Annotated in this window: 60 protein-coding genes and 3 pseudogenes (1 of these 63 running past the window's edge); 36 read left to right on the forward strand and 27 right to left on the reverse strand. The window is 35.9% G+C overall.

Translation table 11 applies throughout. The features are described from left to right. The 10 genes and pseudogenes from ACJ5H0_RS19495 to ACJ5H0_RS19540 form a co-directional block, all read left to right on the forward strand. Nucleotides 1-1,445 (forward strand): RHS repeat-associated core domain-containing protein (locus ACJ5H0_RS19495; RefSeq protein ID WP_411251621.1); only part of this gene is annotated, 1,445 nt, incomplete at its 5' end. A gap of 294 nt (nt 1,446-1,739) precedes the next feature. Further along, a complete protein-coding gene (locus ACJ5H0_RS19500) occupies nt 1,740-1,976 on the forward strand; it encodes a hypothetical protein (RefSeq protein WP_411251623.1) in 237 nt (78 codons plus the stop codon). Nucleotides 1,977-2,245: 269 nt separating this feature from the next. Then, complete coding sequence (locus tag ACJ5H0_RS19505) at nt 2,246-2,503, forward strand: hypothetical protein (protein WP_411251625.1); 258 nt, start codon at nt 2,246-2,248, stop codon at nt 2,501-2,503. 55 nt (nt 2,504-2,558) lie between these two features. Beyond that, nucleotides 2,559-3,374: an RHS repeat-associated core domain-containing protein gene (locus ACJ5H0_RS19510; protein WP_411251627.1), complete on the forward strand. Its 816-nt coding sequence runs from the start codon at nt 2,559-2,561 to the stop codon at nt 3,372-3,374. Between the two features lie 426 nt (nt 3,375-3,800). Next, nucleotides 3,801-3,977, forward strand: a pseudogene (locus ACJ5H0_RS19515) (RHS repeat-associated core domain-containing protein); the annotation flags it as partial. Nucleotides 3,978-4,037: 60 nt separating this feature from the next. Continuing rightward, the gene (locus ACJ5H0_RS19520) at nt 4,038-4,997 is read left to right on the forward strand and encodes a M91 family zinc metallopeptidase (RefSeq protein WP_411251927.1); all 960 of its coding nucleotides are present in this window, start codon (nt 4,038-4,040) and stop codon (nt 4,995-4,997) included. Between the two features lie 358 nt (nt 4,998-5,355). Next, a complete protein-coding gene (locus ACJ5H0_RS19525; RefSeq protein ID WP_411251629.1) occupies nt 5,356-5,574 on the forward strand; it encodes a hypothetical protein in 219 nt (72 codons plus the stop codon). 305 nt (nt 5,575-5,879) lie between these two features. Further along, nucleotides 5,880-6,275, forward strand: a pseudogene (locus ACJ5H0_RS19530) (RHS repeat domain-containing protein); the annotation flags it as partial. A 688-nt stretch (nt 6,276-6,963) separates the two neighbouring features. After that, nucleotides 6,964-7,518, forward strand: coding sequence for a hypothetical protein (locus tag ACJ5H0_RS19535; RefSeq protein ID WP_411251630.1), 555 nt, complete (start codon nt 6,964-6,966; stop codon nt 7,516-7,518). Nucleotides 7,519-8,033: 515 nt separating this feature from the next. After that, entirely contained in the window at nt 8,034-8,609 is a 576-nt protein-coding gene (locus ACJ5H0_RS19540) for a dihydrofolate reductase family protein (protein WP_411251632.1), read from the forward strand. A gap of 168 nt (nt 8,610-8,777) precedes the next feature. On the opposite strand, the gene ACJ5H0_RS19545 is transcribed toward ACJ5H0_RS19540, so the two are convergent. Next, nucleotides 8,778-9,584 carry a cupin-like domain-containing protein gene (locus ACJ5H0_RS19545; RefSeq protein WP_411251634.1) on the reverse strand — a complete coding sequence of 269 codons (807 nt, stop codon included), beginning with the start codon at nt 9,582-9,584 and terminating at the stop codon, nt 8,778-8,780. Between the two features lie 223 nt (nt 9,585-9,807). On the opposite strand from ACJ5H0_RS19545, the gene kbl reads away from it, so the two are divergent. The 4 genes from kbl to gldG all read left to right on the forward strand — a co-directional run bounded on the left by kbl (nt 9,808) and on the right by gldG (nt 14,158). After that, nucleotides 9,808-11,004 (forward strand): glycine C-acetyltransferase, encoded by a 1,197-nt coding sequence (gene kbl, locus ACJ5H0_RS19550; protein WP_411251636.1) that lies wholly within the window; start codon nt 9,808-9,810, stop codon nt 11,002-11,004. Nucleotides 11,005-11,145: 141 nt separating this feature from the next. Further along, the gene (locus ACJ5H0_RS19555; RefSeq protein ID WP_411251638.1) at nt 11,146-11,700 is read left to right on the forward strand and encodes a CopD family protein; all 555 of its coding nucleotides are present in this window, start codon (nt 11,146-11,148) and stop codon (nt 11,698-11,700) included. Nucleotides 11,701-11,895: 195 nt separating this feature from the next. After that, nucleotides 11,896-12,486, forward strand: a complete 591-nt coding sequence (locus tag ACJ5H0_RS19560; RefSeq protein ID WP_411251640.1) for an ABC transporter permease subunit — start codon at nt 11,896-11,898, stop codon at nt 12,484-12,486. 4 nt (nt 12,487-12,490) lie between these two features. Further along, a complete protein-coding gene (gene gldG, locus ACJ5H0_RS19565) occupies nt 12,491-14,158 on the forward strand; it encodes a gliding motility-associated ABC transporter substrate-binding protein GldG (protein WP_172277534.1) in 1,668 nt (555 codons plus the stop codon). A gap of 63 nt (nt 14,159-14,221) precedes the next feature. Here the strand turns inward: gldG and ACJ5H0_RS19570 are convergent, their stop codons facing one another. The 4 genes from ACJ5H0_RS19570 to ACJ5H0_RS19585 all read right to left on the reverse strand — a co-directional run bounded on the left by ACJ5H0_RS19570 (nt 14,222) and on the right by ACJ5H0_RS19585 (nt 16,715). Continuing rightward, nucleotides 14,222-14,668: a DUF1801 domain-containing protein gene (locus tag ACJ5H0_RS19570; protein WP_411251642.1), complete on the reverse strand. Its 447-nt coding sequence runs from the start codon at nt 14,666-14,668 to the stop codon at nt 14,222-14,224. Between the two features lie 56 nt (nt 14,669-14,724). Further along, nucleotides 14,725-15,216, reverse strand: coding sequence for a hypothetical protein (locus ACJ5H0_RS19575; RefSeq protein WP_411251644.1), 492 nt, complete (start codon nt 15,214-15,216; stop codon nt 14,725-14,727). A gap of 116 nt (nt 15,217-15,332) precedes the next feature. Beyond that, nucleotides 15,333-16,070, reverse strand: a complete 738-nt coding sequence (locus ACJ5H0_RS19580) for an SDR family oxidoreductase (protein WP_273647437.1) — start codon at nt 16,068-16,070, stop codon at nt 15,333-15,335. 75 nt (nt 16,071-16,145) lie between these two features. Further along, a complete protein-coding gene (locus ACJ5H0_RS19585; protein WP_411251646.1) occupies nt 16,146-16,715 on the reverse strand; it encodes a Crp/Fnr family transcriptional regulator in 570 nt (189 codons plus the stop codon). 231 nt (nt 16,716-16,946) lie between these two features. On the opposite strand from ACJ5H0_RS19585, the gene ACJ5H0_RS19590 reads away from it, so the two are divergent. After that, nucleotides 16,947-17,297, forward strand: coding sequence for a thermonuclease family protein (locus ACJ5H0_RS19590; protein WP_411251647.1), 351 nt, complete (start codon nt 16,947-16,949; stop codon nt 17,295-17,297). A gap of 342 nt (nt 17,298-17,639) precedes the next feature. Here the strand turns inward: ACJ5H0_RS19590 and ACJ5H0_RS19595 are convergent, their stop codons facing one another. After that, nucleotides 17,640-18,068, reverse strand: a complete 429-nt coding sequence (locus tag ACJ5H0_RS19595) for a DUF4268 domain-containing protein (RefSeq protein ID WP_273647439.1) — start codon at nt 18,066-18,068, stop codon at nt 17,640-17,642. A gap of 315 nt (nt 18,069-18,383) precedes the next feature. Here ACJ5H0_RS19595 and ACJ5H0_RS19600 point away from each other — a divergent pair, with 315 nt between their 5' ends. The 3 genes from ACJ5H0_RS19600 to ACJ5H0_RS19610 all read left to right on the forward strand — a co-directional run bounded on the left by ACJ5H0_RS19600 (nt 18,384) and on the right by ACJ5H0_RS19610 (nt 20,258). Then, complete coding sequence (locus ACJ5H0_RS19600) at nt 18,384-18,791, forward strand: RrF2 family transcriptional regulator (RefSeq protein WP_172277557.1); 408 nt, start codon at nt 18,384-18,386, stop codon at nt 18,789-18,791. A 205-nt stretch (nt 18,792-18,996) separates the two neighbouring features. Further along, nucleotides 18,997-19,884 (forward strand): sulfite exporter TauE/SafE family protein, encoded by an 888-nt coding sequence (locus ACJ5H0_RS19605; protein ID WP_345989638.1) that lies wholly within the window; start codon nt 18,997-18,999, stop codon nt 19,882-19,884. 83 nt (nt 19,885-19,967) lie between these two features. Then, nucleotides 19,968-20,258 (forward strand): putative quinol monooxygenase, encoded by a 291-nt coding sequence (locus ACJ5H0_RS19610; RefSeq protein ID WP_172277563.1) that lies wholly within the window; start codon nt 19,968-19,970, stop codon nt 20,256-20,258. An 81-nt stretch (nt 20,259-20,339) separates the two neighbouring features. Here ACJ5H0_RS19610 and ACJ5H0_RS19615 read toward each other — a convergent pair whose 3' ends face one another. Next, nucleotides 20,340-21,611, reverse strand: a complete 1,272-nt coding sequence (locus tag ACJ5H0_RS19615) for a T9SS type A sorting domain-containing protein (RefSeq protein ID WP_411251649.1) — start codon at nt 21,609-21,611, stop codon at nt 20,340-20,342. A 208-nt stretch (nt 21,612-21,819) separates the two neighbouring features. Then, on the reverse strand, nt 21,820-22,623 hold the full coding sequence (locus ACJ5H0_RS19620) for a choice-of-anchor J domain-containing protein (RefSeq protein ID WP_411251651.1): 804 nt from the start codon (nt 22,621-22,623) through the stop codon (nt 21,820-21,822). 93 nt (nt 22,624-22,716) lie between these two features. On the opposite strand from ACJ5H0_RS19620, the gene ACJ5H0_RS19625 reads away from it, so the two are divergent. The 9 genes and pseudogenes from ACJ5H0_RS19625 to def all read left to right on the forward strand — a co-directional run bounded on the left by ACJ5H0_RS19625 (nt 22,717) and on the right by def (nt 32,264). Then, nucleotides 22,717-24,819, forward strand: a complete 2,103-nt coding sequence (locus ACJ5H0_RS19625; protein WP_345989633.1) for a TonB-dependent receptor plug domain-containing protein — start codon at nt 22,717-22,719, stop codon at nt 24,817-24,819. A gap of 13 nt (nt 24,820-24,832) precedes the next feature. Next, nucleotides 24,833-25,945 (forward strand): HmuY family protein, encoded by a 1,113-nt coding sequence (locus ACJ5H0_RS19630; RefSeq protein WP_411251654.1) that lies wholly within the window; start codon nt 24,833-24,835, stop codon nt 25,943-25,945. Nucleotides 25,946-25,966: 21 nt separating this feature from the next. Further along, on the forward strand, nt 25,967-26,848 hold the full coding sequence (locus ACJ5H0_RS19635; protein WP_411251656.1) for a heme/hemin ABC transporter substrate-binding protein: 882 nt from the start codon (nt 25,967-25,969) through the stop codon (nt 26,846-26,848). Then, a pseudogene (locus ACJ5H0_RS19640) lies at nt 26,832-27,871 on the forward strand (FecCD family ABC transporter permease). The gene ACJ5H0_RS19635 and the pseudogene ACJ5H0_RS19640 overlap by 17 nt, the downstream one beginning before the upstream one ends. Continuing rightward, a complete protein-coding gene (locus ACJ5H0_RS19645; RefSeq protein WP_172277582.1) occupies nt 27,871-28,644 on the forward strand; it encodes a heme ABC transporter ATP-binding protein in 774 nt (257 codons plus the stop codon). Before ACJ5H0_RS19640 ends, ACJ5H0_RS19645 begins: the two are co-directional and overlap by 1 nt. A 2-nt stretch (nt 28,645-28,646) precedes the next feature. Next, a complete protein-coding gene (locus ACJ5H0_RS19650; protein WP_345989626.1) occupies nt 28,647-29,297 on the forward strand; it encodes a class I SAM-dependent methyltransferase in 651 nt (216 codons plus the stop codon). A gap of 5 nt (nt 29,298-29,302) precedes the next feature. Then, on the forward strand, nt 29,303-30,331 hold the full coding sequence (locus tag ACJ5H0_RS19655) for a hemin-degrading factor (protein ID WP_411251659.1): 1,029 nt from the start codon (nt 29,303-29,305) through the stop codon (nt 30,329-30,331). 194 nt (nt 30,332-30,525) lie between these two features. Then, nucleotides 30,526-31,398, forward strand: a complete 873-nt coding sequence (locus tag ACJ5H0_RS19660; RefSeq protein WP_172277591.1) for a ChaN family lipoprotein — start codon at nt 30,526-30,528, stop codon at nt 31,396-31,398. 248 nt (nt 31,399-31,646) lie between these two features. Beyond that, nucleotides 31,647-32,264, forward strand: coding sequence for a peptide deformylase (gene def / locus ACJ5H0_RS19665; protein ID WP_411251661.1), 618 nt, complete (start codon nt 31,647-31,649; stop codon nt 32,262-32,264). Nucleotides 32,265-32,300: 36 nt separating this feature from the next. Here def and ACJ5H0_RS19670 read toward each other — a convergent pair whose 3' ends face one another. Continuing rightward, entirely contained in the window at nt 32,301-32,735 is a 435-nt protein-coding gene (locus tag ACJ5H0_RS19670; protein WP_172277597.1) for a MarR family winged helix-turn-helix transcriptional regulator, read from the reverse strand. 29 nt (nt 32,736-32,764) lie between these two features. Next, on the reverse strand, nt 32,765-33,397 hold the full coding sequence (locus ACJ5H0_RS19675) for an NAD(P)H-dependent oxidoreductase (RefSeq protein WP_411251664.1): 633 nt from the start codon (nt 33,395-33,397) through the stop codon (nt 32,765-32,767). Between the two features lie 179 nt (nt 33,398-33,576). Here ACJ5H0_RS19675 and ACJ5H0_RS19680 point away from each other — a divergent pair, with 179 nt between their 5' ends. Next, entirely contained in the window at nt 33,577-34,332 is a 756-nt protein-coding gene (locus ACJ5H0_RS19680; RefSeq protein WP_306611479.1) for an SDR family oxidoreductase, read from the forward strand. Between the two features lie 8 nt (nt 34,333-34,340). Here the strand turns inward: ACJ5H0_RS19680 and ACJ5H0_RS19685 are convergent, their stop codons facing one another. The 14 genes from ACJ5H0_RS19685 to ACJ5H0_RS19750 all read right to left on the reverse strand — a co-directional run bounded on the left by ACJ5H0_RS19685 (nt 34,341) and on the right by ACJ5H0_RS19750 (nt 46,620). After that, nucleotides 34,341-34,616, reverse strand: coding sequence for a hypothetical protein (locus ACJ5H0_RS19685; RefSeq protein ID WP_273647454.1), 276 nt, complete (start codon nt 34,614-34,616; stop codon nt 34,341-34,343). A 105-nt stretch (nt 34,617-34,721) separates the two neighbouring features. Beyond that, nucleotides 34,722-35,684, reverse strand: a complete 963-nt coding sequence (locus ACJ5H0_RS19690; RefSeq protein WP_273647455.1) for a protein-glutamine glutaminase — start codon at nt 35,682-35,684, stop codon at nt 34,722-34,724. Nucleotides 35,685-35,955: 271 nt separating this feature from the next. Next, nucleotides 35,956-36,990, reverse strand: a complete 1,035-nt coding sequence (locus ACJ5H0_RS19695) for a serine hydrolase domain-containing protein (protein ID WP_306611485.1) — start codon at nt 36,988-36,990, stop codon at nt 35,956-35,958. Nucleotides 36,991-37,238: 248 nt separating this feature from the next. Continuing rightward, nucleotides 37,239-37,991 (reverse strand): lipoyl(octanoyl) transferase LipB, encoded by a 753-nt coding sequence (lipB, locus tag ACJ5H0_RS19700; RefSeq protein ID WP_172278320.1) that lies wholly within the window; start codon nt 37,989-37,991, stop codon nt 37,239-37,241. A 75-nt stretch (nt 37,992-38,066) separates the two neighbouring features. After that, on the reverse strand, nt 38,067-38,801 hold the full coding sequence (gene trpA / locus ACJ5H0_RS19705; protein WP_411251665.1) for a tryptophan synthase subunit alpha: 735 nt from the start codon (nt 38,799-38,801) through the stop codon (nt 38,067-38,069). 122 nt (nt 38,802-38,923) lie between these two features. Continuing rightward, nucleotides 38,924-40,102 carry a tryptophan synthase subunit beta gene (trpB, locus tag ACJ5H0_RS19710; RefSeq protein ID WP_411251667.1) on the reverse strand — a complete coding sequence of 393 codons (1,179 nt, stop codon included), beginning with the start codon at nt 40,100-40,102 and terminating at the stop codon, nt 38,924-38,926. Nucleotides 40,103-40,113: 11 nt separating this feature from the next. After that, nucleotides 40,114-40,653, reverse strand: coding sequence for a mitochondrial porin family protein (locus tag ACJ5H0_RS19715; RefSeq protein WP_411251669.1), 540 nt, complete (start codon nt 40,651-40,653; stop codon nt 40,114-40,116). Continuing rightward, nucleotides 40,637-41,032, reverse strand: coding sequence for a hypothetical protein (locus ACJ5H0_RS19720; protein ID WP_411251671.1), 396 nt, complete (start codon nt 41,030-41,032; stop codon nt 40,637-40,639). Before ACJ5H0_RS19720 ends, ACJ5H0_RS19715 begins: the two co-directional genes overlap by 17 nt. A gap of 123 nt (nt 41,033-41,155) precedes the next feature. Then, complete coding sequence (locus tag ACJ5H0_RS19725; protein ID WP_411251674.1) at nt 41,156-41,809, reverse strand: phosphoribosylanthranilate isomerase; 654 nt, start codon at nt 41,807-41,809, stop codon at nt 41,156-41,158. Further along, nucleotides 41,809-42,591 (reverse strand): indole-3-glycerol phosphate synthase TrpC, encoded by a 783-nt coding sequence (trpC, locus tag ACJ5H0_RS19730; protein ID WP_411251677.1) that lies wholly within the window; start codon nt 42,589-42,591, stop codon nt 41,809-41,811. Before trpC ends, ACJ5H0_RS19725 begins: the two co-directional genes overlap by 1 nt. 60 nt (nt 42,592-42,651) lie before the next feature. Next, entirely contained in the window at nt 42,652-43,638 is a 987-nt protein-coding gene (gene trpD / locus ACJ5H0_RS19735; protein ID WP_411251928.1) for an anthranilate phosphoribosyltransferase, read from the reverse strand. 38 nt (nt 43,639-43,676) lie between these two features. Beyond that, a complete protein-coding gene (locus ACJ5H0_RS19740; protein ID WP_273647464.1) occupies nt 43,677-44,276 on the reverse strand; it encodes an anthranilate synthase component II in 600 nt (199 codons plus the stop codon). A 10-nt stretch (nt 44,277-44,286) separates the two neighbouring features. Then, nucleotides 44,287-45,708: an anthranilate synthase component I family protein gene (locus tag ACJ5H0_RS19745; RefSeq protein WP_411251679.1), complete on the reverse strand. Its 1,422-nt coding sequence runs from the start codon at nt 45,706-45,708 to the stop codon at nt 44,287-44,289. Nucleotides 45,709-45,975: 267 nt separating this feature from the next. Further along, nucleotides 45,976-46,620 carry a hypothetical protein gene (locus ACJ5H0_RS19750; RefSeq protein WP_411251681.1) on the reverse strand — a complete coding sequence of 215 codons (645 nt, stop codon included), beginning with the start codon at nt 46,618-46,620 and terminating at the stop codon, nt 45,976-45,978. Between the two features lie 137 nt (nt 46,621-46,757). Between ACJ5H0_RS19750 and ACJ5H0_RS19755 the strand changes: the two genes are divergently transcribed. The 5 genes from ACJ5H0_RS19755 to ACJ5H0_RS19775 all read left to right on the forward strand — a co-directional run bounded on the left by ACJ5H0_RS19755 (nt 46,758) and on the right by ACJ5H0_RS19775 (nt 51,025). After that, nucleotides 46,758-46,982 (forward strand): hypothetical protein, encoded by a 225-nt coding sequence (locus ACJ5H0_RS19755; RefSeq protein WP_172276484.1) that lies wholly within the window; start codon nt 46,758-46,760, stop codon nt 46,980-46,982. Next, on the forward strand, nt 46,982-47,356 hold the full coding sequence (locus ACJ5H0_RS19760; protein ID WP_172277630.1) for a c-type cytochrome: 375 nt from the start codon (nt 46,982-46,984) through the stop codon (nt 47,354-47,356). Before ACJ5H0_RS19755 ends, ACJ5H0_RS19760 begins: the two co-directional genes overlap by 1 nt. A gap of 3 nt (nt 47,357-47,359) precedes the next feature. Next, on the forward strand, nt 47,360-48,295 hold the full coding sequence (gene rlmF / locus ACJ5H0_RS19765) for a 23S rRNA (adenine(1618)-N(6))-methyltransferase RlmF (RefSeq protein WP_411251683.1): 936 nt from the start codon (nt 47,360-47,362) through the stop codon (nt 48,293-48,295). 110 nt (nt 48,296-48,405) lie between these two features. Next, on the forward strand, nt 48,406-50,103 hold the full coding sequence (gene lysS, locus ACJ5H0_RS19770) for a lysine--tRNA ligase (protein ID WP_172277634.1): 1,698 nt from the start codon (nt 48,406-48,408) through the stop codon (nt 50,101-50,103). A gap of 100 nt (nt 50,104-50,203) precedes the next feature. Next, the gene (locus ACJ5H0_RS19775; RefSeq protein WP_411251685.1) at nt 50,204-51,025 is read left to right on the forward strand and encodes an OmpA family protein; all 822 of its coding nucleotides are present in this window, start codon (nt 50,204-50,206) and stop codon (nt 51,023-51,025) included. Nucleotides 51,026-51,028: 3 nt separating this feature from the next. Here the strand turns inward: ACJ5H0_RS19775 and ACJ5H0_RS19780 are convergent, their stop codons facing one another. The 3 genes from ACJ5H0_RS19780 to ACJ5H0_RS19790 are packed head-to-tail and all read right to left on the reverse strand — an operon-like array spanning nt 51,029 to nt 53,374. Then, the gene (locus ACJ5H0_RS19780; protein ID WP_411251687.1) at nt 51,029-51,706 is read right to left on the reverse strand and encodes a cytochrome d ubiquinol oxidase subunit II; all 678 of its coding nucleotides are present in this window, start codon (nt 51,704-51,706) and stop codon (nt 51,029-51,031) included. Further along, nucleotides 51,603-52,034 (reverse strand): cytochrome d ubiquinol oxidase subunit II, encoded by a 432-nt coding sequence (locus ACJ5H0_RS19785; RefSeq protein ID WP_411251689.1) that lies wholly within the window; start codon nt 52,032-52,034, stop codon nt 51,603-51,605. Before ACJ5H0_RS19785 ends, ACJ5H0_RS19780 begins: the two co-directional genes overlap by 104 nt. Further along, nucleotides 52,031-53,374 carry a cytochrome ubiquinol oxidase subunit I gene (locus tag ACJ5H0_RS19790; RefSeq protein WP_411251691.1) on the reverse strand — a complete coding sequence of 448 codons (1,344 nt, stop codon included), beginning with the start codon at nt 53,372-53,374 and terminating at the stop codon, nt 52,031-52,033. The genes ACJ5H0_RS19785 and ACJ5H0_RS19790 overlap by 4 nt, the downstream gene beginning before the upstream one ends. 227 nt (nt 53,375-53,601) lie before the next feature. Between ACJ5H0_RS19790 and gyrB the strand changes: the two genes are divergently transcribed. From gyrB to ACJ5H0_RS19805, 3 genes are all read left to right on the forward strand, one after another. After that, a complete protein-coding gene (gyrB, locus tag ACJ5H0_RS19795) occupies nt 53,602-55,536 on the forward strand; it encodes a DNA topoisomerase (ATP-hydrolyzing) subunit B (RefSeq protein ID WP_172277642.1) in 1,935 nt (644 codons plus the stop codon). Nucleotides 55,537-55,654: 118 nt separating this feature from the next. After that, entirely contained in the window at nt 55,655-57,547 is a 1,893-nt protein-coding gene (locus ACJ5H0_RS19800) for a DUF3857 domain-containing protein (RefSeq protein WP_411251693.1), read from the forward strand. Nucleotides 57,548-57,549: 2 nt separating this feature from the next. Beyond that, nucleotides 57,550-57,671, forward strand: the start of a protein-coding gene (locus ACJ5H0_RS19805) for a DUF3857 domain-containing protein (protein WP_411251694.1). 1,597 nt of this gene lie beyond the right edge of the window; the window shows 122 of its 1,719 coding nt (coding positions 1-122); its start codon is at nt 57,550-57,552; its stop codon lies beyond the right edge, outside the window.

Consider the following 57,671-nt stretch of genomic DNA (forward strand, 5'->3'; position numbering starts at 1 on the left):
CTGGAAACAGATTATCAAAAGTCGCAGAAGCTTCTCAGAATTCATCAGGATATCCTTATTTTGCAACTCCAAATGAAATTACTTATGATAATAATGGAAATATGACAAGCCATAAGGATAAGGACATTACCAAGATTGGATATAATTATCTGAACTTACCCAATAGTATAACAAACGGAATAGGTAAATTCAGTACAACAAATAGTTATCTTTATCGAGCAGATGGAGTGAAACTTAAAAAGAGTTTGTCAGGGAGTTTGGTAATAGGAATAAACCAAACAGAATATTTAGATGGCTTTCAATATAACTTAGTAAACGGAGAAATATGTACGGGCTGTACTCCTCCTAGTCCTATACTACAGTTTATTCCCACTTCAGAAGGTTATTATGATTTTGTAAAAAATAAGTACATTTACAACTATACAGATCACTTAGGAAATATAAGATTGAGTTATCAGAAGGGTACAACAGGAATAGAGGTTATTGAAGAAAATAATTATTATCCGTTTGGGTTGAAACATGAAGGATATAATGGTTTAGCTGGAAATCCAGCTTATCAATATAAGTACAACGGCAAGGAGTTGCAGGAGACGGGGATGTATGACTATGGGGCAAGGATGTATATGCCGGAGATTGGTAGATGGGGTGTTATTGATCCGTTGGCGGAGAAATTTCACTCATATAGTCCTTATAATTATGTAATGAACGATCCTATTGCCAACTACGATCCGGATGGTATGGATGTGAAAAATGATTATAAATTATTACAAAATGGACAGGTTAGACTTATACGGGAAACAAATGATAACTCAGACACTTTATATGCTACAGATAAAAACGGAAAAGTTGATAACTCCAAGAGCGTTACTGTAGCAAAAGCAAAAGCGTCGGATAGTTCTATTATCGGAGACTTAGCAACAGGAGGTATCCCAGATAATACAATGCATTATACTGGAAGCCGAAAAGCTTTTCCTTTAGGAGTGAACAGAGCTCGTACTACTGATGCTTCTGATGCATCTAATGTATTTTTATTTGCTGCCAACAATTCTAATGTTGAATGGGGACTTGCGGGATACAATACGGGAAAAACTATGACTTATGCTCTTTGGACAGGGCACTCTGAAGATACGACACCTAACAGCGTTCTATATCAAGGTATATCTAAATTATCTTTCGAGATCCACACCCATCCTGGAAGTGTAACTTTTCCCACTCCTGTTAATAGTATGACAGAGGGTGACTATGGTTCTGCTGCCTGGATTGATTCTGAATTTGCAAAAAATAGAAATTATCCAAGACATTTTCTGTATTCACAGCAAGATAAACATCTTTGGGAATACAATTATTACAATGAAACATCGGCTAAATTTTATCCAGGTAGGCCTGGTGTAAATAAACCAATGCCCATTAATAGTAAAATTAATTTAAAGACATTAAGAAAATGAAAATAATAGTATTAATGCTAATGTCTGTATTATTATATTCTTGTAAAAAAGAAGTAAAAAATCCCTACTTTACATCTGACGAAGTTTATAATAAAGTTTTACAGAGTACTGATATTATCCATCAAGAAATCTCAAAAACTGACGGAATTTTTTATGTATTAAATAGATATGATACACTAATTATAATGTCTGTAAAATATGAGAATGTTATAAAGCCTTCTTTTATGATAAAAAAAAGAAGGCACATTTTATACAAATTGCTGTAAAATAATTGTTACAAAACCCTATCATCCTATGTTTCAAATTATACAACAGCCTAATAGTTTGAAGAAGAATGATTTTGATAAAAATTTAAGTCATTATAATGGTAATGATTATCAAAAAGGAGTAATGTATAAGATAAAAGATTTAAACCATCTAGAATTGATTGCAAAAGGAGATTTAAGAAAGTATTTTTATCCCATTAAAGAATATAATTTACCAATTATAAAGCCTCCAAAAGAATATTTAGGAAAGCCCTATAAAAAATAACTTGCTCGCGGATACAAATCCGCGAGCAATAATAAAGAACCCACCGCTTTGCGGTGGGTTCTTTATTATAATGCCGCAATATTTTTAATTTTCAAAGCTTGAATAAACCCAGCTACAAAAGAGAGCAAATGCTTTTTATTTTCAGGGTCAAGTTTTTCGATGTCATTAAAACGGTGAGCATTGCAGGATCTTTAAAAATATTTACCTCTTCTATCTCTCCCAAAAGATACCGACAGTAGTGTCTACTGGAAACGAGCAGGGCTTTGGAAATGGAGGCCTATTCTGCAGAGACTCTAAATGTTGTTCCTGGTTTAGGGGCAAAGAATCCTGAGCTTCAGTTTTTCCCAACCGCAGAAGGATTTTATGATTATGGAAAAGATCAGTATATTTACCAGTATAAAGATCATTTAGGAAATGTAAGGATAAGTTTTGTAAGAAACAGCACAGGCGCTCTTGAGATTACAGATGCTAATGATTATTATCCATTTGGAATGAACCATTTAAAAACGGGATTCTCTTTTTTTTAGTCCAAGTGCTTATAAGAATTACAAGTACAATGGGAAGGAATTACAAGAAACCGGGATGTATGACTATGGCGCAAGATTTTATATGCCGGATATTGGTAGATGGGGTGTTGTGGATCCAAAGGGAGCTGAGTTTCCAGGTTGGTCACCATATAGTTATAGTCTTAATAATCCTATTCGATTTATTGATCCTGATGGAATGGAAAATAAGGACATTCATCTTTTAGGAAATTTAGCAGATAAAGCACTTGAGCAATTAAATGCAAATAGTAGTCTTGCTATGACAAAGGATTCAAATGGGAAATTAGATACTGCAAAGTTAAGTAAAAGTGAGTATAATAAACTTTCCGCAACTGATAAAGTTCTATATGACGGCATAAAAAATACCAGTATTGATTCCAGAATTTATGCTGAAAGTAACAATATAACACCAAGTGGAGGTTTAATGCCTGGAGGATCTTTTGGTGGTGTCGATTATGATTCAGCCACGGGAATTAGTACAGGAACTCAATATACAAATCCTGATGTATTAGGAAATGCAGAAAATTTTACCGGAACTCAAAAAGGAACAGGAATAACACATGAAGTTGTCGAAAATGTGCTTATTACCCAAGAGTCTTTAAATACAAAAACAGACGTTCCAATAAAAACTACATTAAATCCTAGTCCAATATTTGATAAATTTCATGATCAAACAAGAAGCATGATGCCATATGATAATTTAGTGATATCAGCTAGAACAAGATTTGAGACTGTTGGAATAACAACCAGAAAATATTACGAAGGTTTTGCTGGAAAAAAAGATGCTAACGGAAAAATTCAGACACAGCCTTTATATAAAGTTTATTCAGATGATAAAAGATTAAAAAAATAGTCCTATGAAAAATATAGTTTTTTTGTTTTTTTTTCGTTATTTACAGTTGTCAAACAAACAATGTAATTATTAGTTCAAAACCTGTTCATATAACAAGGAAGATAATCTCTTTTAAAGAAAATAAAAGAGGTTAATATATTAATAACAGATAATAATGATATTATAGAAGTATTTAAAGAAAACACATCTAATAATTGTAAAAAAATTAAATTAGGAAAAAGCTATTCTTTAAAAATAATTCCTGTTAGTGATTTAATACAAAATGGTATTGAATCTCCCAATGAATACATTTTAAATGATTCAACTATAATTAAATATAATCATTATTATACTTTAGAAAAAAAAACAAAATATTTGCATAATAAAATAAATCTTTCCACTTGTGCCTATAGATAAAAATAAATCAGATATAGGAAAGTTCAAAACTATAAGTACAATGGCAAGGAGCTTCAGGAGACGGGAATGTATGATTATGGAGCGAGATTCTATATGCCGGACTTGGGAAGATGGGGAGTGGTGGATCCGCTGGCGGAGAAACATAGAAGACACAGTCCGTATAATTATGCTGTTAATAATCCAATTCTTTTCATTGATCCGGATGGGAGAGATATTAGATTTGGTGATAATGTTTATTCATATCAAAAAGACCGGGATTATAGTAAAATTGAAAATGAGTTTGATAGAAATACTTATCAAGCATTGGATAAGTTATATTCTTCAGGTGCGCTTAATGTTACTATTGGGGAAGGTGATAATGCTAAGACAGTCAATCTTATGGATTCATTAATAAATGATTCTAAAAATACGGTAACCATAAACGAACAAACTGAAAGTGGAAAAAGTAATGAATTTAATCCTTCTACAAATTCAATAAATTTTAATCCATCTGAGGGCATATCCTTTAGAAAAGACGCCACAAAACCAACCACAGAAGATAATAAAGGGTACAATAGTCCTGCCTCTCGATTAGGACATGAGTTAATTCATGGATACAATAAATTTAACGACAGTGAATATTCTAATAGAAAAAAAGATGTATCAACCAAGGGAGATAAATCAATGATTACTCCGGATGGAAGAGATTTATCATTTAAAAATAAGGAGGAAGCATATACTACAGGTGTTGCAAATCAAATGAATGTTAAATTAGGTGAAGATAAAAGAACAAATTATGGTATAATACCTTATACCGTAGAAAGTGTAACATCAACTAAGAAAAAAAACGCCATAATGAACAGAATATTTTTATTATTAGTTACAATGATAGTTTTATCTTGTACCTCTAAGGAAGTTCTTATATACAAACATGATAATACCAAAAATGATGATGGAGAAATTTTTGGTTCTAATTTAAAGCCTTTTTTTAATAAGAATCCTAATATATATACAGTTTCAATTAATTCTAAAAAAATCTCGAAGAAACTTTTACTGATAAAAGAAGAAATAGAAACTGTAAATAATAATGTTAATCCAGATGATAGCTATTATGAGTATGCATTTATAGTAAATAAAAAGGATACTTTGTATACAGATTATAGGTTAGAATTTTGGAGATATGGCAACAATGGGATATCATACAAATTAGATGATGCGACAAAAGAAACAATAATAAGTAGTCATTGAAATGCCAAAGCCACTCAAACGAGTGGCTTTGGTTTTACATAATGCTTTGCAGCTTCGTTTGTTTTAAGAACGCATCCAGAAGAGCGAAGATATGTTGTCTTTCGTTCTCTTTTAGTTTTTGGATATCTTAAATTTTAGCGATATTTTTATCAACTTCAATAGAGGGAATCATTTCATCCCCCCGCTGCCGAACGAATTCTTTCGTGTGGCATTTTCTTCTAATTTCTTTCAATAAACTATCATTTTCTATCTTTACTTAAAACATAAAGTGATGAGTAGAAATTGTAAATTTCATAATAAGGGAGAACACCATTGATAGACTGAAAACAATTACCATGTCAACAATAAATAATTTAAAATGAAATATTATACTTTTATATTGCTAGTTTCCCTTTCTTCTTGTGAACAGAGAATATCTAACAAAAGTGAAAAGAATATTACTGATAAAGCGATTGCAATTTCTGTAGCTGAGAAAAAATGGAAAGAAGTTTATGGAATATCAGTAATAAATAAACAAAAACCATTCTTTGCAGATCTGAAAGGATTTATAAGTAATTCGATTCTAAAAAGCCATTAAAAAAAGTCCTAAAGACAGCAGAAAAGAAATTTTCTTAATTTCTTTTTGAAAGAGGGGTGCAAAGAGATCGAATGTTAATAATTATCAGTTCTAGAGGCATGATAATAAACAAATTGAATTATGGAGCAATAAGGTTATAAATCAAAAATTAACTATATTCATCAAAATCCAGTTGAAGCAGGCTTAGTTTTTCTGGTAGAAGATTATAAATATAGCAGTGCAGTTGATTATTCGGATGAAAAAGGACAACAAAACCCATCAGAATTTGTAACCCTAAATGAAATTACTTAAGATAATCTCCTCCTAATCTGATACTACAGTTTATTCCCACTTCAGAAGGTTATTATGATTTTGTAAAAAATAAGTACATTTACAACTATACAGATCACTTAGGAAATATAAGGTTGAGTTATCAGAAGCGTACAACAGGAATAGAGATTATTGAAGAAAACAATTATTATCCTTTTGGATTGAAACATGAAGGATATAATAGCTTAACCGGAAATCCTGCTTATCAATATAAGTACAAAGGAAAAGAATTACAGACTGAAACTAGAATGTATGATTATGGAGCAAGATTCTATATGCCGGATATTGGTCGCTGGATTATTCCCGGCCCTTTAAGTGAAGAATATCGCAGGTGGTCGCCTTACAATTATGCTGTAAATAATCCTATTCGATTTATAGATCCTGATGTAATGACTGTACAGGAAATAATTGGTGCTACTAAGCAAGATGCTCAAAAATTTAAAGCAGATGTACACAAAGTTTTATCAGATAGTAAGTTTGCAGGAGTTAGAGGTCTTATAGATGTTAAAGGAAAATCATTTAATAAAATAGATTCAGGTGCATTATCTTCTGCCTTAAGTGGGATTACGGTTTCAAAAGACGAACAGGCATATATTGACACTGTTGTAAATGCTATTAATGATTCCAAAGTTCATACTGTTGAATATCTATCAATGGGAGATACGTTATCTTCCGCTGGAGGAACAGCTCTCAAAGATCATATGAATAAAGCACAGGCTGGAGTTGGAGATGCAATGGTTCCAGATGCAAGTAATGTCAAAGCGGACTTAATAAATGCTTTAGGAGGAGAAGGCTTTAATGTTCCTAGTGCAAAAGGATCGCATTCGATTATTGTTGAAACGGCTTCAACTACACCAGAATCAAGGGCAGAAACATCTAGTCACGAAGTTTTAGGACACGGTGTACCATCAGCAAAAGGAGTATCTACTGCCGTTAATAATACAAATGCAATCAGAATGTCTAATTTAGTAAGAAGAGTTACTGGTAGTACTCAGCCAGCAAGAGATGGTATGGATCATGCAGGGGGAAAAGAAGGACAAATAAAAAATCCACAAGATTTACCAATGACAAGATAACGTTATGAAAACATTGTTTTATATTATAATTATATTTTTTCCTATTGTTTTGAATGCTCAAAATGATAGTGAAATAAAGCCATCAGATTCGGCAGGTTTGGTTAGTCGAGCTTTTGCTGATAATGTTTTGTCTAAGTTTGATACAATAAAAGCTCCAAAGATTTTATATTCATTAGATAACCGTTATTTTTATGTAATTATTAATAATGATCCGTATAGAGAGTTTTATGTTGTTTTAGACGGAAATAGTGTTTCAAAAATAGAACCTATTATTACGGAATTAAAGACAAGAAAGCAGAGAAAGCAAAATAAGCAATATTGTAAATTACTTTCTAAAGCAGAACCTCTATTTGATTTTGGTAAATATAGTAAGGAGTTTATCACAAAAATGCCACAAGCCACTTCTATTAGTGGGAGAGATTCGTATTTTGTTTTAAAAGATATTGATGGGAAAAGATATGGTGAATATAATTTATCATCCATCACCACTCCTTTACCAATCAATATGTATTTATGGACATATCTGATAAAAAAAACTGTCAGATCAAATGGGAAATGATACTAAATAAACACAAATAAGCCGTCTTATTAGTAAAATGAGGCGGCTTATTTGTGTTTTATAAAGTGTTCTGTTTTTGTATTAGAAACAGAATAAGAAAAATAAATCTTTGGGATAATATTTTGAGCTAGAATAAAAGGTGCTAATTTTTTATATTTTATAATGAATAAAAATTATGAGGTAAAGCTAAAGAGTTAATAAAAACAGCAAGGTTATTACCATGGGTATCTGTCAAGGATAATATTAACGGATTTAACATTTCTATCTTTAGTACCTAATTACCCTACAACCACATGAATTTTTCATATGGCACTTAATCAAATTGCATAAAATGCTAAATATTAGTCTAATCCAGGAATTGTTTCCTGGATTCTTCGTTTCAATAGCTTTAATTATGATTTTAAAATGTTTTCAATTAGAATAATAAGAAGATCAGCGGAGATGTGTCTTAAAATCTTAAATTTGTAATACATTGAATAACAACTTACACTAAAACAATCCCAAAAACAATTACTATGAGAAAATTAAAATTACAGATGCAGATGACAATCGATGGTTTTGTAGCCGGGCCGGAGGGCGAGCAGGATTGGGTATGGTTAAGCCCGCCGGATGAGGTAGGTTTTCAGAAAATCGTTGATCTTGCTGAGAGCAGTGACACACTTTTACTGGGAAGAAAAATGACACGACCATTCATTGATCACTGGGAAAACGTGGCAGATAATATGCCGGATCATCCTACCAACCATTTAGCAAAACTGATCGTTGATATGCGTAAAATTGCTTTTAGCCGGACAGAAAACAATATAGCCGGCAGAAATCTGGAAGTAGATAGTAATGATCTTATAACTTCAGTAGAAGCTCTTAAAAAGGAGGAGGGAAAAGACATCCTTGTCTATGGAGGCGCTGATTTTGTAACCTCGCTGATCGATCAGGATCTTGTTGATGAATATTATATTGTTGTGAATCCGGTAGCAATCGGAAAAGGTCTTCCTATTTTTAATGGCCGGAAAGTTTTAAAACTGGAAAGTTCTCTTGCTCTTAAAAGTGGAAAAATATTTAATAAATACCTTCCGTTTAGGGAAAATCAATAATTTATTGAAAAATAGAAAAGTTGGATACGGAAATAATAAAACTGTCTCAAAATTCAGATAATTATCTTTTCTCAATTTAAGCGTGACGGAAAATATCATAAGAACAAATATTTTATATCCTTCATCATATATTCGCTCAAAATGATATTTTGAGACAGTCTTTTTTTGTTATTTCAGAATCCTTGCAACTGCTCTTTTTGCTTTCCTGTGGGCTTTCCTTACTTTAAATTCGAACCATTTTTCTTTAAATAAATTTCGCATAGCATTATCAAAATGCCTGATCATGACCAGATTTTTAAATCCTCTCCATTTCTCGAGCCAGTTGGAAGGAAGAGCTCTGACAGAGACGGAATATCCTTCTGTTTCATATTGGATATAGTGCCACCACCCGGAAGGGATATAAAGTGTTTCTCCGGGATGAATAACGGCTTCGTAACCATTTAGATACTTTAAAGCAGGAAATTCTTGATAGTCGGGTTCCTTAATATTAGCTAAACTGTGAAAATTATAAGGTAATTTGTACATCAGACTGGATTGTTCCCAGGGAAATAGCCATATCTTTTTAATGCCTTGAAACTGTGTGATGAAAACATGGGACATATCAATATCAACGTGGCTTCTGGTAATGGAGCCTTTACCACCAAAAAACATAAAAGGAAGCCACTTTAGAATTTTTCCATTGGTAACATCATTATAGTGGATATCACTTTTCATTTCAGGTTTTATAGTGAGCAGGTTAAAAAGAAAAAGCCTGTGTTCTGTTGGTTTTGTGCTGATCAGGTCCAGATATTCAGAAAAATGGCTCTGAGCAATAGGTTTACTTGCAACCCTATCCAAAGATTCAAGGTCACTGCCATAAATATTGACCTTATGATTACCTGCTATTTCTTTAAAATAATCATAGCTCCACTTTTTAAAAGCCGGGCTTTCTGGATCTGCAAAATCTTCGATTATAACCGGAAGACTAGGTTTCATGTAGAGATTCAGAAAATTTATTGATGGTATATTCCTAACTTTTTGTACAGATGATAACTTCATTTTTAGAATTTAAAGGACAAATATAAAATTATTATCCTACTAAATTAGTAGACTAATTGTTAAAATGAATGTTTCTGCTCAATTTTTTAGAATAAGAATCATAAAAGAGGATAGTTTACCGCCTTTTTACTAAATTAGCGCATCTAAAAAATTACTAAAAATGATCTCTGAAAAATATCTTCAAAATTTACAGAACGAGCTTAAAAATATTGAAAACGACGGGCTTTATAAGAGAGAAAGAATCATTACTTCTCAACAGAGTGCGGAAATAGAAGCTAACGGTAAAAAGTTGCTGAACTTCTGTGCTAATAATTATCTGGGACTTTCCAATAATCCTGAAGTGATGAAAGCATCCCAGAATATGATCGCTTCTCACGGATATGGAATGTCATCTGTTCGTTTTATCTGTGGAACCCAGGATATTCATAAGCAACTGGAAGAGAAGATCGCTCAGTTTTTAGGATTGGAAGATACGATCTTGTATGCAGCATGTTTTGATGCTAACGGTGGTGTTTTTGAACCGCTTTTCACCGAGGAGGATGCTATTATTTCAGATGAACTGAACCACGCATCCATTATTGACGGGGTTCGTCTTTGTAAAGCGGCAAGATACCGTTATAAAAACAATAATATGGAGGATCTCGAAGCTCAGCTGAAAGCAGCTTCTGAAAAAAATCACCGCTTTACGATCATTGTTACCGATGGGGTTTTCTCTATGGACGGTATTGTAGCTAACCTGAAAGGGGTATGTGATCTAGCGGATAAATATGGTGCTTTGGTAATGGTAGATGACTCTCACGCCACTGGTTTTATTGGAAAAACAGGTCGTGGAACACATGAAGCGAATGAAGTAATGGGTCGGGTAGATATTATCACTTCTACCTTAGGAAAGGCACTGGGTGGAGCTTTAGGAGGATTCACTTCGGGTAAAAAAGAGATTATCGATATGCTGAGACAACGTTCCCGCCCTTATCTGTTTTCCAATTCATTAGCTCCTGGTATTGTAGGTGCAGCATTGAAGGTGTTGGATATGATCTCTGCTGACACGTCACTTCGTGATCAGGTAATGGAAAATGCAGAATACTTCAGAAGAGAAATGAAAGCTAAAGGGTTCGATATTCCTGACGGAGATGCTGCGATCGTTCCGGTAATGCTTTATGATGCGCCATTGGCTCAGAAAATGGCAGAGAAACTTATGGACGAGGGAATTTACGTAATTGGTTTCTTCTATCCTGTAGTTCCTAAAGGAAAGGCAAGAATCAGGGTTCAGCTTTCTGCTGCCCACACCAGAGAACATCTGGATAAAGCTATTGCTGCTTTTGAAAAAGTGGGGAAAGAGCTTAGTGTGATCTCTTAAAAATATTAAAAAATAAGAATTGAAAACTTGGGATTGTTCGGCTGTTTTTGTGGCTGATGATCCCAAAGTTATTTCAAAGGTTGAAGTGAGAGACGGGAGTATGGTATCGTATTGTTTTATAAAAAATAGAAAGTTTTTAAAATGCTTTACACAATAATCAAAGCGCTGCACATTATTTTTATGGTCAGTTATTTTGCAGGGATTTTTTATCTTGTCAGGATATTTGTTTACTATAAAGATACCGATGAATTCTCTGAAGAAAAGAAAAGTATCCTAAGAGAACAGTATACCTTCATGGCAAGAAGGCTTTGGAATATCATTACAGTTCCTGCAGGAGTGATCATGGCGGTTTGCGGACTGGTGATGATCTTTCTTAATACAGGATTGATGAAAATGCCTTGGTTTCATTTAAAACTAACATTCCTTGTCGGTCTGGCGATCTACCATTACTGGTGCTGGAAAAAAGTTCTTCAATTAAAAGCACTTCACGGAAATACATTACAGACAGCTAACATAAAACTGAGACAGGCGAATGAGATTGCCACATTCATTTTATTCCTGGTTGTTTTTACCGTTATTCTGAAATCTTCAGTAATTGAGTACTGGTGGCAATTAATTGTTGGATTTTTCGTTCTTGTATTTTTAATCATGATGACCGTGAAACAGGTCAATAAAAACAAAAAAAAGAAACAATAGAAAAAGGGTATCTTGTGTACATCAATACAATCCCTTTTACATTTTACTAAAAAACTATGATTGCAATTTTAAAAAAAAGAACTTTGGAGTTACTTCGGGAACTGGAGTGCGTGGATCATTATCGCAGCATTCAGTCTGATAGCGACTCTTTTTTTGTTTTTTTTCGACAACGACTCTAATATCTTTGAGATCGGAATGGCCTCATTACAAAGCTATTTTGTTTTGGTCCCATGGCTACTGATGTTCATTATTCCGGCACTTTCCATGAAAACTTTTGCAGAGGAGCAGCAAACGGGAACTTTGTACTGGTTGTTTTCCCAGCCTTTAAAAATATCGGACCTTGTATTAGGAAAGTTTCTTTCCGTTTGGGTGGTCGGTATCTTATGCCTCATTCCTTCGTTGATCTATCTGTATACCGTTTATGTTTTGGGAGTTCCTGAGGGGAATATTGACCTGGGAATGACCTTTGGGAGTTATATTGGATTGATCATGCTTATCGCTGCTTTTTCGGGTGTAGGGATTTTAGCGTCTTCGTTGTCTCAGAATCAGATCATGGCTTATCTGTTAGGTGTTTTCATGTGTTTTATCATGTATTTCGGAATCGAGCAGTTAGCAAGCTATAAATTGTTGGGTGGAGCAGATTTTATCTTACAGAATATAGGTTTTTATCAGCATTTCCTTGGATTTACAAGAGGGTTGATCGATTTCAAAGATGTAGCCTATTTTGTTCTGATCATCGGTGTTTCATTAGTATTGTCCAATCATTTTATCAATAAAAAGAAGTAGAATTATGAAGAAGATACCTTTTAAATCTCCATTAGGGATTTTATTGTTTGTGATCCTGCCTTTAGTGATTATTCTTGCCGTTTCTGGGATCAGATTGGATTTAACGAAAGAAAAAAGATATACCCTTTCCGATAATACCATCAAAGTATTGGAATCGGTTAAAAAGCCTCTGACTGTGGAGGTATATCTGGAAGGAGATTTCCCGGCCAGCTTCAAACAATTGCAAAGTGAAACGAAGTTTATGCTGGAGGAATTCAGAAAGATCAATCCGAAAATTGATTTTAAATTTATTGATCCCATCAAAACCAAAATGTCCCAGGATACTTTGATGGCGATGGGAATGCAGCCTTCCGTTCTTCCGGATGTAAAAGACGGTAAAGTTTCCCAGATCGTATTATTTCCGTATGCGGTTCTTAAATACAACAAGGGCGGCGTTTCTATCCCGCTGGTGGTACAGCAGGCCAATATCAATGCCGATGAACAGCTGACGAAATCCATTGAAAATTTAGAATATAATCTTGTATCGAACATCAAGAATATTGCCACTGATAAGAGAAAGAAAATAGGAGTTTTGGTTAACCAGGATGAATTAAGTCCGGGAGAATTCCAGGGTTTTATGCATTTGGCATTAGAAAACTACGATGCCGGTCCTGTGATTCCTAAAAACCAGGTTGAGCTAACGGCTGCGGATGTTCCGTTGCTGAAACAAATGAGCGCTCTGGTTATTGCAAAGCCTAGAAAAGCATTTACAGATGGTGAAAAAGTGATCCTGGACCAGTATATTATGAACGGAGGAAAAACATTATGGATGATTGATGCCGTAAATGCTGAAATGGATACCTTAACCCGATCTAAAAAGGTAATGCCATTCCCGGTGGATATCAACATGACTGATTTCTTCTTCAACTATGGAATCAGGATCAATCCTGCTTTGGTTAAAGATGTAAAGAAATTCGCTTTGTTAAGGCTGGTAACGGGAGAGGTGAGTGGCAATCCGCAGTATACAAGTCTTCCATGGCCCTATTTTCCTTTGGGTATTGCTGAAAAGAACGACCCGATCACCAAGAATATCAATCCGGTAAAATTTGAATTTCCCACATCAATTGATACTTTAGGCAGAAAGAATATTAAAACCAAAGTTCTTTTTGAATCGAGTGAAAGGACTTTATTGAAACAGGTTCCGAATTATGTGGATCTGAAAGAAATTTCCAGCGTAGATAGTCTTGGGCAAATGGAAAAGCCAAGTACTCCGAAAATCTTTGCTGTAGCATTGGAAGGGAAATTTACTTCCGCTTATGCTTCGAGAATTGAAAGAAAATCCTATCCTGGTTTTAAAGGTCAGAGCCCGGAAAATAAAATGATAGTGATTGCAGATGGTGACGTAGGAAGAAATAAAGTGATCAAGGGAGAACCTTTGCCGTTAGGAGTAGATTTGTTAACCAATGAACAATTTGGAAATGAACAGTTCCTGCGAAACGCTTTGGATTACCTTTTAGATGACAGCAACCTGATGGAACTAAGAAACAGGAATATCGAAGAAAGGCTACTGGACAGACAGAGAATTACAGAAGAAAAGACCAACTGGCAATGGTTTAATTTGCTGCTTCCGCTAGTCATTATTGGGTTACTCGGAGGATTGTTCTTCTGGTTGAGAAAAAGAAAATTCAATTAAACGATAATGAAATGAAAAAAGAGAAACCGTAAAGTTTCTCTTTTTTATTGATCAGAATATACTTTACTGTGTCAGGCTCTTACTAATACCGTCTCGTATCGCTTCTCCAAGCACTTCAATATCGATATCTTTCAATGCTTTGAACTTAATACAATAACCGGTCACACTGGCTTTTCCTATTTTTTCACCATAGGTTTGGGATAAATAGTTTTTATCATCAATACCAAGAATGTAAATTGAAATACCTGTTGTATTAGCGCTGAGGCCAATCTGGTAAAAATTCCGGGTACTTCCATCAGCATATTTCATGATCCGGAAACCATATCCGATATTGGGATTGGAAACCGTTTTTCCTTCTTCATTTTTACCATCCAGAAACCATAATTTACATTCTGGCATCACTTGCAGAATGTACTGATGCAGGGTCTCCATATTTCGGCGTTTCGTGTCTGATTGAGTGGAAATGTAATGGTTGATTTGTTTTTGTATGGTCATCGTGGTAAAGTACATATTTTCTTCGTACAGAAATGGTTATAAGCTTGAAGAGTAAACTTTACATTATAATTCTAAGTTTTGCTGAGTCTCATCTTATAACTTAAATAAAATAAAGATAGACTTATTACCAAAAATAAGCAACCACTGAAATAGACATAGATTTCAAATTGATTAAACCAATGTTCCAGATACAAAGCTTTAAAGGGAAATGATGCCTGTTTTAAAAATATAAGTAAAAAGCTGATCACAATAACAATTAAAGAATTGATCCAGCTTAATTTTCGTTTTGAGGTGATCCATATACAGATCAGGCAGCCAATAATAAACCCTACAGTCTGGTAATTTCTGATCGTACTGATAAGGTCATTGAATCGAATGGAATCAATATTGTATTTCTCAAACAGTTCAACTAAACTACCAGAGTTTTTAGCCGAATTTAAAAACAACTGCGAAAGGTGTATATCCGTTAAATAGGAAAATAACCTTGGCGGAATAAGAATAAAGTTAAAAGCAATAATCTGGATGACGATGTATTTGATTTCTGTTTTATTAAAAATATTCATGCTAGTATGTATGTAACAAAAATAGGAAAACAAAAAAGAGAAACCTTAAGGTCTCTCTAAAATCATTGATACATTTTTTACTTTTTACATTGTACAAAAAATCAAATTGTACAAATCTACCAAGGACTAATTCCAATCTCATCTTCAATATCATTACTGAAATACTGACCTGTTGGTCCGTTTTCATCAGTCAGAGTGTGCTTAATGATAAAAGAAGCAGCGCTTTCTACGGATCCCGGACCGCTGTGGGCATTGAAGTCTGTTGCTGTATAACCGGGATCTATTACATTGACCTTAAAGGGAAGTTCCCTTAATTCATACGCCAAAACAATCGTGTATGCATTCAACGCTGATTTTGATGGCCCGTAAGCGGCTCCCTTTACATGATAATACTTCCAGCTGGGATCGCTATGTAAAGTCAGAGAACCGAGCCCGGATGTGATATTGCTGATTCTCGGGCTGTCTGACTTTTTAAGAAGATCTAAGAAAGCCTGTGTAACGCTGATAACTCCGAAGAAGTTGGTGTCGAAGACTTGCTGGATGTCCTTAATAGAAGTTTCTGAAGCCGTTTGCGGATTGATACCCAGAATTCCTGCGTTATTGATGAGAACATCCAGTTTTCCCTGTTCCCTTTCAATAGTATTCCTCGCTTCCGAAATAGAATCGGGGTTGGTAACGTCTATCTCAATTGCTTTGATATTCTGATATCCTTTTTCCTGAAGTTCTTTTACTACAGCTTCTCCTTTTTCAAGACTGCGGCTTCCAAGGTAGACCAATAGTCCTTTTGAAGAGAGTTGTTTTGCAGTTTCCAGGCCAATACTTCTGTTGGCACCTGTGATTAATACTGATTTCATTTTCTTGTTTTATTTAGTGATGTAAAGGTGAGGTATTAAAAAATGAGATCTTTTGTCATTTGGCAAAAAGTGATTTTAGCGTATATTTTTTCTTATCCTGCTCAGGGAAGACTGTGTGATACCAAGATATGAGGCGATATAAGAAAGAGGAATCCGGTTGACCACAGTAGGGTAGATTTCAAGAAATTTGAGATAACGGGTGGTCGCATCTTCTGAAACCAGAGGGCTTCTTCTTTCTACCTTCTGGATCAGTGCTCTTGAAATAATTTTATGAACAATAGCTTCCCATCCGACAATGGTCTGCAACAGTTCGAGCCAGTCTTTCCGTGAAAAAACGATCATCGTACAATCCGTAACTGCCTGAACGTATGTGCTGGAATGAATTTCGTTATCAAAACTTTCCAGATCCACTACCAGATTATTTTCCTCGATAAAGTATTTGGTAATTTCTTCTCCTTTATTATCATAATAGCAGACCCGTAGAATACCATCAACGATAAATCCTACCTGTCTGGCAATTTTTCCGGCTTCGGAAAAATATTCATCTCTGGAAAGATGAAGTTCGGTGGATTTACCTTTTATAAATTCGATCTGCTGTTCATTGAGATTCCCAAACCTTAAAACGAAATTGAATAATTCTTTCATGTCCGAAATTTAGCTAAAGAAAATGATACCGTATTTGCCTTTTGGCAAAAAATACTTTTAAAGCTATTATGGTTTGCTGTACAATTATTTATAAAGGAATTTCCTGAACAATAAACAATTTGTGGATAATATTCAGAAAAAAGTAAGCGATATTATGTTTAAAATAGCTAAAATTGCCTCGCGAATTTTGTTTATACTAAAGAAGAAAAATACATGAAAAGGCTGGGGAAGATGTTTTTTGTACTATTGATAGGGACTTCAGGGTTAGTTTTGGCGCAAATCAAAGCAAAAGTAATCGGTATTAAGGACGGTGATACGATCCTGGTTCTTGATAAAAATAATAACCAGACCACATTACGTCTTGCTGAGGTAGATTGCCCTGAGAAAGGTCAGCCATTTGGAAAAAACGCCAAACAACTGACAAGTGATCTGGTATTTGGAAAAGAGATCCTATACTATAAAACCACTTCTGACCGTTACGGACGCATCATTGCCAAAGTATATTTCGATAAAGATCAGTACCTGTCCGAAGAGATTATAAAAAAAAGGATTGGGATGGTGGTATTACCAATACTCCAATAATGAAAATCTTGGGGTACTCGAATCAAAAGCCAGAAGTCTTAAATTAGGATTATGGTCCGGAAGTGAAACAATTTCTCCATGGGAATGGAGGAAGAAAAAAAAGAGAAACTTCCCAACTTAGAGCAAAAGCTAAATTATCAGGAAATTCTCTAAGAGAAATAGCAAGGTAAATAATTTATCAGCTGTCAGGGTTGCTCATCAGAATAGTTTAAGAATATTCTTAATCTTTCGATATAGGTATTTTATAACGCCATAAATTATTTGTTGAAAGAATATCTCCACAAGAATATGGAGTATTCCAAGAAATAACCGGATAAATAACTCAAGAATGATGGTCATTATTTACACATCTTTGATAAAATCTTCATATTCATAGTAGAACCTTTCAAAGCCATCCATTTTTTCGACAAAAAATTCAAATATTTCGCTCCACGTATTTTTATTGAAAATTGAAACATGATGCTTTTCAATCCAGATCTTACTGATAACTTTTCCGTTTTCCAGTGTAAAAAACTCATCTTTATTAAAATCTCCCACATAATCTTTTAGAATGTCCTCCAAAGACCATATCTTTTCATAATACGCATTTCTGAAAATCTCATCCTTCATTTCAATATCCAGGGATACTTCGGCTTTTTTATTATCCGCATGGAATTTGAAAGAAAAATCTTTGATCTTGGTATCGTACAACATCCATTTCCTTGGAAAAGATTTCCCAAAGGCGGTCCAAAATTCTTTCTTTAGTTGCTGTGCTTCTTGTTTACTGAACATACCGCAAATGTAATGAATTATGAGGAAAAGGGAGGGGGGAGAGCGAAAAAGGCGAAAAAGCGGACTTACTTATTGGTAAAATTGTGAAAATCGCTTAATCGATAAAAACGCCTTAAGGCTGGAGAAATATATAGTAAAGATTGAAATCTTAGAGTTTGATAAAAGAAAAAAAGAGCTATTTAAAAGCAATCTTGCACCTCAGTGATTTTGCTATTTTCTATTCCAACAGCTTCACAATTAGATTATTTCACCATTCGGTAAATTAGCAATTTCGCAACTTCCCACATATGAAACTATTTTCTTAAATTTGCTGTAATGCTGTCAAAAAAATCTCAATATGCTTTTAAGGCACTTTCATATCTTGTAGAAAAAAGAAATGAAGGGCCAACCCTTATTTCTGAAATTGCGGAACATAAGAAGATTCCGCTTAAATTTCTGGAAAATATTCTGCTTGAACTCAAGAAATCTGATATCCTTGATAGCAAGAAAGGCAAGGGTGGTGGATACTTCTTTAAAGAAAATCCTGCCGATGTAAAACTGGCGAAGATCATTCGCCTGGTTAATGGTCCTATTGCAATGCTTCCGTGTGTAAGTCTTAATTTTTATGAAAAATGTGACGATTGCAACGAAGATCATTGTGGTTTGCACGATGTCCTCATTGAGGTTCGGGATGCTTCACTTAAAATTTTAGAAGAAAAAACATTAATGGATCTGATCGACTGATCGGGTCCTTTTTTTGAATTGTTAGTCTACTTTTTTGGTAGGATAATTATTTTGTTTGATATTTGCAGGATGCCAAATGAACAAACTATGATTTCAAAAAATGTTGCAGATACACTAATGTGGCTTTTGCAGAAGGAATGCAGAGGCCAGCTTACCAAAAATATGTTCTTACCTGAAAGTGTTGTTAAACTAATACTTGTATAGAATGGTCATCTCAAGAAAAATGCAGGTAAGGTTGAATGTATTACTGGTAACGGTTGCTATATTGGTTATTGTTGTTTTTTCCATGTACAGCATGGGGTATCTTGATGAACTGACCCATATCCTCGCAAAAGACAATTATATATTTTATTGGATGTTGCTGGTGGGGGTTTTTGCAGAAATTGTTGCCGGATCAATGGGAATGGGTTATGGTGTGATTTGTACAACAACACTGCTTTTTCTTAATATTCCGCCCCATATTGTAAGTGCAAGTATTCATTCTGCTGAAAGCTTTACAACTGCTGCGGGAAGCATCAGTCATATCAAATTGAAGAATGTAAGCAAGACCTTGGTTAGAAAACTAGCTATTCCGGCGATTATAGGAGCCATCATCGGTGCATTATCCCTTACGTATCTTGGAGAATACTACTCTAAAATTACCAAAACCATTATTGCATTTTATACTTTATATCTTGGTTTTCAAATCTTATCCAATGCTTTTAAGCCTAAACAAAATAAAGCTCTGAAAAGAAAAACGAATCTCACCAGCCTGGGGCTGATCGGAGGGTTCATAGATTCTTTTGCAGGGGGAGGATGGGGCCCTTTGGTTACAGGGACTTTAATAAAGAATGCTTTTACTCCCAGATTTGCAGTAGGAAGTTCTACTGTAGCCAAGTTTATTTTAACCATAACTGCTGCAATAACCTTCTTTTTTACCCTGGGAATTCAGCATTGGAATATTATTCTGGGTCTTTTGATCGGAGGAATCATAACCGCACCGTTTTCAGCAATGCTCACTGCCAGATTACCGGTGAAAAAGATGTTTTTATTCATAGGAAGTCTGGTTATTGTAATGAGTCTGATAACCATATACAAATCCATTTTCAAATAGTACGATTATTGTGGAAAAATAAAAGGGGCAAAACGATTTTCAGTTTTGAAAATATTTTACTTTTACAGCATAATAAATAGCATATGAATTTACATATTGTTGCGCTTTTTAAGTTTAATGAAAATTACTTGATGGAAGCGGTAGAATTGTTTCAGACCCTGGTAAGAGAAACAAGAAAAGAAGAAGGCTGCCTGCAGTACGACCTTATTGAAGATAAGGATAATAAAGGAACTTTTTTTCTGATAGAATTATGGGAAACATCAGAACACCATAATAATCATCTGGGGCAGGATCATCTTCTCAATTTCCGTACGGATTCTTCCAGAATGATGGAAAGCTCAACGGAAGTATACAAAGGATTTAAAATCTACTAACAAACCCAATGTTAAAAGGCTGTTTACCATTGTAGACAGCCTTTTATTAGAAAAAATAGAAAGTATTAAAATTTAAGATTTTTATTTTACGATTAACTTTTTGGTTTCACTATTTCCACCATAAGTTATTTTAACAAGATAGGTTCCTGAAGTAAGCATTGATAAATTAAGGTCTTGCTTATAGAAACCGGTTTGATTGGTAAGCTCTGATTTATAGACCTGTTTTCCTGAAAGATCATATACTTCTACACATCCTTTATTGTTTGCCTTTTCTTTTACATCAAAAAGTACGGTCACTTTTTTATCAGCTGTTGTAGGATTAGGATACAATCCAAAGGAAGCTTTGGTGCCAACCTCTTTGATTCCTAAAGTTGAGCTGATATTTTTATATTTAAAGTACATATTTCCTGTAGACGCTCCGCCGTTAGAAGTAAAATACATTCTGTAATATTCCGAACCTTGTTTTACATAGTAAACAACATCATTATAAATCCCGGATGTTGGCTTCCATGAATGGCCGATTGATGTAATATTCGAGGAAAAAGCGGTGGATACTGGAATGTTTGAAGTTGCAACTTCCTGTGTTTCCGGTTGAACTTTTGCAACTTTAGTTGTAGGACTCTGAATAACTCCAGACATTCTGTACATCATAATATTCATATAGAATGTCCAATATCTTGTAAACATCAAATCCCAGTTTGCCTTTGGTGGTTCAAGATTAGCTACTTTGTCTCCTGTAGTAAATGAGAAATAGTTAAAGTAGGCATCATCTGTTCCGTTCGCAATTGTTTTGGTTTGCGTTGCTTCCCACGATGATCCGTTCCATTTAGAATACTTAAAAGTATAACCACCGAAGTAATCGGTAATCATAAATTTTACATAAGTATTGGTAGAAAGGTATTTTAAAACAAAAATTACTTTTCCATCGATATGATGGGTTCCTCCGTTATAATCTCCCCATCCGTACGTAGCTGAACCTTGCTCAAATGCTCCTTCCTGAAGAGAAGTCGTCTGGTCCGGATTATATAATGGAGATCCCCATGATGCTATATTGGCGATGTTAATATTATCCCAATCCGCTGGTACTGCAGAGGCCTGGTAAACCTCTATATTTTGGGCGTCATTGATTCTTGTTCCAAAACTCATACTTGAATTTCTAAAAAATGCAATATCCCATGAATCTGCAGGTTGCGAAATAATATTATTTGTACTGAAGTCAAAGAATACCCGGTTTTGATAGTTGGGACCAGTGGTTAAATTGACCGTTGTATACCCGTTAACATCTGTTTGGGCTAATACTGTTTGATGTACAGCCAGTGCAAGCATTGAAGTCAAAAGTAGTTTTGTTCTCATCTCTTATTGTTAGTTATTTAGAATTATTCTACAAAATTATATATTTATTTTTAATGATTCTAAATAAAAACATGACTTTTGTCGTGTTTTAAGATTAATTTTTTTTTAAACTTTAGCGTGACAGTAGACCCTTTCATGGATTTTGAACATAAAAGGCTGACTTCAAAAAGCCAGCCTTAACAAAACATAAGTTAATATCTAATAGATCTTATTTTTTGATGAATTTTGATTTTGTGACTGAGCCGTCTTTTGTTTCAATAACAATGTAATAGATACCTGTTTGTAATGTGCTGATATCGAATCTTTGATTATTTAACTTTCCTTCAGCTACTTTTTGACCCGCTGAAGAATAAACCTCAATATTTTTAAGATCTTTTTTTGTTACAAATTGCAATGCTGTGTTTTCTGGGTTAACAGCAAATTGGATAGCATCTTTTGATTTGATAGGGTCAGATACAGCCAGACTTGATGTAGTATTATAGACCACATTATCAATTTGGATCGCCACGTGGCTTGCTGTTGGTGTAAATTTGAAAACAATGTAGGTAGAAGTGGATGCAGGAATATTTACATTCACATTCACATTAGTACCTACGGTTGATAACGTTACAGGATTTCCAACAGGTGTAAATGTAGACATATCTGTTGGATTGGAAGCCAGCCCAATTTGAATACTGCCCGGACCAGGCGAAGGAGATACTAAGCTGGTAGTAAATGATAACGATTTATCTCCTGCAGGAGCAACAATCTGAGGGGTAATTAAATACGAAGGCTCGCTTGTATTGTTTCCCGAGTAAGCCTGAACAGCCTTGTTTGCATCAGTTGTAACGATCATTAACGGCGCTGGGGGAAAGGGCATCGGATTGGGCGCTAGTTTAGTAGTCCATCCGTTTTGGGGGAAAGTTGTGCTGCCTGAAGTGAAATTATCAAAATTCTCATTTATTGTTGGTAACTGAGCATTAATTGCAATCGCAGAAAACATTAAAACTCCAGAAAGTAATTTTAGATTCATAATATTATTTTTATTTAGAATTATTCGACAAAAGTAATAAATTATTTTTATCTGTTCTAAATAAAGCATTATATTTGTCGAAAATTTGTGTCTATGAAGAAGAAGGTGCTTTCTATACTCTCATTATCCATAGTCTTTTGGATGAATGCACAGGAAAAAGATTCTCTTAATCAGAAAAAAATTGAAGAAGTTGTTATCACAGGACAGTATATGCAACAATCTATCAATAAATCGATTTATAAAGTTGAAGTTATTGATGCTGAACAAATAAAAAATATGGCGGCGACCAACGCTGCTGACGTTCTTAACCAAACACTTAACATACAAATCACTCCAGATACCAATTCCGGAAATTCAACTGCTAATATCATGGGATTAGGCGGGAGCTATGTCAAAATTTTGATAGATAATATTCCGGTTGTAGGAGATACGGGTTTAGGAAGTAATATAGACCTTACGAAGATCAGTTTAAGTAATATTGAGAGGATTGAAGTTGTAAAAGGAAGCATGGGTGTGGAATATGGTAATGGTGCACTGGCAGGCGTTATTAATATCATCACTAAAAAAAGCAGTCATAAAAAATTAAGCATAAGAGCGGCACTACAGGAGGAAACGGTAAGAGATGGCTATGATTTAAGGAAAAGAGGCAAAGGCAGACATATTCAGAATGTGAATGTAGGTTACAACTTTAACGATCACTGGTTTACCAATATAAGTTTTAACCATAATCAGTTTATGGGATATCAGGGAAATAGTGAAGGATACAAATATTTCGGACAAGATAATAAACGGGGTTACGAATGGAATCCAAAAGATCAGTATGAAGCAACAGGATTGATCAAGTACACCAAGAATAAAACTTCAGTTTTCTATAAAATATCTTACTTAAGCGAAAAATTTAATTTTTATAATCCTAAAGTTGACAGAATTTCACTTAATGACGGACAGGGTGGTGTAACCTATACAAGTACGGACAGAGAATATAATACGGAACGTTGGCTTCATCAGTTGAATATTCAGACCAGCCTGGGCCAGATCCGCTACACGGGAGATTTCTCTTATCAGAATCAGGATCGGAAGTACTTTGATTATGTATATGATATACCCAACAGAGCTAAAGATACCCATTATGATGAAAGATCGTATTACAAGACCGATGTATTTTATTCAAGAGGAATGTTCAGTAATTTTCTGGATAACAAGAAATTTGATTTCCAGTTAGGCTACGAATTGGACCATACCAATGGGTATGCTGCATTAATTGCGGGGGATTTTGACGGGCAGAATATCAGAAGAAAGATTTTTACCTATGGCAACTTTATTTCTGCAGAGTGGAATGTTTCGGATAAATTCTCAGTAAGACCCGGAGCAAGATTATCCCTTAGCAATAAATTTGATAATCAATTCAACTATTCGGTGTCTGCAAGGCTGAAAACATCTGAAAATTCCAATCTAAGAGGTATTTTCGGAACAGCCAATCGCTATCCTACCTATGATGAAATGTTCACTTATTTCGTTAACGTAAATCACGACATTCAGGGAAATCCTGATCTTACTCCTGAAAAAGGATATTCTGTCGGTGCATTCTGGGATCAGGGCTTCACCATAGGAGATGGATGGAAATTCAATTACAATCTGGAAGCTCTGTACGTTGATCTGAAAGATAAAATTGAAATGGTTATGATTAAAAGACCTTCCACTTATAAGTACATGAACATAGATACGTACAGAAGTCTTTTGTTTGGTGCCAATGCCAATATTGTCAAAGACCAGTTTACTTTAGGAGTAAGGACTTCCCTAAATGGTATTTCTGTGTCAAAACAAGATATGGATATTGCCTCCCCAACGGACTTTCAGTATAATTTCCAGACAGGGGCTAATGTTTCCTATAAACTAAAAAATGCAGGAACTGCTTTTAATCTTTATTATAAGTATACGGGGCCGTCAAGGCTGTATGTATTAGAAGGCAATGCATTCCGCTTAGGGAAAAATGATGGATTCCACATGATGGATTTTATTGTAAGCCAGCCATTCTGGAAAAATCAGCTTGAGCTTTCTGCAGGAGTTAAAAACATTTTTGATGTTACTACCATTAATTCCACTGCAAACGGAGGAAATGCACATACAGCAGGCTCTGATCGTCTGAATTTGTACTATGGAAGAAGCTATTTCGCAAGATTAATGTATCAATTCTAAAAAAAAATATATCATGAAGTATTTAAAGATATTTTCATTTCTATTCATTATTGCTGCTGTACAGTCTTGTCTTTCAGCTGATGAAGATCCTGTTCAGGTTCCCAAGATGACAGGTTCTGAAGTAAGCGCCGATGTAGGCGGTCCCACAGAAGCCAATCAGGTTTGGATCGACTTAAGTGATGCAAAAAATCATACGATCAATAAAAGGACAGACTGGGATCTTGGATTTTATACAGGAGATGAATATAGGGTAATTTTAAACGGGTCTATTGCAATGGCTGTTGCGAAAATTCCTAATGCTACAAACATCAATACTGTAAAAGAATCTGATGTAGCCGATCTTAAAGAAAAAGTTCAGGTAGGTACATTTGATGCTGCTAATATGAAGTATGTGGATAATCCTGACGGTAATTTTTTAAATCAGTCTTCGGGGATAGAGCCAATCAAAGAGAATGATGCTGACAATCCTGTTTATTTGGTTAACCTGGGGCGAAATTTAGCAGATCCAAACTCTAATATTGCTGCAGGATCTGTTTCATTATCATCCGATCCCAGAGGATGGAAAAAAATTCAGATTTTAAGAGCTCCTAACGGATATAAACTAAGATATGCCGACATCAATGCAACTACCTACCAGGAGTATATGATAACAAAAGATACAGAATACAATTTTAATTTCTTCAATCTTAAAACGGGTGCTCCAGCTACAATCCAGCCAAAGAAAAAGAATTGGGATTTAGCCTTTACCACATTTACTAATGAAGTTTTTATGAGCCCGGGAAATAGCGCAGGAAGCTATTTTTATGCTGATTTTATTATCACGAATACGGCCAGTGGAGTGAGTGCATATCAGGTAACGGCTTCCGGAAACCTGGATCAGGCCTATAACTCATTTAAGTTAAGCAATGTAGATCAGGCGAAGCTTGTATCTACTGATCAAAGAGCAATTGGGGATAAATGGAGAACGACTACCGGAACAAGCGAAGTGCCGGGAGCATTCGTATACGCTGACCGTTTCTTTGTATTAAAAGATGCTGAGGGCTTTTACTTCAAGCTTAGATTTAATAAAATGAAAGATCCTCAGGGAAATCGGGGGCATGCCAGTTTTGAATTTGAACCTTTATAATAAATCAATAAATAATATATCATGAAAAAGATAATTTTAGTAGCATCAATCCTTCTAGCAGTAGCTTCCTGCAAAAAAGCCGAAAGCGCAAAACAGGAAAATACAGTAGAAACAAATGCCTTAGAAACGCCGAAAACAAATAATAAAATTGTGACCTTAAATGGAGGCATCACAGAAATAGTGAGTGCTTTAGGTCATGAAAAAGAAATTGTAGGAACTGATGTTACCAGTACCTATCCTGAAACTTTAAAAGCAACAGCTAAAGATCTGGGACATGTAAGATCAATGACCATTGAGCCGATTATGGCCGTAAATCCTACATTAATTTTAGCGTCTGATAAAGATATAAACCCTGAGCTATTAGGAAAAATAAAGTCTTCAGGGATAAAAACTGAAATCTTCAAACAGGAATATTCAGTGGAAGGAACTAAAAAATTAATTGAGCAGGTAGCAAAAGCTATTGGCAACACAGATTATCAGAAACTGAATGATAAAATCGATGCGGATCTAAAACAGGTTCAGCCGATTGCTAAAAAACCTAAAGTACTGTTTATTTATGCAAGAGGAAATATGCTGATGGTTTCCGGTACGAAGACACCAATGGATGCTTTGATCGGTCTTGCAGGCGGACAAAATGCAGTTACGGAATTTGAAGATTTCAAACCGCTGACCCCTGAGGCTGTAGTAAAAGCGAATCCGGATGTATTATTCTTTTTCTCATCAGGCTTACAGGGTGCAGGAGGAAACGAAGGAGCGCTTAAAATGCCAGGTGTTTCTCAAACAAATGCCGGCAAGAATAAAAAGATCATTGCTATGGACGGAGGACTTGTTTCAGGATTCGGACCAAGATTAGGAGAGGCTGCAGTAGGATTAAATAAGTTATTAATTGAAAACACAAAGTAAACTATACTTTTATCTATCTATAAGTACCATACTGCTTGCTATCATAGCGGTATGGTCGCTTAGTACAGGAGTTTATAATTTTAACGGAGCTTCTCCGTATAAAGTTTTGTGGGAGGTTGTAAAAGGAAATGGAAATATATCGCCTAGCGATACATACGTGATATGTGATGTCCGTGCTGCGAGAATCGTTATGGCAATCTTAATTGGAAGCATGCTGGCGGTGTCCGGAACAGGATTGCAGGGACTTTTTAAGAATCCTTGGCGACGGGGGATCTAATAGGACTTACTTCGGGAGCAACATTACTTGCAGCCATTGCTATTGTTTTAGGAGGGCATTTCAAACAGTATCTTCCTGAGGTAGTACAATTTTCACTGGTGGGTATTTCTGCTTTTATCGGGGCTTTTCTATCTATGATGCTGGTATACAGGATTTCTACCAGCGGAGGTAAAACAAACGTGGTAATGATGTTGCTAACCGGTGTAGCTATTACGGCAATTGGCTTTTCAATTACCGGGTTTCTGATCTACATTTCAAAAGATGAACAATTGAGAGATCTTACTTTCTGGAATCTTGGGAGCTTGGCTGCAGCCACCTGGACAAAAAATATTGTTTTAGTCATTGTTTTGATTATCTCATATATCGTTTTAATCCCAAAAGGAAAAGCATTGAATGCCATGATGTTGGGTGAAAAAGACGCACAGCACTTAGGGATCAATGTAGAAAAACTTAAAAAAGAAATCATTATTGTCGTAGCATTAATGGTGGGAACTTCGGTGGCATTTTCGGGAACGATTGGTTTTGTAGGTCTTATTGTACCTTATATTTTAAGGCTTTTGTTCAAATCGGATTATACCTTTATATTACCGTTGTCTGCTGTTTGCGGAAGTATTTTGCTGTTGACCGGCGATACATTCAGCAGAAGTATTGTGGAGCCTTCGGAATTGCCAATCGGTATCCTCACGGCATTAATGGGAGGGCCGATTTTTATAGCCATTTTAATTAAATTTAAAAAATCACTCTAATGATAAAGGCGCATCAGATCAGCTATAAACACAAAGAATTTCATATTCTGGATGGAGTGGACGTATCATTGGAATATGGTGAGTTTTTAGCCATTGTAGGACCCAATGGAGCTGGAAAATCAAGTTTATTAAGTGTTCTGGCCAACGAGGTGAAATCCGGAAAGCAAAAAGTTTTGTTTAAAAACAAACCTGTTAACGAGTGGAATGTGGTTGAGCTTTCCAGGCATAAGGCTAAATTCTCCCAGCACAACAGCAATGATATTCCTTTGGAAGTAAAAGATGTTGTCATGATGGGGCGTTATCCCTATTTTGATGCGCAGCCGAGAAAAGAGGATCTGGAAGCCATGAACAATATGATGTATGAAACAGATGTTTTTCATCTGAAAGACCGTGAATACAATACCCTGTCCGGAGGGGAAAAGCAGAGAGTACATCTTTCACGGGTACTGGCACAGCTACAGAATGATATTGCCCACAAACTACTGTTCCTTGATGAACCACTCAATAACCTTGATGTTAAACATCAATACAAGGCATTGGAGATCATGAAGAGTTTTACAAAACAAGCAAACAGTGCTGTTGTGGTTTTACATGATTTAAATCTGGCGGCTCAGTACGCCGATAAGATATTACTCATGAAATCGGGAAGGGTTTCAGCCTATGGAACACCACAGGAAGTTTTTACTGCCGAAAATATAACTAAGGCATACAACTTTCCCTGTACCATCTGCGAGCATCCTATTACTAATAACCCAATGATCATTTTTGGATAACTATGGAAAAAGATGAACTTAAAATACTCGCTCAAAACTTAGCCAATCCACAGGGAGAAAAAGGCATTGAGATAGGCGAGATGATGAATGCAACCAATATCAGCATGACTTTGGAAAGCATCAAAACACTTTTGATAGAAGATAATGAATCTATCCTTGAAATAGGACACGGAAATGCGGGGCATCTGAAAAATATCCTGAGCAGAGCTCAAAATCTGAAATATACAGGGGTTGACATTTCCGAAACAATGTATAATGAGGCCCGGAAAATGAATAAAGACTTTGAAGGTCAGGCGGATTTTATATTGTACGAGGGACAAAAGCTCCCTTTTGAAGATAGGGTTTTTGATAAGGTTTTCACTGTTAATACGGTTTATTTCTGGGAAGAGCCGGTGGCATTCCTGAATGAAATTTACAGGGTTTTGAAGGATGACGGGACTTTCGTACTCACCTTCGGGCAGCGAAGATTCATGGAAACCTTACCGTTTACAGAATACAACTTTACCATGTACAGCAATAATGAAATGGAAGAACTTATCTCAAGGAGCCATTTCAAAAGAATGAAAATTTCGGAGAAAGAGGAGGATATCCCAAGTAAATCCGGAGCTGAAACCATACATAGAATTTATACAGTTTTAACCATAAAAAAATAAATAAAATGAGCACATTAGTTAACGAATTAAGAGAAAAGTGGGACGCTCTAAAAGAAGAAAATCCACATTTAAGAATAAGAAATGCGGCTTTACAGTTAGGTGTAAGCGAAGCTGATCTATTAGTGACTAATATCGGTGAAGGGGTAACCGTTCTGAAACCGGAATTTCAAAATATTTTAACTGATGTTGAGCAATTGGGTAAGGTGATGGCTCTTACCCGTAATGACGAATGTGTACACGAGAGAAAAGGAATTTACCAGAACGGTGACTTCAGCAGCCCTCATGCACAGCTTTTCGTGGGAGAAGATATTGATCTCAGGATCTTCCTGAACTCCTGGAAGTTTGCTTTTGCAGTTGTGGAAGGAGATAAAAAAAGCCTTCAGTTTTTCGGAAAAGACGGTTTAGCTCTTCACAAGATCTACCTGACAAAAGATAGCGACGAAAAGGCTTTTGATGCAATCGTTGAAAAATATAAGGCCGAAGATCAGAACGGAGTGTTCTCTTTTGAGGCTATTGCTCCGAAACCGGCAGAAAAACCGGATTCTGAAATTGATGCCGAAGCTTTCAAAAAAGCATGGGTTGAATTGAAAGATACCCATGATTTTTTCATGATGACAAGAAAATTCGGAGTGAGCAGAACTCAGGCTCTAAGACTGGCTCCGGAAGGTTATGCGAAGAAAATAGATAATGCTAAAGTGGTAAACGTTCTGGAGGATGCTTCCGAGAAGAATGTTCCGATTATGGTTTTCGTTGGAAACAGAGGAATTATTCAGATCCATACCGGTCATGTGAAAAAGACGCTTTGGCACCAGCAGTGGTTCAACGTAATGGATCCTGATTTTAACCTGCATCTGGATGTTACCAAGATTGAAGAAGCATGGATCGTAAAAAAGCCAACTGAAGACGGTGAAGTAACGGCTATTGAAATTTTCAATAAGGAAGGTGATTTTATCGTTCAGTTTTTTGGAAAAAGAAAACCTGGCATTCCTGAACTGCAAGAGTGGAAAGACCTTGTAGCAGAATTAGAAAAGTAATAGTTAGATGATTTGATTTGGACCGTTTTGTTTTTAAGATCAGAGCGGTCTTTTTTTAGGTGTTAAATCGCAAAAAGACTAAATTGCAAAAGGATTGAAAGGCAAAAAGATGACAGTAAAAAGGCTCATTTGCTATTAAATAGTTCAGCGATCCAGCCTTTAAGTCCTTTCACCCTTAACCAAAAATAATTACAATGAAAAATATTTTCGTATCAATATTACTGATTATGTTTTGTGCATTAAATGCCCAAAATTTCAGAGCTTATCGGTTTTATGATAAAGAAGGAAAAGAAATAGAAACAGAGCGTTTGGTGAAAGAACTTGCCAGTTATGATGTTATTTTTTTTGGTGAGAATCACAACAGCTCCATCAATCATTGGCTTCAGCTGAAAGTGACCGAAGCATTATACCAGAAGAAAAACGGACAGATTATTTTAGGAGCGGAAATGTTCGAGAGAGATAATCAAGCTCAGTTAAATGATTATTTAAATGGTAAATTCGATGCCAAAACACTAAAGGACTCTGCACGCTTGTGGAATAATTATGCAACGGACTATAAGCCACTGGTTGACTTTGCTAAAGAAAAAAAGTTAGGTTTCATTGCAACAAATATTCCCAGAAGGTACGCTTCCCAGACGGCAAAAGAAGGTCTGGAATCTTTGAATAGATTGTCTGCCAAAGAAAAAACATACATTGCCCAGTTGCCTATCAAAGTGAGTTTAGACACACCAGGATATCCTGAAATGAAAAAAATGATGGGAGACCATGCAGAAGGAACAAAAGTAATGAACTTCATTTCAGCTCAGGCAACCAAAGATGCTACGATGGCAGAATCCATCCTCAAAAATATCCAGCCCGGTAAAACTTTTATTCATTATAATGGTAATTATCATAGCAAGGAATTCGGTGGAACCTATTGGTATGTTAAACAAAAGAACCCCAATCTTAAAATGGCGGTGATCTCAGTTTTTGAATCGGACGATCCTGAATTGAAAGTTCCCGGGAAAGACTATATCCCAACAGATTTTAATTTGATTATTCCAGCCGATATGACGAAAACTTTTTAAATTTGAATGTTAAAAAGGTTGTACAATGTAAAAAGTATTCATGTATAATGATTTTGGAGGTCAGCTGAGAAATTGTATTCTTTTAATAAATGCAGGAGGAATATGTAATTTAATATACATTAATATAATTATTTAAAAAGATTTCTCATTACACTTTGTTTCATTCGAAATGACAACAATAAAAAAGGCAGCTTAGATAATCATGAATACATTTTACATCAATACATGAATACATTAATAATTAAAAAATGAAAAAATTATCTTTCCTGCTGCTTTGCTTCGTTAGCCTGGCTAATGCGCAAAAGCTGACCTCAAATGAAATTACAATAATTAATCAGGGAGATATTGGTTCTCCGCTTCCGATTTATCAGATAACAAATGCTGATCAGCACAAAACATTACTGAGTATTTCCAGTGAGGCTGATCCTGTTGATCCTAATACGGCGACACTGGTTAAAAGGATGAAAGAATCTCTTCTTTCTACCGATGGAGGAGTAGGAATAGCAGCTCCGCAGGTGGGTATTAACAGGAAAATAATCTGGGTTCAGCGTTTTGATAAAAAGGATAATCCTTTGGAGTATTTTATAAATCCTGTGATCATCTGGAGATCCGAGCTTCAAAACCTGGGACCCGAAGGAGATCTGTCCATTCCTGAATTCAGGGATCAGTTTTACAGGAGCAAAGTTATACAACTCGAATATGTTGATTTGAAAGGTCAGAAATACTCTGAGATTGTAGAAGGTTTTACAGCCGTTATTTTTCAGCATGAGATAGACCACCTTTTTGGAATTTTGATTTCTGATAAAAAAGAAAAAGAAAAAAATGATGCTTATCTGAAAGTAGATGCTTTTCAGAAAGTTAAATAAAAAACCGGCAGCCAAAAATTGGCTGCCGGTTTTTTTTTATTTTTCAATTTTACTTAAAATAATATTGATGGAATTTTTAAGTTGCAACAGATCTTCAGGTTGAACATTGATCTTTTTCATAATCTTTTCAGGGACACCACACGCATTTTCCTTTAAATTTTTCCCCTGTTCAGTCAGAAATACCTGTACCACTCTTTCATCTTCTTTTTTACGGTTTCTCGAAATAAAGCCTTTGCCTTCTAATCTTTTGAGTAAAGGTGTTAATGTACCACTATCCAGCAGGAGTTTGTCACCGATCTGAGTAACTGGCAGGCCATCCTGTTCCCACAATACCATCATCACGAGATATTGAGGATAGGTAATATCCAGTTCATCAAGAAAAGGACGGTACAAACCTGTGATCTCCTTTGCGATTGCATATAAAGGAAAGCAGATCTGATTTTCCAGTTTTAGGTTTTCCGAATTTTCCATAACAATAGAATATGAATTGGGAATTGATATTATTTTCGGATGATAAATTCATCCATAGGAATACGTACTTTTTTCATGGAAGCCAGCCAGTCTTTTTCTTCATCGCGGTATCCTAAATATAGCAAACTTACACTTTTTAATCCTAATTCTTTCAAACCAAGAATTTCATCTACCACCTCATTACTGAATCCTTCTGCCGGTGTACTGTCGATTTTTAATTCTGCTGCCTGAGCCAAAGCTAAGCCTAAGGAGATGTAAGTCTGACGGGCAGTATGTAAAAAATGCTGTTCAGGAGTCTGCGCACCGTAAATTTCTTTCAATTTATCTGTATAGCTGTTGAAACGGCCTTTCGGAAGATCTCTTACATCAGTATGGTAGTCATACACTTTATCAATTTTCTCATTGGAATAATTATCCCACGCTGCAAATACAAGCACATGAGAAGAATCTCTCATCACTTCAGGGTTTAAAGCACCCTGAACCATTTTTTCCTTTAATTTCTGATTCTCTACTACAATGATACGAAAGGGCTGTAAGCCGGATGAAGTAGGAGCCAACCTTGCAGCTTCCAAAATCGTATTTAAATCTTTTTCCGATACTTTTTTTGTTGGATCATATGCTTTCACAGCATGTCTCCAGTTTAAATTTTCTATTAATGACATTGTTTTATTTTTTGTGAAATAATTTTACGGGACAAAGTTATGACAAAATTAAATTGCTTGCAATTTAATTTTAAATAATATATTTTAGATAAAATCGATAATAGAAATATCACAAGTTTCGGATTTCGTAAAATAGACCATATTCCAATCTTTGCTGTACAATTTTAAAACAAAATACAATGCAAAGATTTATCAATCAGTATGCGCTGATAACGGGAGGAACGAATGGAATGGGGTATGCAGTTGCTGAGCAGTTTATCGGAGAAGGCGGAACTGCTATAATTACCGGAAGATCCGAAGAAACCGTGCTTAAAGCAACTGAAAAGTTAGGAAGAAAAGCAGTAGGGATAGTGTCCGATGCAGGTAATATGAAAGACCTGATGCATTTACAAAACGAAATAAAACAATACACTGAAAATATTGATCTCGTTTTTGCCAATGCAGGGTATGGGAAATTTAAGCCGATTGAAAATGTGGACCCTGAGGATTTCGATGAACTGTTTAATATTCTGGTAAAAGGACCTTTCTTTACCGTTCAACAAATGTTACCATTAATGAAAAAGGGAAGTTCGGTTATTTTTAATACTTCAGTAGCTACAGAGATTTCAATGCCTAATTTCTCTGTTTACTCGGCTGCAAAATCAGCTGTGCAATCTTTTGTGAAGACTTTTGCCACTGAGCTGTTGGAAAGGGGAATCCGGGTAAACGCTATTAGTCCCGGGCATATTAAAACCAATATCTTCAATAATACCGGACTGAATAAAGAGCAGATTGAAGATGCCGTTCAGCATATTATTCCTACAATTCCGTTTAAACGGCAGGGAGATCCATCGGAAATAGCAAATACGGTGCTTTTCCTTGCTTCAAGGGAAGCGTCTTATATCCATGGAGCCGAAATAAAAGTAGATGCCGGAATTTCTGTGATAAGATCCTAGGAAAGAAGTTATTGGATGTCATTAACCTGTTTAATAATATTGGTTTTGTTCTCAATACCGATATTATAGGCCTTACCTTTTTTCAGGCTTTGGTTTAACTTTTCCAGAAGAGTTTTGTAGGAAGAATCTTTTTTTGACACATAAAAAACCTGCGCGCTAATTCCAATAGAGATGCGCATAAAATCCCCGGGATGATCGGGGTCTTCCGTAATCTGACTGATTGTTGCATTTTTGTACCAGGTTAAATTCTGTGAACCCGAACTACCGGAGCAGGATGTTATCATACAAAAAAATAATAGTAATGTCCATACTTTCATAAAAATAGTATTATTATATAACAGCACCTGCTCATTTACAGAATCAGCAGGTGCTGTAAAATTATCAATTAATTAAAATCCACAGCTGGATACATCCGGTGCAGGTGAAGGAGAACATCCGGAAAGCAGTGAAAATTTAGTCAGTACACAGTTGGTATTGATCAGATTGTTGTCATACAGGTAAGAATTACTAGGACTTCTGTAATAAACATTTCCTGCAGTATTAGCATAAGAGGAAACGGATGCAGATCCGCAAGAGGTGTTAACGCAAGCGTTTCTCCATGCTGTATCTGTTACAGGACCGCTTGAAAATAGTGAAGGATCAATAATTCTTTTTTCCGTTACTCCGGAAGCATTTTTATAGCTTACCAATATTGCAACGTGGTAGCTCCACGCCACACAGCAAGTTCCTGTTGATGCCTTTAGGTTTCCGTATACAAATTGTTTTTCACAGTCATAGCCGTTGTTCATTAAGATTTGTCTCATCTTATGGGCTCTTGCATAACATCCGTCTACAGGATATCTGAATGTGATGCATGGTGAGGACGCCGTAGAGGTACCGCAAGACTGATTCTTTATTTGATTGAATAAAGAATTTAATGTAGCTACATCAGGAATTACACTCGCCAATTTATTGGTTTGTCCTTTTACTTCTTTTGTCAGGATCGTTTTAAAATATCTTACGTCTTCCGGGCTTGCAGACTCCACTTTTCCTATTTCATTGCTATTAGGCTTTAAGAAAATGTGTACAGGAGATTCATTCTTAACAGCCTGTCTAAGCATTCCGATATACTGCTCATTTTCTTTGGTCGGCTTAATTTCATAGAATTGCGCAGTTAACATAAATGACACCTTTATCATTCCGTTTTCTTCGTCTATCCCTACCGGTACAGTCTTTCCGAAATCTTTCAGCTTAGAATCATTTACACTTAGTTTTTCCTTTCCGTTGATTTCCTGATTCCCGTTGGAATCGGCACAGGAATTAAAAGTTAAGACGGTCACAAAGGCCATCATTGATAAAAAAAGATTTTTCATAATAATTGTAATTTGTAGTTTAATGGTGAGTTTTTGTTAAGTTGGTTGGTTATTTTAACTCTTATTTACTTCACTTTTTGGTGAAAATAAAATTAATAAAAAAAATAACATAAGCAAGTTATTTTTATAAAAACCAAAATTTTTAGTAATAATTAAAGTGTTTTGTTCATTAAAAACTACCGTTTTAATAAGTGTTAATAATGGCTCTGTGAATTTTACTATAAAAAATCAGGTTTACCTATTTTATCCGTGCAGGTTGCCAGCGGATTGGTTATTTCTTAATTAAGCTGCTTTGCAATACAATATCTCTGATTAATTTTTCAAAATAATAGTACAGTGTATTTATCTCGCTCATCTGATTTTCCATGATAACAATACTCACATCAGAAGAGGGCACATAAACATTCAATGAAGTAAAGCCATCTCCGAGACCGGTATGACCAAAATAGCTGACTCTGTGATCCTTTACAATACGAATAGCATATCCGTAACCCATCTTAGCGGTTCCGAATACATCATGTTCGGAAAATACGGATGGACTTATTAATAATTGATAGGTATCTGCGTTTAGGATTTTGCCTTTATGAAGAAAATCATTCCAGACAGATAAGTCCTTTGCTGTGCTTATTACTCCGTCGGCTGGCATATTTTCATCATTGATAAAAGAGTCATTGGAAACAGTTAATCCTTTTTCATTACTTATATGCCCCGAAACCAGCTTCTTCAGATCCGATTTCGCATAGCAGAAAGTATCTTTCATTTTAAGCTGCTTGAACAGTTCATTAGCCAATTGAGAGTAAGATTGATGGCTGACATTTTCGATGATTTTCCCTAACAAGATATAGGAAAGGTTACCGTATTTGAAATCAGAGCCCGGTCTAAATGCCAAAGGTTTCTCGAGATCAACAATCCCATGGGTATGGTTAAGCAACTGATGAACCGTTACTGAATCAGCCCAGGGCTGAGATAGTGATGGAAGGTACTTTTTTATAGGAGAATGTAAATCAACTTTTCCTTTTTCAACCTCTTTTAATAATAAAACGGCGGTGATCTGTTTGGTGTTGGACATGATTTCAAACTGATCATTTGGTTTTAAAGGAATTCGTGTCTTAGCATTTTTTATACCGTAAGCCCTGGAGTATTCAACCTTTCCGTTTCTGGTAACGAGAACAACCCCATTGAAAGTTCTAGGGCTCTTAACCTGAATTAGGCTATCGATCTTTTGTTTGTATTTATCCTTTTGTGCAAAACATATAGAAGAAATGGATAATAACAGATAGCAAAAGAACCGGGTTAATAGTTTCATTGGACTTTCAGATTTTATTAATTGCGCTAAAAACACAATGCAAAATACTAAATATGTAGGAGATTTTTCGATTTTTTATCCATATGATTCAGCCAAAAGTATATTTAAATACTATTTTTAATAAGGACAAATCATATATGATCAAAGACTCTGTGGAATAGCCGAATGATAAAAGATTAATATGTTTTTCCTTAGGAATCTCAACTTTATAAGATTAGACTCCTAAGGAATAATAAGAAAAGTAATTTTTAGAAATTGGTAGTAGTTGCAGATTTTTTATTAGAAATCTCAGCTCCAAAAACATCTGCAAAATGTTTTGTAATTTTAGATTTGATATCTTCCATTTCCTGAGGGGAAAGTTCTCTTTCAAGTTCTCTTTTCAGAGAGGTCACCTGTTTATCTTTGATACCACAAGGAATGATATATTCAAAATAGCGCATATCGGTGTTTACATTAAGGGCAAAACCATGTAAAGTTACCCAACGGGACGCTTTCACACCCATTGCACAAATTTTTCGGGCATACGGTTTTCCCACATCCAGCCAGACCCCGGTCTCTCCCTGGGAACGCTCGCCCTTAAGGCCATATTCGCCAATGGTTCTGATGATCACTTCTTCCAGGTTTCTCATGTATAAATGAATATCTGTAAAGAAATTTTCAAGATCTAAGATCGGATAACCTACAATCTGCCCGTATCCGTGATAGGTAATATCTCCGCCACGGTTTACTTTTACAAAAGTAGCATCAATCTCTTTGAGTTTATCAATTCCCGCCAGCATATTTTCTTCATGTCCGCTTTTTCCTAAAGTATAAACATGGGGATGCTCCACCAAAAGCAAATGATTGGGTGTGGTAATATGTTCTTCAGCAGGTAAATCGCGGTTTTTTATTTTGGTATCAATAATATCTTTCATCAGTTTTTCCTGATAGTCCCATGAGGACTGATAATCTCTTGTACCCAGATCTTCGAATTCTACTACTTTATTTTGATGTGTATTCATAATGAGCGTCTGTCTTTTTTTATGGTCCTGTGGAAAGACTTGTACCATTTTTTAGACATACAAATTTAGTGATTTTTAATTCTTTATTGAATTTATAAAATCTATGGCATTATTCTTCCAATCTTTATCCTGTAATAGAACATTAACGAATGCTGTTCCTATGATTCCGCCGTCTGCTTTTTCCGTTACACTTTCAAAATCTTTTTTCGATTTTATACCAAAACCGATCATTACCGGATTTTTTAACTGAAGAAGAGATATCCGGGAAAGATAATCTTCATTTTTTAATACGGCATTTTTATTTCCTGTTGTGGATGAAGAACTTACCGCATACAGGAACCCTGAGCTTAAAGAATCAAGATATAAGATTCTTTCATCTGAGGTTTCAGGTGTGATCAGAAATGTAAAGTTGAGATGATATTTCTTCAGGATTTGCTGATAATTCTTTTCAAATTCAATAGGAGGAAGATCAGGGATAATGAGTCCGGTAACGCCACTTTCCGAGCATTCTTTGCAGAAATTTTCAAAACCAAAACTTAAAACCGGATTGATGTATCCCATTAAAATAATAGGAATTTTAATTTCAGTTTTAATGGATTTCAGTTGTGATAGTAATTTCTCAATGGTCATTCCATTTTCCAATGCAAGTTCATGTGCTTTCTGTATAACGGGACCGTCAGCAACCGGATCCGAATAAGGCATTCCGATTTCCATCATGTCCGCACCGGCATCCTGTATGAGTTTTATAATATCTGCAGTATCTTCCAATTTCGGAATCCCTGCTGTGAAGTATATATTGAGTTTTTTCATTGGGTTTATTGTATTTATGTATTCATGTAAAATGTATTTATGATAAAAAGAAACATAATTTTCTTTAATAACTGTCAGAATCATTTTACATGAATACTTTTTACATTTTACAGATTAAAAATTTAAAGATTAGCTAAATAAGTTTCCATATCCTTATCACCACGCCCGCTCAGGCAGATCACCACGATGTCATTTTCGTCGAATTTCTTTTTATCCAGGACGGCCAGGGCATGTGAGCTTTCAAGGGCAGGAATAATTCCTTCCAGTTTTGTGAGCTCAAAAGCTGATTTCAGGGCTTCATCATCGTTGATGCTGAAAAATTCCGCACGCTTTTCCTTAAATAAATGAGCATGGAAAGGCCCGATCCCGGGATAATCCAAACCAGCAGAAATTGAATGGGGTTCGATTATCTGACCGTCACGGGTCTGCATGACAAGGCTTTTGCTTCCATGTAAAACGCCTAAAGTTCCAAGAAAAGTGGTGGCCGCAGATTTTCCGGATTCCACACCGAAGCCTCCTGCTTCTGCCGCAATAATTTTTACATTTTCTTCTTCCACAAAATGGTAAAAAGTTCCTGCTGCGTTACTGCCTCCTCCTACGCAGGCAATCACATAGTCAGGATTCTCTCTTCCTGTTTGTTCATGAAGCTGTTCCCTGATCTCTTTTGATATGACGCTTTGAAATCTTGCAACCAAATCGGGAAAGGGATGAGGTCCCACAACGCTGCCTATAACATAATGAGTTGTCACGGGATTATTGATCCAATCTCTTAAAGCTTCATTTACAGCGTCTTTTAATGTTTTTGATCCCGAAATTGCCGGAACTACTTCTGCACCCAGCATCTTCATTCTTGCTACATTCGGAGCCTGCCTCTGAATGTCAACTTCACCCATATAAACGATACATTTCAAACCAAGCAATGCGCAGGCGGTAGCAGTAGCAACGCCGTGTTGTCCGGCTCCGGTTTCTGCAATAATTCTGGTTTTTCCCAATCGTTTTGCCAGTAAAACCTGGCCTAGTGCGTTATTGATCTTGTGTGCACCGGTATGGTTAAGATCTTCTCTTTTCAGATAAATGTTCGTTTTGTACTGGTTGCTCAGATTTTTGGCAAAATAAAGAGGAGTAGCACGCCCTACATAATTTTTCAGTAAATCCTGATATTCTGCCTGAAACTCCTCAGATTCTATAATTTCAAGATAGTTTTTTTGAAGCTCTTCTACATTTGGATAAAGCATTTCAGGGATAAAAGCTCCTCCGAATTCTCCATAATATCCATTTTGATCAGGGTTTTTATAATTCATTTTCATTGTTGTTATTGTATTAAATAAGCAGTTTTTTCTGAATCAAGCTGCTTGAAAAGATTTCTATTTTCTTCAGACAAATGGATGATCAGGATGTCATCATCTTCAGAACTGATCCAGTGATCATCTTCCTGCTCCAGAATTTTTTTTGCTTTATCGTATAATATATCAATTTTGCACTTTTCATAAAAGGGGCGCAAATCGGAAATACAGAATCCAATAACCTGCAGGTCCCTCTCAGTAACATTTTCTGCTGAAAGCTTCAGCAATTGGCTGCCATAGCCATGTCCTTTTTGTGCAGAAACAAAGCCCACCATTTCTGTATAAGAATGTAGATTTCCCGATATCTTTAATGTAAAATCGAAATTCAGACGCAATACAGATTTGATATTTCCATCAGTGTCCAGTAATAAATGAAATTCAGAATTTTTAAATAGCTGTCTGAAATCATCAGCTTTCATACCTGTCCATTCCTTGTTTTCCCAAAGCTTTATTATTACTCCTATTTCCTGTATGGTAAGCTGTTCCGAATTTTTAATGTGGTACGTCATGGTTCAGGGTATTTAGATAGGACAGATTATGATCGAATTGCTGTCTTGTTATTTGTTTATTCTGGTACAGGTATTTTATTTTACTTGAAATGCTGATCAGGGTTTCGATATCTAGCTTTGAACGATACATTTTAAAGATCAGTTCCAGGTTATCCAGCAAATAATAAGAATCCAGTTTTTCATAAGATAAGAATATCTTAAAATAGATTTTTCCCAGGTCATAATTAACATTAGCTTTGACCGTATTTTCCATCAGTTTATCCGCAATTATTACCAAATGATATCCATCCCATAAATGAATGGTTTCAAAAAAATACTCAATATCATCTTCATTAAAATCCTTAATGATACTTATAAATATGGATAATAAACCACCCATTTCCCAGAAGTCTGTGGTGCTGTCATTTTCACATATGAAATCATGCAGTTTTTTTTACCCTTTCATTCTCAAACCTCGGTGGGAATAAAGTTTTATAGAACTGTTTTTTCAATGATTGTATATTCATAAGGATGAGATTAATGGGTTTGACTTAAATACTTTAATTTTCTCTACATCTTTAATTCCTGGTCCGGTTTCAAATTTTGAATTGATATCCAAGGCAAAAGGTTTCTGATCCAATATTTTGATACCTTTTATATTCTGTTCTGAAATGCCTCCGCTCAGCAGGTAGGGAACATTTATTTTGATATCATTTAACAGCGACCAGTCAAACTGTTTCCCAGTTCCTCCAAATGATTGACTATCCGTATCAAATAACAAATAATCAATAACGGATTGTATCCGGTCAATTTCAGAAGAAAGATGTCCCATTGTTTCACCAATCCTTAAGGCTTTGATTATTTTTACTTCCGGATCTGTTTTTTGTTTTAATACCTTAATATATTCATCACTTTCATCACCGTGCAGCTGAATAAAATTAAGCTCAGCTTTTTGAGTAATATCCACTACATTTTCTATATCCTCGTTCACGAAAACTCCTACCTTTCCTTTGTGAATGATTTTCGAAATATCATCTAAACTTAAACGATTAAGTGCATACCGCGGCGATTTTTTGTAGAATATAAATCCTATAAAATCAATATTCATGGAAATTAATTCCAGAATTTGATCAGGCAGTGTAAGACCACATACTTTTATTTGTAGCTGCTGGTTCATCACGATAGGTTTATATGGTTGATGAATTCTTTAAAGGCTTTGGCAGGATCTTCATTCTTCATAAAATATTCACCCATTAAGAATCCGTCGAAACCCTTTTCTTTCAGGTAACTGAAATCCTCAATACTGTAAATTCCACTTTCAGCAACAGATAAAGTTTGTTCAGGCAGTTGATTTTTTAATCGGACAGAATGTTGAAGATCTACTTTAAAATCTTTTAGGTTTCTGTTATTAATTCCTACCAGATCAATATCTGGATGGAAGTGTTGCAATTCTTCTTCTGTATGGATTTCCAGTAAAACTTCCAATCCCAGTTCGTGTGATAAATGGGTGAACTCCAGAACCTGTGATGGTGAAAGACAGGCGGCAATCAGCAAAATAACATCTGCACCCATATTTTTAGCCTCATAGAACTGATATTCGTCGATCATGAAATCTTTCCTGAGAACAGGCGTTTTAATCTGACTTCTGAGATCCATAATATCTTTAAAACTACCACCAAAAAAATCGGTGTCGGTAAGTATTGAAATTCCGCTTGCTCCAAAATTCTCATAAGCAGACACTACTTCAAAAGGAGAAACCTTATCATTAATTACTCCCTTTGAAGGAGATTGTCTTTTAAATTCAGCGATTATTCCGCTTTTCTCTTTAAGAGAAGATTTTAAAGAAGCGGTTTTTCTTTCAAAAAAAGCAGAATCCTTTAATTCTTCTACAGAAATATTTGCTTTTGAAAAATTAACTTCTTCTTTTTTTCTCGATATAATTTTATCTAATATGGTCATTTATTGTGTGTTTTTATATTTCCTGAAACTAATTAATTCTATTCAAAACCTCAAAATGCATTATTCTAATAACAGTTCCAGGCTTCTCAACGCTTTTGCGCCATGTAAACTTTCCTGTGCCAAAAGGAGGCAATCATCATAGGAACCGAATTTTTCCGTATGATAAAGTGCTACCGCAGCATTCGCTAAAACAACGGCATTTTGAGAATCTGTTCCCTTTCCTTCCAAAATATTCCTGAAAATTCTTGCTGCTTCCTGAATGGTTTTACCTGCCTGGATACTTTCAGGACTTACCGGATCGAATCCCAGATCTTCGGAAGAATAAATATTTTCACCTTTTTTGGTTATAATTTTACTGTCATGGGTAAGGCTGATCTCATCATATCCATCCAAACCATGAACCAGGACGAACTCCTGAGGTTCTTTTTGTAAAAGATATTGATAAATCCTTGCGATTTCCAGGTTATATACTCCGATCACAGAAAATTTTGGTTTTGCCGGATTTACCAATGGACCTAATAGGTTGAAAAAGGTTCTTAGCCCCAGTGATTTCCTCAATGCTCCGACAGACTGAAGGGCAGGATGGAAGTAGGGAGCATGTAAAAAGCAGATATTCGCTTTCTCCAGATCTCTGTTCAGCTTATCAGAATCATTATTCATCTGATAACCCAGCTCTTCCAAAACATTTGAAGAACCGGTAACAGCTGAGGCCCCATAATTTCCATGTTTTGTTACTCTTTGTCCTGCTCCGGCAATGACAAAACCGGCCAGCGTTGAAATATTGATCGTGTTTTTGCCATCACCTCCCGTTCCTACTATATCTAAAGCATCAGTGGCATCAAGGCTTACAGGAACTGCCATTTGCAATAATGCTTCCCTGAAGCCTTCCAGTTCTCTCAATGTAATATTGCGCATCAGGAAAACGCTCATAAAAGCAGTAACTTCCGTTGAATTGAATTTATTCTGGGCAATTTCAATCATGATCGCTTTGGCCTCAGATTTAGATAAGGTATGATGATTGAATAAATATTGCAGGATCTCTTTCATTTGAGGTGTTTTTATTGTTGAGGGAATATCTTGTGTTTTCAATGTAATAAGAAATTTTTAATGATAACTTCTCCGTCCGGAGTTAAAATACTTTCAGGATGAAACTGGACACCATGTACATCATAGGTTTTATGTTGCAGGGCCATGATCATTCCATCTTTATCTACGGCAGTGATCTCCAGTTCTTCGGGGAACTGATCGGGATCCACAGCCCAACTGTGGTATCTTCCTACTTCCATTCCTGATGACAGATTTTGAAAAAGTTTGGTTTTTTCTTTCACCAGCTCTGTGGTGGTGGCCACACCGTGAAAAATTTCTGAAAGATTAATCAGTCTTCCTCCGAAAGCCTCAGCAATGGCCTGCTGCCCCAGACAAACTCCGAGAATGCTTTTAGTAGGAGCATATTTCCTGATCAGATCAAGTAATATACCGGACTCCTCAGGTATGCCGGGACCTGGAGACAAAATGATCTTATCATACTTTTCAACTTCTTCCAGGCTGATTTCATCATTCCGATAGATATCCACTTTCTGGTTTAGAATTCTTTCAATGATCTGAACCAGATTATAGGTAAAGCTATCGTAATTATCAAATACTAAAACTTTAGCTGTTGATTGGGTTTTTATATTTTCGTTCATCTTATTTAAATTAGTATTTGAGTTTATCTGCCTTTTCTACAGCTTTCTTGAGTGCGTTAAGCTTATTGTTGACCTCCTGAAGTTCACTTTCAGGATTGGATTTGGCCACCAATCCTGCACCGGCCTGATAAAAAAGAGTATTGTTTTTACTTAAAAAGGTTCTGATCATAATAGCCTGGTTGCAGCTTCCGTTCAGACCTACCATTCCGATACAGCCTCCATAGTAACCCCGTGAATCCTTCTCATATTGATTGATTAATTGAAGGGCTTTATGCTTAGGAGCACCACTTAAAGTCCCCTGAGGAAAGGTGGAAGCAACCACTTCAAAAGGATTGGTATTTTCCGGTAATTCCGATGTTACTTCACTTACCATATGAATAACGTGAGAAAAAAGTTGGATTTCCTTTAACTTTGTTACCGTTACATTTCTTCCCATTTTTCCCAGATCATTTCTTGCCAGGTCTACCAGCATAGTATGTTCAGCATTTTCCTTGGGGTCATTTTTTAATTCTTCTATAGAATGAAGATCTACATCAAAGTTTCCGGTTCTTTTAAAAGTTCCCGCAATAGGATGGATGATGGCCTTATGATCTTTAATAATCAGTTGGCTCTCGGGGCTCGATCCGAATAATTTGTAATCTCCGTAATCGAAAAAGAACAGATAAGGAGAAGGATTGATATTTCTTAAAGCACGGTATACGTTGAATTCGTCACCCAGAAACTTTTGTTCGAATCTTCTGCTCAATACCAATTGAAAAACATCTCCCCGCATGCAGTGTTTTTGAGCCGTTTTAACCAGTTCCAGATATTCTTCATCAGAAATATTTGAGGTTTCTTCACCCGTTTTCTCAAAAGGGTAGACTACTGAGCTTTTATTTTTTATTAAATTTTCTAAAGTATAAAGTTCTGATTTGATCCCTTCGATTTGATTTTCGATAAAATGCATTTCATCATTGTAATGATTGATTGCAATAACGTACTGGTATAATCTGTATCTCACAAGGGGAATTTCAACCTCCAGGCTTTGTGCTTTAAAATTGATGTTCTCGAAAAACTGAACCGCCTCAAAGCTGGTATATCCGAAAAGGTTTTGTGCTGTTTCTTCAATGGGATCCGTTGTTTTTTCACAATCAAAAACAGAAGAAAAGTCATGCAGGATATCTGCGATCTTATGATCAATGATAAACTGCTTTACAGGTTCTGAATTGGGGAACTTAACCTCGAATTCATTAAGGTTCTTAACCTCAATTCCTGCTATGGCATTTATGGCGATAAATGAAAAATTATTATCTATGTTTTTAGAATCCGAGCTTTCTAAAAGAATGGTGTCCCTGAACTTGTCACGGATCTGCAGATAAATATTCATGGGTGTCTGAAGATCTCCCAGTGTTTTCTTTGATACGGTTTTTACCTTTATATTCTTATTAAACATTTGATGTTTTTATTTTTGTTTGAGATTAAATAATAAAAAAAAAGACTTCAACGGAATCCGTCAAAGTCTTGATATTTTGTTTATCTTATTTTATTGCAAAGCAGCTTAACAATTAGCAATACGATAATCCTTTCAGACCCGACGAAGAGTTTGAAAGCCACCACCAAAAATTATTGCTCGTATTAAACATGGCACAAATGTAGAAATTTTTTTTTAATATCAAAACCAAAAAAGAATAAAATTAAAAAAAACTTAAGATAAAATTAACTATCGGCTCTCTTCCAATTCTTTCTTCAGCTTTTCAATTTGAATATTGTAGTTATCATCTTTATAAACTTCTACATAATTTTCTAATGCAGTTAGGTATTCTTTGATGAATTCTTTATTGGTGGGATCTGCCTCATATTTTATTTTTGCTGTATTGATAGGAGCCCGCATTTCATATTGGCGAAGACGTCTGCCTTCTTCGGACTGATCATATAAAATCACGATATTTTTCTCATATCCCGGAATATATTTTACGGGAAATGGACTGTTTACCTGTGGAATACGGATTGCATTTTCAATAGGGTATATAGAAGCCGAAGTGGTAGAAAAAAAAGTTGTAATATATTTACCGTCCTGCTTTTTTACAATTGCTTCATAATCATGGATATACATATCGTTTAATGTAGAACTTGTCTCCACATCGGAGGTAATGATTGCAGTACTTTCAGTTCCGTATTTGTTTAAAAACCAGGCATTCAAAAACTGTCCCGCAAAGGCATTGGCTATTCCTAAAGGGATAATCGGCAGTAATAACCACCATTTTTTAGTAAGGAATGATACTAAGCTGAAGAAAACAATCAGGAGGACCACGGTGTAAAAACCATGATGACTGGTGAAAAACAGAATTTTAGAAATGAATATCATACTTTAAAATTAAAATTTTTATTTAGATAAAAGAACATTAGTAATCTTATTCCAGATAAATTATTGTTGAAACGGATATTTATCATCACTTTAAAAATTTATTTTTATACTTTTGCTTAAATTTTATAGAAAAAATAATGAAAAAAGTATTAGCACTTGCATTTATCGGAGGTTTATTAGTTGTAAACTGCAAAAAGAAACCAGATCATTCACTACAAGATAGCAACACAATGCTTGAAGAGCCTGAAGCAACTACAGTTGTAGACACTACCGCAACAGCCCGCAACAAACCAGAAGCAGATGTAAATGCAGCAGTATCCGTACCTGCAAAGGACGCAAAAGCAGATACATTGACTAAATAATGAAAAAACTGTTTTTGACAGGATGCATAGGATTTTTTATTCTTTCCTGTTCCAAAAAAGAAAATACACCTGTTGATACTCCTTCATCAGAAACAACTGCTGCTTCTGAACCGGCAAAAACCAATCTTTCCGGGAGCCAGATCATAGAAACGTTGGATTGTACAGGATGTCACACGGTTAATGAGAGAATGATAGGACCTTCTTATCAGGAAATAGCTGACAAATATTCTGAAAAAGATATTGAAATGCTGGCCTCCAAGATTATAGAAGGCGGAAGCGGAGTTTGGGGAAGTGTTCCTATGCAGCCCCATCCTCAGGTATCTAAAGATGATGCAAAAAAAATGGTAGAATATATTTTAAGTCAGAAGAAGTAAAATATGTCTGCTGAAAAATCCAGTCTGCACACAAGAAATCTTCATCGTGATCCCTATGATTTTGATCAGCTCATTTCTTGTGTGCCAGAACTGAAGCACTATGTTTTTGTTAATGCACACCAAACATTAACGATCAACTTCAGCCTTCCAAAGGCGGTAAAACTACTCAACAAAGCCCTTTTACAACATTTTTACCATATCCGGAACTGGGACATTCCTGAAAATAATTTATGCCCTCCGATTCCCGGAAGAGCAGATTATATCCATTACATTGCTGATTTACTCGCTCTCGAATCTGAATCCGGTGAAATCCCTAAGGGCTCTTCAATAAGTGGCCTGGATATAGGTGTTGGAGCTAATCTCGTGTATCCTTTAATTGCTCACAGGTCTTACGGATGGACAATGACGGGAACAGATATTAATAAAGACTCGTTACAAAATGCACAACGTATTCTGGACAATAACCCGGATCTGTCATCTTTTATTCATTTGAAGCATCAGCCGGCTTCTGACTGTATATTCAGGAATATGCTTCTAGAAGGAGACAGATTTATGTTTTCAATGTGTAATCCTCCTTTTCATGACTCTGAAGAATCTGCCATAAAAGGAAATCTCAGAAAGACTAAAAATCTCCGTCAATCTAGAGTTAAGAAGCCTTTACTCAATTTTGGAGGACAACAATCGGAATTATGGTGCGAAGGAGGGGAGCTTGCTTTTATTACCAGGATGATACATGAAAGCAGTTTATTCGCTTCGCAGGTCCTGTGGTTTACCTGTCTGGTTTCTAAAAAAGATAATCTGTATCCCCTTACCACACTCCTGAAAAAGAGTAAGACAGTAGAGTTCAAAACCATCGATATGGCTCAGGGCCAAAAAATAAGCAGAATTCTGGCCCGGACATTTATCCCTCAACAAGACAGAAAAGGCTGGTTCCCGTAAGCAAACCTCTCTTTAACCGCATTTTTACAGAAATAAATATATTTCTGGGAAAAGTCATTGACAGTCAACTCAAAAATACCTAAATTTGTAGGCTTTTAGAAAAATAAGAAATGCAATTATCAGAACAAGAAATCATTAGAAGAGAAAAGCTTAATAAGCTTGTTGAAATGGGGATCAACGCGTTCCCGGCAGATGAATACAAAATTACAGATACAACAGAATCTATAAAACAGGATTTTTCTGAGAGTAAACAGGTGAAGATTGCTGGTAGATTGATGTCCCGAAGAATTCAAGGGAAGGCTTCTTTTGCTGAATTGCAGGATTCTACAGGTAAAATTCAGGTATATTTCAACAGAGATGAGATCTGTACAGGAGAAGATAAAACTTTGTATAATGAAGTGTACAAACACCTTTTAGATATCGGGGATATTATCGGTATCGAAGGAGAGCTTTTTACAACACAAGTAGGGGAGAAAACTGTACTGGTAAAGAATTTTACTCTCCTTACCAAATCTTTGCGTCCGCTACCACAATCCAAAACGGATGAGAATGGAGTAATACATGATGGATTTAATGATCCTGAACTAAGATACAGACAACGTTATGTTGATTTAACCGTGAACCCGCATATTAAAGAAATTTTTGTGAAGAGAACAAAATTGTTCAATGCCATGAGAACCTTCTTTAATGATGCAGGATATTTTGAAGTTGAAACTCCGATTCTTCAATCCATTCCGGGAGGAGCTGCGGCAAAACCATTCATTACACACCATAATGCCTTGGATATTCCATTATATTTAAGAATTGCAAACGAGCTTTATCTTAAAAGATTGATCGTTGGAGGATTTGATGGGGTATATGAGTTTTCCAAAAACTTCAGAAATGAGGGTATGGACAGAACACATAATCCGGAATTTACAGCGATGGAAATTTATGTGGCTTACAAGGATTACAACTGGATGATGGATTTCACAGAAAAGCTATTGGAATTCTGTGCTACTCAGGTTAATGGAAATGCCGAATCTACTTTCGGAGAGCATAAAATAAATTGGAAAGCACCTTATCCTAGAGTTTCAATGACTGAAGCGATCCAGAAATATACAGGATTCGATATCACAGGAAAAACTGAAAAGGAATTGTTTGATTTTGCTAAATCTATTGGGATTGAGGTTAATGAAACAATGGGTAAAGGAAAATTAATTGATGAGATCTTCGGAGAAAAATGTGAAGGAAATTTCATTCAGCCAACTTTCATTACCGATTATCCGATCGAAATGTCTCCTTTAACTAAAAAACACAGAAGCAAAGAAGGCTTAACAGAGCGTTTTGAGCTGATGGTTTGCGGAAAGGAAATAGCTAATGCTTATTCTGAGTTAAATGACCCTATTGATCAGAGAGAACGTTTTGAAGCGCAGATGGCTCTTTCTGAAAGAGGTGATGATGAAGCGATGTTTATCGACCAGGATTTCCTTAGAGCTTTGGAATACGGAATGCCTCCAACTTCCGGATTAGGAATTGGTATGGACAGATTGATCATGTTCTTAACGGATAATGCATCCATCCAGGAAGTATTATTCTTCCCTCAGATGAGACCTGAAAAAACAGTTCCTCAGATTGAATTGGGAGAAGATGAGAAAGTAATTCTTGAAATTTTAAACTCTCAGGAAGAAGCATTCTCTTTAGCAGAAGTTAAAGAAAGAAGTCAGTTATCCGGTAAAAAATGGGATAAAGCATCTAAGACTCTAACTAAAAATAATTTAGTGAAAGTTGAAAAGATTGACGAAAATGTTTTGATGAAATTGGTTTAAAAGTTCACAACAATACAAAAAAAATCTGAATATTTCAGATTTTTTTTTTGTGATAAACTATAAATTGCTATTTCCCGTTGTGTATAAAAACTCAATTTCGATGAAAATTTTTGTTTTATTTTTTCTGTTACAATGTCTTGTCATTAAGTCGCAAATGATTGAATCTGTTTACTTTGTGCATGATGACTATAAACTTGATAAGCAATCCCAAAAGAAATTAGATAGTTTGGCTCAGTTAAAAGGCAATTTAAGATTCAGGATTTTTGGAAATTGTGATTCTACGGGAAGCATACATTACAATAAAGTATTGTCTGAAAACCGTGCAAATGCAGTTAAAAAATACCTGCAGGAGAAAATTAAAACTCATATTACAATTGAAAATGTTGTAGGTCTTGGTGAGGGAAAACAGATCAATGATAACAGTTCAGAAGAATTACGGAAGAAAAACAGAAGGGTAGATATTTTTATAGACAGGGAATGGGCTAAGGGAGAAAAAATTATACGAAAAGTTCCTCCAAGTTTTGTAGATCTGAGTGTTGCTGAGCTGAAAGTTCAAAATACATATTCTCTTCCTAATGTTAATTTTATTGGCGGCCGTCATGTCTGGCTCCCGGGTGGAAATGAAACAATTCTTAAGCTGCTTAAAATACTAAGAGATAATCCGGCTATGCAGGTAGAATTACAGGGGCATATTTGCTGTGATTATAATAATTTTGATGGTGAAGATCTTGATTTGGGTACTTTTAATCTTTCACACACAAGGGCTGATTCCATAAAGGAATTCCTCCAGATGCAAGGTATAGATTCCAGCCGTATAAAAGCAAGCGGACAAGGACATCTTAATCCGGTTGCTTATCCCGAACAAACGGAAGCGGACCGGATTATGAATAGGAGGGTTGAAATTGTTTTACTTAAAAAATAATCCTTACTTCCTTAGTTTACTGAATGAAGCCATCAGGTAAAATAAAAACGGCAGAATAAATAAAGATCCTAACATTAATGCCCACGCTAAAGCAGAAATCGTTTTCGGAGCTGCTACATGTTCTAATAACGAAAGATGCTGCCCATTCCCTAATAATATGATATCAGGGTTATGCTGATACGTTGCGGCCACCAGGATCATAATAACCTGGAATCCTGCTAAGGCACGAACGGGAAGGAGCTTCCGTTGTTTCATAGCCCGGAAAATCAATAACAGTGCTATCGTTGCAAAGGCAATAGCCATAATTCCCAAAGGTTTGGAGAAAACCCAGGTAACTAGAGGAATGCCCGAAAGATAGGCTGAAAGAAAAACCAGAGCTCCGGTGATCACTACAAAGATCATCGTTTGTTTGGATTTTCTGATCATCAGATTAAGTTGCACACGGTCCTTGGTTTCCCTAAGAGAAAATATGGAAGCCAGATAGGCACAGAGGGCCACTGTGAATAAACCAACGGTCACTCCGAACCAATTCAGCCAGCTGAAAATATAGAGATCCAGGAAAGTGGTGGCGTCCGGATTAATGGATTGAGAAACTGTAGCTGCCGCAATCAGCCCTAAGAAAAAAGGAGTGAGAAGGCTTGCATAATAAAAAAATGTGGGTATATAAAAACTGCCAGTCATCTTTCACCGCATCATAATGCCTGAATGTAAAAGCGGTACCTCTTGCAATAATTCCTACAAGCATAAGAACTAACGGAATATGCAGGTAAGTGGACATCGTTGTGTAAATTTCAGGAAATCCTACAAACAGGATCACAATAGCAATAATGACCCACATATGATTCGCTTCCCAAACCGGAGCGATTGATTCATACATAATCTCCTCTGTTTTATGACGGGATTTTTTATTGGTAAATAACTCCACGATCCCTGCGCCAAAATCAGCTCCTCCCAAGATTACATACAGGCAAATTGACAGCCAAAGAAAGCCTATAACAACGTAGATCATGATTTTGTATTTTTAGCGTTAAACTGAATATCGGTAGGGTCATATAATTTCGGAACCATTTGAATTTGTCTTTTGAGAAGAAATATTAAAATCAATGACAGCGAAACAAAAATTGCGGTGAAGAAATAGAAGGAATACTGGATGCCCGGCATAGGCGTTACGGCATCTACGGTTCGCATAATACCATAAATAATCCAGGGCTGGCGGCCTACTTCTGTTACAGTCCAGCCTGCTTCCAATGCTATATATCCAAAAGGAGTGGCGATCAGAAATGTTTTCAGCAGCCAGTTCTTGCTCAGCCATTCTTTTTTAAAGAATAGTGAATAGACATATAGAGAACCTATGCAGATCATTATGACACCAAAGAAGATCATGATCTGGAAAGAGTAGTGGACAACGGCAACAGGAGGCCATTCATCTCTGCTGAAATCATTCAATCCCTTTACTTCGGCATTAAAATCATTACTGACGAGAAAACTTAATAATTTAGGGATTTTTAATGCATATTTGATTTCGCCTTTCTTTTCATCCGGAATTCCTCCGATCACAAAAGAGGCTCCCTTTTCTGTTTTAAAATGAGCTTCCATTGCAGCTAATTTTATAGGCTGTCTTTCTGCAACCGATTTGGCAGCGATATCACCACTTAAGGGAGCTCCGAAAGCTCCTATGAGGGCAAAACCTGCGGCAATTCTAAATGCTTTGGTGTGAAATTCCACATTTCTTTTTCGCATAATTAAAAAAGCATGAACTCCTGCAACGGCAAAACCGGTTGCACAAAATGCAGCTACCGTCATATGCAATGCCTGTGGAAACCAGGCTTCATTAAACATCGCTTTGATAGGATCTATATTTACATATTGTCCGTTGATATAATCAAAGCCTGCGGGAGAGTTCATCCACGCATTGGCAGCAACGACAAGGATGCCGGAAGCCAATCCACTGAGTCCGACTAAAAATCCACAGAACCAGTGGAACCATTTGTTGAACTTATCCCATCCGTAAAGAAAAAAACCGATAGCAATTGCTTCGATAAAAAATGCTGTTCCTTCAAGAGAAAAAGGCATTCCGAAGATGGGGCCGGCGTGTTTCATGAACTGTGGCCAAAGAAGTCCCAATTCAAAAGAAAGCATAGTTCCGGAAACAGCTCCTGTTGCAAAAAGAATGGCGACTCCTTTGCTCCATGCTTTTGTAAGTCCCTTATATACTTCGTTTTTTGTTTTAAGGTATTTCCAGTGGGCAAAGGCCATTAAAAATGGCATAACCATACCTATACACGAAAATATAATGTGGAAGCCGAGGGACATGGCCATCTGGGCACGGGCTGCAATGAAATCGTCCATAATATCAATTTTGAGTAAATAAATTTAAGCATTAATTATAGAAGAACACATGATTTAAAACAGTTGATATTATTGAAATGCAATATAACTTTGTATTTTTTTAAGATAAAAATGCACGTGATTCGTGTTGAAAACTCCATCTTTTTTGACATATTTTAACTTTCATATCTCGAAAAAAATCACGATATTTGTAGGTCTTTGCAATTGGCAAAGTTTAATAATTTGATATGAGTCAGAAACAATATACAGCTAGTAGTATTCAGGCATTGGAAGGAATGGAGCACGTTCGTATGCGTCCTTCAATGTACATTGGTGATGTAGGAGTAAGAGGTCTCCATCATTTGGTTTATGAAGTAGTAGATAACTCTATTGACGAAGCGTTGGCAGGATACTGCGATACCATTTTCGTTAGCATTAAAGAAGGAAACGGAATCGAAGTAATGGATAACGGTAGAGGTATTCCGGTTGACTTCCACGAAAAAGAACAAAAATCTGCTCTTGAAGTTGTAATGACGAAGATCGGAGCAGGAGGTAAGTTCGATAAAGATTCCTATAAAGTTTCCGGAGGTCTTCATGGTGTTGGGGTATCTTGTGTGAATGCACTTTCCAATGAAATGATTACAACCGTATACAGAGACGGAAACGTTTACCAGCAGGTATATTCCAAAGGAAAAGCACAAACGGGAGTTGAAGAAATAGGGAATAGTGACAAAAGAGGAACTAAGCAGTTCTTCCAGCCTGATGATACCATTTTCACTGAATTAGTATATAATTATGATACGTTAGCAAGCCGTTTACGAGAGCTTTCTTATCTTAATAAAGGTATTACCATTACCCTTACCGATGAAAGAGAGACTCTGGAAGATGGTTCTTTCAAATCAGAAGTCTTTCATTCCGAAGGCGGGTTAAAGGAATTTGTTGCCTACATTGACGGAAGCCGTGAGGCCATTATGGAGAATGTAATCTTCATGGAGGGCGAAAGAGATGATATTCCGGTTGAAGTGGCAATGCGTTACAATACTTCATTTAATGAGAATCTTCACTCTTACGTTAATAATATCAATACCCATGAAGGGGGAACACACCTTGCAGGTTTCAGACGTGCATTAACGAGGACCTTAAAGAAATATGCCGATGATCTGGGGATCCCTCAGAAAGAAAAGGTAGAAATTACGGGAGATGACTTCCGTGAAGGTCTTACAGCCGTGGTTTCCGTAAAAGTAATGGAACCGCAGTTTGAAGGGCAAACTAAAACAAAATTGGGTAATTCCGAAGTTTCCGGAGCAGTTGATAAAATTGTGGGGGAAATGCTTACGAACTTCTTAGAAGAAAATCCTAACGAAGCTAAAATTATCGTTCAGAAGGTTGTTTTAGCAGCAAAAGCAAGACAGGCTGCGAAAAAAGCCCGTGAAATGGTTCAGAGAAAATCTCCGATGGGAGGTTCCGGACTTCCTGGGAAATTGTCCGACTGTTCTTCTAAAAGTCCTGAAGAATCTGAAATATTCCTTGTTGAGGGAGATTCCGCAGGAGGTACTGCAAAACAAGGACGTGACAGACATTTCCAGGCTATCCTTCCATTAAGAGGTAAAATTTTGAACGTAGAAAAATCTATGCTTCATAAAGTTTATGATAATGAGGAAATTAAAAATATTTACACAGCTCTTGGGGTTTCCGTAGGAACGGAAGAAGACAGCAAGGCGTTGAATATGGCGAAACTGAGATATCATAAGATTGTCATCATGACCGATGCCGATATTGACGGTTCCCACATTTCTACATTGATTCTGACATTCTTCTTCAGATATATGAAAGAATTGATTGAAAATGGTTATATCTATATCGCTCAACCGCCTTTATATTTATTGAAGAAAGGTAACAAAAAAGTGTATGCCTATAATGAAAAAGAACGTGAGGAATTTACTCTGGATATGTCTCCGGATGGAAAAGGAGTAGAGGTACAACGTTACAAAGGTCTTGGGGAAATGAATCCTGAGCAGCTTTGGGAAACGACCTTAAATCCTGAGCATAGAATATTGAAACAGGTAACTATTGACAATGCTGTAGAAGCAGATAGTGTTTTCTCTATGTTGATGGGAGATGAAGTTCCGCCAAGAAGAGAGTTTATTGAGAAAAATGCAAAATATGCTAAAATTGATGCATAATTAATTTTTCTATAAAATATAATGAAAAAGGCTCCGTTTTGGAGCCTTTTTTTATCTTCGAAAATTAAATTTTAACATTTATTAAGATTTCATTACTTTTGTTAAATTTTTTAAAACAATGATGAAAATCTTAACAGTTGGTGCCGTTTGTATTGCTTCTCTTTACTACGCCCAAAGCTATCCGGTATCAGCAATCCCGGAGAATTTAAAGAAGGATGCCAATGCGGTGATCCGAAAAGATTTTACCACGATCCAAATCAACAAGATAGATGAGGTAAAATATCAGATAAATACCGTAACTACGGTTTTAAATAAAGACGGGGATTCCCAGGCTCATGCTTATATTCCATATGACAAAGGAGATCATATTTCTGACGTAAAAGTTACAGTGTATGACGAATCCGGTAAAAAAATAAAGTCTTATTCCAAATCGGATTTCGGAGACTTTGCTAACAATTCCCAGGGAGTCTTTTATTCGGATAGCAGATATTTATCATTGGCTTATACTCCGACCCAATATCCTTATACACTCGAGTTTTCGTACCAGATCACTAATGAAAACACTATTTTCATACCGGATTTTGTACCTTTTTCAGGCACCAATGTAGCATTGGAGGAAAGTCAGTTTAAGATTCTTAATAATTCAGGTATTGAGCTCCGCACAAAAACTTATCCTTCTAAGTACAATTATACTACGGTTGCAGAAAGCAGTAATGGTGTAGAAAAAGTATATTCATATAAAAATGTTCCTGCTATAGAAGATGCTTCTTTACTTCCTTCACCACTTAAGATCTTACCTAAAGTGAGTTTTTCACTGGCAAGATTCAATCTGGAAGGAAAGCAGGGAAGTATTACGAGCTGGAAAGATTTCGGATCCTGGTATTATAATAGCATTTTGCAGCCTGTATCTGTTTCCACGCCCTCTATAAAAGCTGATGTTGCAGCGCTTAATTTACAGGGGTCCACAGAAGAAAGGGTGAGAAAACTGTATCAGTATATGCAGGGTAAAACCCGATATATATTTGTTGCGCTGGGAATTGGGGGATGGCAGCCTATGATGCCGGATGAAGTACAGAAAAAAGGATATGGAGACTGTAAAGGGTTATCCAATTATATGAAGACCTTGCTTGATGAAGCGGGAATTCCATCATACTATTGTACTATCAACTCCGGCTCTTCACCGGTGTCTTTCGATAAAGATTTTCCAAAAATGGGAGGGAACCATGTTATCTTAATGGTGCCTACTGAAAAGGGAAACATATGGCTGGAAAATACATCCCAGCAGATTGCTTTTAACCATTTGAGCTACAGTACAACGGACCGAAATGTTCTTTTGGTTAAAAAGGATGGAATTGAAGTGATGGATACTCCTTCATATTCTGCAGAACAAAATAAAGAAAAGCAAATCCTTAAAATTAAGCTTAATGAAGATAATAGTATTGCAGGAAAAGGAGAGTTTGCTTTTACAGGCAGTCAATATGATTATAACTTAAGATTTGCCACATTATCTCCTAAGGAGAAAAATGAATCAGTAAAAAGCCTTTTAAATATTTTACATTTTGAAAATATTGAAATGAAAGATTTTATTAATGACAGGGATAATGCAGTTATAAAATATAATCTTGATTTTAAGGCTAATAACTATTCCAAGAATGCCGGAAGCAGTATGGTATTCCGAGCGGTACCTATCTTTTCTGATAATAATTATAAAGCAGATGATAAAAGGGAATTGCCGTTTGAGATCATGCAGTCTTTTGAAGATGAATATAAGATTACATTTGAAATTCCTAAAAATTATAAGATCGATGAAGTTCCTGAGGATGTAAAACTTCCGTCTGAATTTGGAACCTATCAGCTTAACTTTATAAAGAACGGACAAGAGCTTACCGTTACCAGGACTATTCATGTAAATAAAGGAACGTATCCTAAAGAAAAATACAATGATTATATCAAATTCAGAAAGAAAACTGTAAATATGGACAATTCTAAAATTCTAATAACTAAAATCTAAGCATGAAAAAAATTATATTCGTCGTTTTGAGTTCAATCAGTGTTGTTTGCCTCAAAGCCCAAAAACAGGAATTTCTCAACCCACCTAAATTTAATGATACCGATTTATCAAAGCAAAAATCATT

It is taken from the genome of Chryseobacterium proteolyticum (assembly GCF_046591535.1).
Lineage (GTDB): Bacteria > Bacteroidota > Bacteroidia > Flavobacteriales > Weeksellaceae > Chryseobacterium > Chryseobacterium proteolyticum.

Coding starts and splice junctions, on each gene's coding strand:
- def (WP_411251661.1), top strand. CDS start 31,647: ATGAAAAAATTATCTTTCCTGCTGCTTTGCTTCGTTAGCCTGGCTAAT.
- ACJ5H0_RS19600 (WP_172277557.1), top strand. CDS start 18,384: ATGCTGTCAAAAAAATCTCAATATGCTTTTAAGGCACTTTCATATCTT.
- ACJ5H0_RS19685 (WP_273647454.1), bottom strand. CDS start 34,616: ATGATAACATCCTGCTCCGGTAGTTCGGGTTCACAGAATTTAACCTGG.
- ACJ5H0_RS19610 (WP_172277563.1), top strand. CDS start 19,968: ATGAATTTACATATTGTTGCGCTTTTTAAGTTTAATGAAAATTACTTG.
- ACJ5H0_RS19775 (WP_411251685.1), top strand. CDS start 50,204: ATGAAAATTTTTGTTTTATTTTTTCTGTTACAATGTCTTGTCATTAAG.
- ACJ5H0_RS19635 (WP_411251656.1), top strand. CDS start 25,967: ATGAAAAAGATAATTTTAGTAGCATCAATCCTTCTAGCAGTAGCTTCC.
- ACJ5H0_RS19645 (WP_172277582.1), top strand. CDS start 27,871: ATGATAAAGGCGCATCAGATCAGCTATAAACACAAAGAATTTCATATT.
- ACJ5H0_RS19760 (WP_172277630.1), top strand. CDS start 46,982: ATGAAAAAACTGTTTTTGACAGGATGCATAGGATTTTTTATTCTTTCC.
- ACJ5H0_RS19505 (WP_411251625.1), top strand. CDS start 2,246: ATGGAGGCCTATTCTGCAGAGACTCTAAATGTTGTTCCTGGTTTAGGG.
- gldG (WP_172277534.1), top strand. CDS start 12,491: ATGAAGAAGATACCTTTTAAATCTCCATTAGGGATTTTATTGTTTGTG.
- rlmF (WP_411251683.1), top strand. CDS start 47,360: ATGTCTGCTGAAAAATCCAGTCTGCACACAAGAAATCTTCATCGTGAT.
- ACJ5H0_RS19690 (WP_273647455.1), bottom strand. CDS start 35,684: ATGAAAAATCTTTTTTTATCAATGATGGCCTTTGTGACCGTCTTAACT.
- lysS (WP_172277634.1), top strand. CDS start 48,406: ATGCAATTATCAGAACAAGAAATCATTAGAAGAGAAAAGCTTAATAAG.
- ACJ5H0_RS19695 (WP_306611485.1), bottom strand. CDS start 36,990: ATGAAACTATTAACCCGGTTCTTTTGCTATCTGTTATTATCCATTTCT.
- ACJ5H0_RS19615 (WP_411251649.1), bottom strand. CDS start 21,611: ATGAGAACAAAACTACTTTTGACTTCAATGCTTGCACTGGCTGTACAT.
- ACJ5H0_RS19720 (WP_411251671.1), bottom strand. CDS start 41,032: ATGGGTGGTTTATTATCCATATTTATAAGTATCATTAAGGATTTTAAT.
- ACJ5H0_RS19745 (WP_411251679.1), bottom strand. CDS start 45,708: ATGTTTAATAAGAATATAAAGGTAAAAACCGTATCAAAGAAAACACTG.
- ACJ5H0_RS19570 (WP_411251642.1), bottom strand. CDS start 14,668: ATGTACTTTACCACGATGACCATACAAAAACAAATCAACCATTACATT.
- ACJ5H0_RS19575 (WP_411251644.1), bottom strand. CDS start 15,216: ATGAATATTTTTAATAAAACAGAAATCAAATACATCGTCATCCAGATT.
- ACJ5H0_RS19675 (WP_411251664.1), bottom strand. CDS start 33,397: ATGTCATTAATAGAAAATTTAAACTGGAGACATGCTGTGAAAGCATAT.
- ACJ5H0_RS19725 (WP_411251674.1), bottom strand. CDS start 41,809: ATGAACCAGCAGCTACAAATAAAAGTATGTGGTCTTACACTGCCTGAT.
- ACJ5H0_RS19755 (WP_172276484.1), top strand. CDS start 46,758: ATGAAAAAAGTATTAGCACTTGCATTTATCGGAGGTTTATTAGTTGTA.
- ACJ5H0_RS19605 (WP_345989638.1), top strand. CDS start 18,997: ATGGTCATCTCAAGAAAAATGCAGGTAAGGTTGAATGTATTACTGGTA.
- trpA (WP_411251665.1), bottom strand. CDS start 38,801: ATGAAAAAACTCAATATATACTTCACAGCAGGGATTCCGAAATTGGAA.
- ACJ5H0_RS19590 (WP_411251647.1), top strand. CDS start 16,947: ATGTTTTTTGTACTATTGATAGGGACTTCAGGGTTAGTTTTGGCGCAA.
- ACJ5H0_RS19595 (WP_273647439.1), bottom strand. CDS start 18,068: ATGTTCAGTAAACAAGAAGCACAGCAACTAAAGAAAGAATTTTGGACC.
- lipB (WP_172278320.1), bottom strand. CDS start 37,991: ATGAATACACATCAAAATAAAGTAGTAGAATTCGAAGATCTGGGTACA.
- ACJ5H0_RS19785 (WP_411251689.1), bottom strand. CDS start 52,034: ATGATCTACGTTGTTATAGGCTTTCTTTGGCTGTCAATTTGCCTGTAT.
- ACJ5H0_RS19585 (WP_411251646.1), bottom strand. CDS start 16,715: ATGAAAGAATTATTCAATTTCGTTTTAAGGTTTGGGAATCTCAATGAA.
- ACJ5H0_RS19545 (WP_411251634.1), bottom strand. CDS start 9,584: ATGAAACCTAGTCTTCCGGTTATAATCGAAGATTTTGCAGATCCAGAA.
- ACJ5H0_RS19630 (WP_411251654.1), top strand. CDS start 24,833: ATGAAGTATTTAAAGATATTTTCATTTCTATTCATTATTGCTGCTGTA.
- ACJ5H0_RS19670 (WP_172277597.1), bottom strand. CDS start 32,735: ATGGAAAATTCGGAAAACCTAAAACTGGAAAATCAGATCTGCTTTCCT.
- ACJ5H0_RS19540 (WP_411251632.1), top strand. CDS start 8,034: ATGAGAAAATTAAAATTACAGATGCAGATGACAATCGATGGTTTTGTA.
- ACJ5H0_RS19715 (WP_411251669.1), bottom strand. CDS start 40,653: ATGACGTACCACATTAAAAATTCGGAACAGCTTACCATACAGGAAATA.
- ACJ5H0_RS19650 (WP_345989626.1), top strand. CDS start 28,647: ATGGAAAAAGATGAACTTAAAATACTCGCTCAAAACTTAGCCAATCCA.
- trpD (WP_411251928.1), bottom strand. CDS start 43,638: ATGAAAGAGATCCTGCAATATTTATTCAATCATCATACCTTATCTAAA.
- ACJ5H0_RS19790 (WP_411251691.1), bottom strand. CDS start 53,374: ATGGACGATTTCATTGCAGCCCGTGCCCAGATGGCCATGTCCCTCGGC.
- gyrB (WP_172277642.1), top strand. CDS start 53,602: ATGAGTCAGAAACAATATACAGCTAGTAGTATTCAGGCATTGGAAGGA.
- kbl (WP_411251636.1), top strand. CDS start 9,808: ATGATCTCTGAAAAATATCTTCAAAATTTACAGAACGAGCTTAAAAAT.
- ACJ5H0_RS19655 (WP_411251659.1), top strand. CDS start 29,303: ATGAGCACATTAGTTAACGAATTAAGAGAAAAGTGGGACGCTCTAAAA.
- ACJ5H0_RS19625 (WP_345989633.1), top strand. CDS start 22,717: ATGAAGAAGAAGGTGCTTTCTATACTCTCATTATCCATAGTCTTTTGG.
- ACJ5H0_RS19580 (WP_273647437.1), bottom strand. CDS start 16,070: ATGAAATCAGTATTAATCACAGGTGCCAACAGAAGTATTGGCCTGGAA.
- ACJ5H0_RS19750 (WP_411251681.1), bottom strand. CDS start 46,620: ATGATATTCATTTCTAAAATTCTGTTTTTCACCAGTCATCATGGTTTT.
- ACJ5H0_RS19560 (WP_411251640.1), top strand. CDS start 11,896: ATGGCCTCATTACAAAGCTATTTTGTTTTGGTCCCATGGCTACTGATG.
- ACJ5H0_RS19500 (WP_411251623.1), top strand. CDS start 1,740: ATGTTTCAAATTATACAACAGCCTAATAGTTTGAAGAAGAATGATTTT.
- ACJ5H0_RS19780 (WP_411251687.1), bottom strand. CDS start 51,706: ATGACTGGCAGTTTTTATATACCCACATTTTTTTATTATGCAAGCCTT.
- ACJ5H0_RS19555 (WP_411251638.1), top strand. CDS start 11,146: ATGCTTTACACAATAATCAAAGCGCTGCACATTATTTTTATGGTCAGT.
- ACJ5H0_RS19800 (WP_411251693.1), top strand. CDS start 55,655: ATGATGAAAATCTTAACAGTTGGTGCCGTTTGTATTGCTTCTCTTTAC.
- trpC (WP_411251677.1), bottom strand. CDS start 42,591: ATGACCATATTAGATAAAATTATATCGAGAAAAAAAGAAGAAGTTAAT.
- ACJ5H0_RS19620 (WP_411251651.1), bottom strand. CDS start 22,623: ATGAATCTAAAATTACTTTCTGGAGTTTTAATGTTTTCTGCGATTGCA.
- ACJ5H0_RS19680 (WP_306611479.1), top strand. CDS start 33,577: ATGCAAAGATTTATCAATCAGTATGCGCTGATAACGGGAGGAACGAAT.
- ACJ5H0_RS19740 (WP_273647464.1), bottom strand. CDS start 44,276: ATGAACGAAAATATAAAAACCCAATCAACAGCTAAAGTTTTAGTATTT.
- trpB (WP_411251667.1), bottom strand. CDS start 40,102: ATGAATTATAAAAACCCTGATCAAAATGGATATTATGGAGAATTCGGA.
- ACJ5H0_RS19525 (WP_411251629.1), top strand. CDS start 5,356: ATGAAATATTATACTTTTATATTGCTAGTTTCCCTTTCTTCTTGTGAA.
- ACJ5H0_RS19535 (WP_411251630.1), top strand. CDS start 6,964: ATGAAAACATTGTTTTATATTATAATTATATTTTTTCCTATTGTTTTG.
- ACJ5H0_RS19510 (WP_411251627.1), top strand. CDS start 2,559: ATGTATGACTATGGCGCAAGATTTTATATGCCGGATATTGGTAGATGG.
- ACJ5H0_RS19660 (WP_172277591.1), top strand. CDS start 30,526: ATGAAAAATATTTTCGTATCAATATTACTGATTATGTTTTGTGCATTA.